At 53.2% G+C, this 42,418-nt stretch carries 44 protein-coding genes; 15 read left to right on the top strand and 29 right to left on the bottom strand.

The window, feature by feature from the left end; translation table 11 throughout:
* On the bottom strand, nucleotides 1-1,074 hold a 1,074-nt coding region (locus J2I46_RS31040; RefSeq protein WP_207333002.1), incomplete at its 3' end, for a hypothetical protein.
* A gap of 237 nt (nucleotides 1,075-1,311) precedes the next feature.
* Between J2I46_RS31040 and J2I46_RS31035 the strand changes: the two genes are divergently transcribed.
* Nucleotides 1,312-2,931, top strand: coding sequence for a hypothetical protein (locus J2I46_RS31035; protein WP_207333001.1), 1,620 nt, complete (start codon nucleotides 1,312-1,314; stop codon nucleotides 2,929-2,931).
* Between the two features lie 43 nt (nucleotides 2,932-2,974).
* Here the strand turns inward: J2I46_RS31035 and J2I46_RS31030 are convergent, their stop codons facing one another.
* Nucleotides 2,975-3,199: a hypothetical protein gene (locus J2I46_RS31030; RefSeq protein ID WP_207333000.1), complete on the bottom strand. Its 225-nt coding sequence runs from the start codon at nucleotides 3,197-3,199 to the stop codon at nucleotides 2,975-2,977.
* A gap of 211 nt (nucleotides 3,200-3,410) precedes the next feature.
* Nucleotides 3,411-4,295 (bottom strand): alpha/beta fold hydrolase, encoded by an 885-nt coding sequence (locus tag J2I46_RS31025; RefSeq protein ID WP_207332999.1) that lies wholly within the window; start codon nucleotides 4,293-4,295, stop codon nucleotides 3,411-3,413.
* Nucleotides 4,296-4,619: 324 nt separating this feature from the next.
* Between J2I46_RS31025 and J2I46_RS31020 the strand changes: the two genes are divergently transcribed.
* Nucleotides 4,620-4,973: a hypothetical protein gene (locus tag J2I46_RS31020; protein WP_207332998.1), complete on the top strand. Its 354-nt coding sequence runs from the start codon at nucleotides 4,620-4,622 to the stop codon at nucleotides 4,971-4,973.
* A gap of 956 nt (nucleotides 4,974-5,929) precedes the next feature.
* Here the strand turns inward: J2I46_RS31020 and J2I46_RS31015 are convergent.
* From J2I46_RS31015 to J2I46_RS30970, 10 genes are all read right to left on the bottom strand, one after another.
* Nucleotides 5,930-6,448 (bottom strand): hypothetical protein, encoded by a 519-nt coding sequence (locus J2I46_RS31015; RefSeq protein ID WP_207332997.1) that lies wholly within the window; start codon nucleotides 6,446-6,448, stop codon nucleotides 5,930-5,932.
* Nucleotides 6,449-6,564: 116 nt separating this feature from the next.
* Nucleotides 6,565-6,834, bottom strand: a complete 270-nt coding sequence (locus J2I46_RS31010) for a hypothetical protein (RefSeq protein WP_207332996.1) — start codon at nucleotides 6,832-6,834, stop codon at nucleotides 6,565-6,567.
* Between the two features lie 113 nt (nucleotides 6,835-6,947).
* Nucleotides 6,948-7,322: a LytTR family DNA-binding domain-containing protein gene (locus J2I46_RS31005; RefSeq protein ID WP_207332995.1), complete on the bottom strand. Its 375-nt coding sequence runs from the start codon at nucleotides 7,320-7,322 to the stop codon at nucleotides 6,948-6,950.
* A 172-nt stretch (nucleotides 7,323-7,494) separates the two neighbouring features.
* A complete protein-coding gene (locus J2I46_RS31000; RefSeq protein WP_207332994.1) occupies nucleotides 7,495-7,776 on the bottom strand; it encodes a hypothetical protein in 282 nt (93 codons plus the stop codon).
* A gap of 38 nt (nucleotides 7,777-7,814) precedes the next feature.
* On the bottom strand, nucleotides 7,815-8,831 hold the full coding sequence (locus J2I46_RS30995; RefSeq protein ID WP_207332993.1) for a hypothetical protein: 1,017 nt from the start codon (nucleotides 8,829-8,831) through the stop codon (nucleotides 7,815-7,817).
* Nucleotides 8,832-9,454: 623 nt separating this feature from the next.
* Nucleotides 9,455-9,883, bottom strand: coding sequence for a hypothetical protein (locus J2I46_RS30990; protein WP_207332992.1), 429 nt, complete (start codon nucleotides 9,881-9,883; stop codon nucleotides 9,455-9,457).
* A 2-nt stretch (nucleotides 9,884-9,885) separates the two neighbouring features.
* Nucleotides 9,886-10,218 (bottom strand): hypothetical protein, encoded by a 333-nt coding sequence (locus tag J2I46_RS30985; RefSeq protein ID WP_207332991.1) that lies wholly within the window; start codon nucleotides 10,216-10,218, stop codon nucleotides 9,886-9,888.
* A gap of 96 nt (nucleotides 10,219-10,314) precedes the next feature.
* A complete protein-coding gene (locus J2I46_RS30980; protein ID WP_207332990.1) occupies nucleotides 10,315-10,620 on the bottom strand; it encodes a hypothetical protein in 306 nt (101 codons plus the stop codon).
* Nucleotides 10,613-10,828, bottom strand: a complete 216-nt coding sequence (locus tag J2I46_RS30975) for a hypothetical protein (protein WP_207332989.1) — start codon at nucleotides 10,826-10,828, stop codon at nucleotides 10,613-10,615. Before J2I46_RS30975 ends, J2I46_RS30980 begins: the two co-directional genes overlap by 8 nt.
* 90 nt (nucleotides 10,829-10,918) lie before the next feature.
* Entirely contained in the window at nucleotides 10,919-11,182 is a 264-nt protein-coding gene (locus J2I46_RS30970) for a hypothetical protein (protein ID WP_207332988.1), read from the bottom strand.
* A 157-nt stretch (nucleotides 11,183-11,339) separates the two neighbouring features.
* On the opposite strand from J2I46_RS30970, the gene J2I46_RS30965 reads away from it, so the two are divergent.
* From J2I46_RS30965 to J2I46_RS30945, 5 genes are all read left to right on the top strand, one after another.
* Nucleotides 11,340-12,050, top strand: coding sequence for a LexA family transcriptional regulator (locus J2I46_RS30965; RefSeq protein WP_207332987.1), 711 nt, complete (start codon nucleotides 11,340-11,342; stop codon nucleotides 12,048-12,050).
* Nucleotides 12,051-12,638: 588 nt separating this feature from the next.
* A complete protein-coding gene (locus tag J2I46_RS30960) occupies nucleotides 12,639-13,640 on the top strand; it encodes a carboxylesterase family protein (RefSeq protein WP_229380045.1) in 1,002 nt (333 codons plus the stop codon).
* Nucleotides 13,641-13,755: 115 nt separating this feature from the next.
* On the top strand, nucleotides 13,756-13,971 hold the full coding sequence (locus J2I46_RS30955; RefSeq protein ID WP_207332985.1) for a helix-turn-helix domain-containing protein: 216 nt from the start codon (nucleotides 13,756-13,758) through the stop codon (nucleotides 13,969-13,971).
* A gap of 144 nt (nucleotides 13,972-14,115) precedes the next feature.
* The gene (locus J2I46_RS30950; protein WP_207332984.1) at nucleotides 14,116-14,361 is read left to right on the top strand and encodes a hypothetical protein; all 246 of its coding nucleotides are present in this window, start codon (nucleotides 14,116-14,118) and stop codon (nucleotides 14,359-14,361) included.
* 142 nt (nucleotides 14,362-14,503) lie between these two features.
* The gene (locus J2I46_RS30945; protein ID WP_207332983.1) at nucleotides 14,504-15,430 is read left to right on the top strand and encodes an immunity 49 family protein; all 927 of its coding nucleotides are present in this window, start codon (nucleotides 14,504-14,506) and stop codon (nucleotides 15,428-15,430) included.
* A 266-nt stretch (nucleotides 15,431-15,696) separates the two neighbouring features.
* Here J2I46_RS30945 and J2I46_RS30940 read toward each other — a convergent pair whose 3' ends face one another.
* Both J2I46_RS30940 and J2I46_RS30935 read right to left on the bottom strand, forming a co-directional pair.
* A complete protein-coding gene (locus J2I46_RS30940) occupies nucleotides 15,697-17,802 on the bottom strand; it encodes a penicillin acylase family protein (protein WP_207332982.1) in 2,106 nt (701 codons plus the stop codon).
* Nucleotides 17,803-17,834: 32 nt separating this feature from the next.
* Nucleotides 17,835-18,809 (bottom strand): helix-turn-helix domain-containing protein, encoded by a 975-nt coding sequence (locus J2I46_RS30935; protein WP_207332981.1) that lies wholly within the window; start codon nucleotides 18,807-18,809, stop codon nucleotides 17,835-17,837.
* A gap of 424 nt (nucleotides 18,810-19,233) precedes the next feature.
* Here J2I46_RS30935 and J2I46_RS30930 point away from each other — a divergent pair, with 424 nt between their 5' ends.
* The 4 genes from J2I46_RS30930 to J2I46_RS30915 all read left to right on the top strand — a co-directional run bounded on the left by J2I46_RS30930 (nucleotide 19,234) and on the right by J2I46_RS30915 (nucleotide 21,117).
* Nucleotides 19,234-19,797 carry an ATP-binding protein gene (locus J2I46_RS30930; protein ID WP_207332980.1) on the top strand — a complete coding sequence of 188 codons (564 nt, stop codon included), beginning with the start codon at nucleotides 19,234-19,236 and terminating at the stop codon, nucleotides 19,795-19,797.
* 149 nt (nucleotides 19,798-19,946) lie between these two features.
* The gene (locus J2I46_RS30925; RefSeq protein WP_207332979.1) at nucleotides 19,947-20,300 is read left to right on the top strand and encodes a hypothetical protein; all 354 of its coding nucleotides are present in this window, start codon (nucleotides 19,947-19,949) and stop codon (nucleotides 20,298-20,300) included.
* Between the two features lie 11 nt (nucleotides 20,301-20,311).
* A complete protein-coding gene (locus tag J2I46_RS30920) occupies nucleotides 20,312-20,698 on the top strand; it encodes a hypothetical protein (RefSeq protein ID WP_207332978.1) in 387 nt (128 codons plus the stop codon).
* An 80-nt stretch (nucleotides 20,699-20,778) separates the two neighbouring features.
* On the top strand, nucleotides 20,779-21,117 hold the full coding sequence (locus tag J2I46_RS30915; protein ID WP_207332977.1) for a hypothetical protein: 339 nt from the start codon (nucleotides 20,779-20,781) through the stop codon (nucleotides 21,115-21,117).
* A gap of 390 nt (nucleotides 21,118-21,507) precedes the next feature.
* On the opposite strand, the gene J2I46_RS30910 is transcribed toward J2I46_RS30915, so the two are convergent.
* Together J2I46_RS30910 and J2I46_RS30905 are read right to left on the bottom strand one after the other, a co-directional pair.
* On the bottom strand, nucleotides 21,508-22,137 hold the full coding sequence (locus tag J2I46_RS30910) for a response regulator (RefSeq protein ID WP_207332976.1): 630 nt from the start codon (nucleotides 22,135-22,137) through the stop codon (nucleotides 21,508-21,510).
* Nucleotides 22,100-24,028 carry a tetratricopeptide repeat-containing sensor histidine kinase gene (locus J2I46_RS30905; protein ID WP_207332975.1) on the bottom strand — a complete coding sequence of 643 codons (1,929 nt, stop codon included), beginning with the start codon at nucleotides 24,026-24,028 and terminating at the stop codon, nucleotides 22,100-22,102. Before J2I46_RS30905 ends, J2I46_RS30910 begins: the two co-directional genes overlap by 38 nt.
* 235 nt (nucleotides 24,029-24,263) lie before the next feature.
* Between J2I46_RS30905 and J2I46_RS30900 the strand changes: the two genes are divergently transcribed.
* Nucleotides 24,264-26,606 (top strand): BACON domain-containing protein, encoded by a 2,343-nt coding sequence (locus tag J2I46_RS30900; RefSeq protein WP_207332974.1) that lies wholly within the window; start codon nucleotides 24,264-24,266, stop codon nucleotides 26,604-26,606.
* A 403-nt stretch (nucleotides 26,607-27,009) separates the two neighbouring features.
* On the opposite strand, the gene J2I46_RS30895 is transcribed toward J2I46_RS30900, so the two are convergent.
* Nucleotides 27,010-29,319, bottom strand: coding sequence for a PKD domain-containing protein (locus J2I46_RS30895; protein WP_207332973.1), 2,310 nt, complete (start codon nucleotides 29,317-29,319; stop codon nucleotides 27,010-27,012).
* A gap of 530 nt (nucleotides 29,320-29,849) precedes the next feature.
* Here J2I46_RS30895 and J2I46_RS30890 point away from each other — a divergent pair.
* Nucleotides 29,850-30,059, top strand: coding sequence for a hypothetical protein (locus tag J2I46_RS30890; RefSeq protein ID WP_207332972.1), 210 nt, complete (start codon nucleotides 29,850-29,852; stop codon nucleotides 30,057-30,059).
* Between the two features lie 21 nt (nucleotides 30,060-30,080).
* Here J2I46_RS30890 and J2I46_RS30885 read toward each other — a convergent pair whose 3' ends face one another.
* The 11 genes from J2I46_RS30885 to J2I46_RS30835 all read right to left on the bottom strand — a co-directional run bounded on the left by J2I46_RS30885 (nucleotide 30,081) and on the right by J2I46_RS30835 (nucleotide 40,491).
* A complete protein-coding gene (locus tag J2I46_RS30885) occupies nucleotides 30,081-33,254 on the bottom strand; it encodes a class I SAM-dependent DNA methyltransferase (RefSeq protein WP_229380044.1) in 3,174 nt (1,057 codons plus the stop codon).
* A gap of 623 nt (nucleotides 33,255-33,877) precedes the next feature.
* A complete protein-coding gene (locus J2I46_RS30880) occupies nucleotides 33,878-34,483 on the bottom strand; it encodes a hypothetical protein (protein ID WP_207332971.1) in 606 nt (201 codons plus the stop codon).
* Between the two features lie 445 nt (nucleotides 34,484-34,928).
* Nucleotides 34,929-35,180 carry a hypothetical protein gene (locus J2I46_RS30875; RefSeq protein ID WP_207332970.1) on the bottom strand — a complete coding sequence of 84 codons (252 nt, stop codon included), beginning with the start codon at nucleotides 35,178-35,180 and terminating at the stop codon, nucleotides 34,929-34,931.
* A 374-nt stretch (nucleotides 35,181-35,554) separates the two neighbouring features.
* Nucleotides 35,555-36,136, bottom strand: a complete 582-nt coding sequence (locus J2I46_RS30870; RefSeq protein ID WP_207332969.1) for an SHOCT domain-containing protein — start codon at nucleotides 36,134-36,136, stop codon at nucleotides 35,555-35,557.
* 441 nt (nucleotides 36,137-36,577) lie between these two features.
* A complete protein-coding gene (locus J2I46_RS30865) occupies nucleotides 36,578-36,994 on the bottom strand; it encodes a type II toxin-antitoxin system VapC family toxin (RefSeq protein ID WP_207332968.1) in 417 nt (138 codons plus the stop codon).
* A complete protein-coding gene (locus tag J2I46_RS30860) occupies nucleotides 36,991-37,233 on the bottom strand; it encodes a hypothetical protein (protein WP_207332967.1) in 243 nt (80 codons plus the stop codon). Before J2I46_RS30860 ends, J2I46_RS30865 begins: the two co-directional genes overlap by 4 nt.
* Before the next feature lie 106 nt (nucleotides 37,234-37,339).
* Nucleotides 37,340-37,999, bottom strand: a complete 660-nt coding sequence (locus tag J2I46_RS30855; RefSeq protein WP_207332966.1) for a hypothetical protein — start codon at nucleotides 37,997-37,999, stop codon at nucleotides 37,340-37,342.
* Between the two features lie 33 nt (nucleotides 38,000-38,032).
* The gene (locus J2I46_RS30850) at nucleotides 38,033-38,257 is read right to left on the bottom strand and encodes a hypothetical protein (protein WP_207332965.1); all 225 of its coding nucleotides are present in this window, start codon (nucleotides 38,255-38,257) and stop codon (nucleotides 38,033-38,035) included.
* Nucleotides 38,258-38,591: 334 nt separating this feature from the next.
* Nucleotides 38,592-39,503 carry a replication protein RepA gene (locus J2I46_RS30845; protein WP_207332964.1) on the bottom strand — a complete coding sequence of 304 codons (912 nt, stop codon included), beginning with the start codon at nucleotides 39,501-39,503 and terminating at the stop codon, nucleotides 38,592-38,594.
* 51 nt (nucleotides 39,504-39,554) lie between these two features.
* Nucleotides 39,555-39,857 carry a hypothetical protein gene (locus J2I46_RS30840; RefSeq protein WP_207332963.1) on the bottom strand — a complete coding sequence of 101 codons (303 nt, stop codon included), beginning with the start codon at nucleotides 39,855-39,857 and terminating at the stop codon, nucleotides 39,555-39,557.
* A complete protein-coding gene (locus J2I46_RS30835) occupies nucleotides 39,829-40,491 on the bottom strand; it encodes an AAA family ATPase (RefSeq protein ID WP_207332962.1) in 663 nt (220 codons plus the stop codon). Before J2I46_RS30835 ends, J2I46_RS30840 begins: the two co-directional genes overlap by 29 nt.
* Nucleotides 40,492-40,905: 414 nt before the next feature.
* Between J2I46_RS30835 and J2I46_RS30830 the strand changes: the two genes are divergently transcribed.
* Both J2I46_RS30830 and J2I46_RS30825 read left to right on the top strand, forming a co-directional pair.
* Entirely contained in the window at nucleotides 40,906-41,259 is a 354-nt protein-coding gene (locus J2I46_RS30830; protein WP_207332961.1) for a hypothetical protein, read from the top strand.
* A 214-nt stretch (nucleotides 41,260-41,473) separates the two neighbouring features.
* Nucleotides 41,474-42,124: a recombinase family protein gene (locus J2I46_RS30825; protein ID WP_207332960.1), complete on the top strand. Its 651-nt coding sequence runs from the start codon at nucleotides 41,474-41,476 to the stop codon at nucleotides 42,122-42,124.
* Nucleotides 42,125-42,418: the final 294 nt, after the last annotated feature.

Below are 42,418 nucleotides of genomic sequence, written 5' to 3'. Positions count from 1 at the left end.
AATGCAGGCAAACGTACCCAGGGGGATATACCAGGGGTAAGGATATTTGATCGTGCTCAGGTAAAGGACGCTGATAAAGGCCATGAGCGAAAACACCTTGCCCCAGGTGGACACTTTGGGTATGAGCCAGTAGCCAATGGCCAGCAGCGTCAGGCCCTTGCTGACGGTGTAGAGTCGCAGGGGCCAACCCCCAAACTCGGGGTAGGTCGGCGTAAACAGCAGATGGAGCCGGCCCTTTGCCCCAAACAGGGCCTCCAGGGGGAAAGCGGCCATCGAGCCGAGTAGCTCGCCCAGGGAGGCGGAGACGCCAATACCTTTGGCCACCACGGTATTGGGGATGGGCGTGCCGTAGTACCAGCTCGCCCAGGCCAGCCAAGGCGCATACAGTAGTAGGGCCAGGAGCCCCGCCCGCAAGATGAGGCCAAACCAGCTGGAACGGCTCGCGTCCGGGGCCAGGCGATTGCCCCAGATCAGGATACCCATCAATAGGCCTGATACGTACATAAAGCCGTCGGGCCGACTCCACATCAGCCCAGCCATGGCCAGGGCCAGATACCGGCCTTGTCGAGTGATTACCAGCGAATGCACCGTGAGGGTGAGAAAAAATACGACAATGGCCGTTTCCATGCCGTTAATGCTGTTGTCGATCAGCTTGGCGTCCACGGCCAGCAGCAGCAACATAAACCAGGTTGTGAAGCTGAAGCGGTGCAGGGCTCGGCCGATCTGCCAGGTTAACAAGCCCGTCAGGCCACTCAGCACGCAGTTTAGCCCCCGAAAGAGCCACAGGACCGCCTCGTCAGCTTGTCCACCTGTCAGCCAGGCCAGCAAGGCGGGAATCAGCGTGCCCAGCGGTGAGGTGAAAGTGTGCAGCCGTTCGCCGGGTTGAAAGACCAGCCCATTGCCCAGGGCCAGGTTCTTACTGGCCCTGAAGGTAATGTACCAGTCCTCCCAGGCATGCTGGGTATAGAGGGCAAACAGCAGGGGAACGCCAAAGAAGAGCAGAAAGACAAGGTAGTTACGGTAGGGCGGCTCGGCCAGCGCTTGCCGCGCTGCAGGCGTGGGTTGGGATTGCATAGGTATGAGCAGTGGGCTACCAAAGGAAGGTCAGTCGCTTACTGCTAACGGGGCGCAACAACCTGAGTTTAGCCAAGTGAGCCAATGGGGCCAACGGCTTTCAAGCAGGCCTTTCGCCCCGTTGGCTCACTTGCCCCTTTCCTTTTTCAGCCTTTTACGGTGTGATAGGTTTCTAGACAGGCAGGTAGCCAGCCAGGCTACTCAATGAGCGCATGTATAGCAAGAGGAGCTTAGTCTATGGAGTATCAATACAACGATCTGCGGTTAACCAATCATTCAGCCGTCCGCAATAGACTAATCCTGTTAAGCTTGGTAATGCTGGTTGGCATAACGGCCACGCTGGTGGCCTCCCTCTACTTCAAAGCCCCCTGGCTGTGGATGGACGAAGTGCTCAGTAACATCCTGTTGACCGACCCCTCCTTGGGCCACATGAACCACGCCATCGTCAGTAACATCGATGCCAATCCCCCCCTGTTTTTTAACCTCTACTGGCTGCTGGGACACACCATCAGCCTGAACCCTTATTTTCTACGGGCGGTCTCTATTCTCCTTTTTGCCCTGAGTCTGACCCTGCTCTACCGCTATACGACCCGGCTGATTGCCAGGCCCGTTACCAACTTCGTCCTGCTAACCCTTCTCAGCAGCTTGACGTACCTGAACTATACCCTCTCCACCCAGATGCGGGCCTATAGCCTGTATCTGCTGCTAAGCTGCGTTTATTTTCTGGTGAACCATCAACTTATCCGGCGGCCCGCTCACTGGTCCCTGCTGGGACTGCACCTGGTGGTGGGGCTGGCCTTGGTAATGACCCATAACTTCGGGGCCTTCTACGTGGGGGCGTCGTTTAGCTTTTTTGGGCTATTGCTGCTGTGGTCCAAACGGCGCGCTTACAGCCTGGTGCTGGGCAGTCACCTACTAACCGGCGGCGGGTGGCTGGTGCTTTGGTTTGCCAATTTTCAGATTCAGTCTCAGGCGGCCCGTCCCCACACCTGGATTCCGCTGCCTACCTTCCTGTCGTTTTTTCACACCCTGGGTGAGTTGCTACCCAACCTGTCGGCTCACCTGGAGAAGCTACCCGGGCTTGACTTCTTGGCGGTGCTGCGCATTGGACTAGTAGTCGGCTTGTTTGTCACCATTGCCCTTCCCCGCATCAAGGAGGGCTTCGCCGCCATGGTTACCGATGAGGCCTTCAGCTTTTATCTGCTGACGGGTTATCTGGCTCTGGCTGTAGCCGGAGCGACCCTGATTATTTCCTTTGGGTATCTATCGGTGTTTCTCAGCCGTTACCAGTGGCCCACTACGCTGCTGGTATCCTTTCAGCTGATTTATGCGTATCATTATTACGCCGGACCAGTCTCCGGGTCCCCGACCAGGTCACTACCTGGCTGGCTTGGCTTAAGCCGCTGGCTGCCGCTCTACGTGATAGGCGTGCTGGGGTTTATGTTCTACCAGAATCGGAAGCTGGTGCTCTTTCCCAGCGGCATTGTGCGATATTTACCCGCCAATCAGGCGGGTGAACCCATCTTTTTTGAATCAGCTGATTACTTTCTTCCCCTGCATCACCACCGGGTAGGCAATGCGCACTTTCTACTGAGCTGGGAAACGGCCCTCTCGGCGCGCAATATTCCCAATGCTACCGTGGATTACAAGATTATCCAGTCCGTCCGTGAGCAGTACGGCGTGGGGGAGATTGTGCCGGTCCAGGCCTTCACCAAGGACCGGTTTTCTCATTTCTACGTGGTTGATGAGGCCAGCCGGTATCAGATCGAGGCGTTTATTGCCAGCGGGCGGGTGAAGGTGCTCCGCCGGTGGGCGCTGCCTATTGCAGGGCATCAGTTGCTGGAATGCTCCTTTTAAGGTCAACGCGACAAAACCAAGCAACTTGCCTAAAGGTGGTACCCTAGGGCGAGCCCTTGGCCAGCGCAAGTCCGATTAACAGCATGCCTGTCAGGACACTGAGTAGCCCAACTAACTTGGCCCCCGCCCGAAGCAACATGTTATTTCTGTAGGCCTCGAAAGAATCGTATTGACGCACATTGGCCGTAGGCGTCCGGTCAAGCTTGTTTCTGGCCAGGAGGTAGCGCAGCAGTAGGCCCACAACAATCAGGCTTATTCCGTAGTACATGGAGCAGGCGAGTAGTAAACAATAGACATAACTACCTAGCAAAGCAGCGGTATAAAGAAGGATTAGAAAATAACTACATGGCCTGATGAGCTATTTGAAATGACTAACCCTGTACTGGCCATTTGGTAGGCTAAGATGAGACTAGCTTACCACCAACTAAGAAGCCACTTCCTCATAGGAAGTGGCTTCTAGCGCAATGCTCTCAGAAAAACTAATAAAGGGTTGTGCTGCCAGCCGGCTCGGGAGTAGGACTACCCACGGAATTTTGCACAAAAGCAATCAGATCCTGGTTGAAGCGGTCCTTTTCGGTGAAGTACAAGCCGTGCGGCGCTCCCTCGTAGACAAGGTATTCCGCATGGGGCAGGGCCTGAGCCGTCAGCTCCCCGGACGACTCAATGGGCACGGTCTTGTCGGCGTCCCCGTGAATGATCAGCGTGGGCACATTGATATAGGAGAGATCCTGCCGAAAGTCAGTCGTGGCAAACGCTTGAGCGCAGTCCAAGGTGGCCTTGTGCGAGGCCACGTAAGCCCGAGCGAAGTCGCCATCCAGGTGCGCCTGGCTAACGGGGTGACTCAGCAGATTAACCCCGTAGAACTGCTTACCAAAGGTTTGCAGAAAAGCAGCCCGATCCTGCTGAAGATTGGTCAATATCTCATCGAAGACCGCCTGATCAACCCCTTCGGGATTATCGTCGGTTTGAAGCAGATACGGCGTGACGGCGCTGATAAAGGCCACCTTGGCCACCCTGGTTCCGCCGTGCCGCCGCATGTAGCGGGCCACCTCGCCGCCGCCCATCGAGAAGCCCACCAGGGTGACCTCCTGCAAGTCGAGCGTCTCCAGCAGGATCTTTAGATCGTCGGCCAGCGTGTCGTACTCGTAGCCGTCCCAGGGCTTGGAGGAGTGGCCAAATCCCCGGCGATCATAAGCGATCACCCGCAGGTTGTGTTTGGGCAGCTCGGCCAGCTGGTAATCCCACATCGAACCGCTCAGCGGCCAGCCGTGAATCAGCACAACGGGCGCGCCCGTGCCGACGTCCTGGTAATGTATCTTGATATCGTCTCCGGCGCTATCGGTGCCGACAGTGATAAAACTCATACTAATTGCTCGTTTATAGGTGTTATACAGCACTACTACCAACAGGTATCTGGATTGTTTGTCAAGTTTATTTACGTGCTAGCACTACCCTTGACGAGTAGTAAGCTGTGCTAGTAGCCTGCGTTTAATCACTGCCGTTTCTGTAGGCAACTAGCTATCGCCTAACCAACTAGGCCAATCGTGTTTACTTGGTATACGGCCATGCGTCAAGGAGCTTAATCTTTTTGACCGGCTGGGAACTACTCAGAGGGCTTCTTATTTTTGAGGCGCTAGAGACACCCATCGCCAGGCTACTGCCTGGTGAACCAGTACTAAGACGCCGCTATGCCTGCCGCCGATCCGATACAGCATATATCCCTGCCTGACTTATTTCGCCTGGCCGTAGCAGGCCTGGTGAATCAGCCTGTTTACACGGAACACGAGCACCTACTGGAGGTCATTGCTCCGCCCCATTACCTTTCCTTTTTGGAACTACTTAAGCAGGGAATTGACCTTAGGACCTGCTTTGGGGAGCTGGATTCGTTTCTGGTTTGGCAAACAATGATACCACCCGCCCTTGCGCGGCTAGGTCTGGGCTTTGATTCCTTGCAGGAACAGGTAAGCCTGTATTTGCTGGAAAAGAAGGCTGAATCGTCGGACCCCTGGATACTGGACTGGTCAACCGGCTTGGATCATTAAGAACAGATAGTGGGTACTAAGGCGTTAACACCGCTGTAGGCCAAGGCCTTGGTAACCCTAGTTTCGGGCTCGCTTTCGGTTTCTAGGGGGGCGGCGATCAGGCACGTATAAGATTAGAAAATAGCGCCAGTAGGCTAGTAGTCCTCGCCAGCATTCGATCAAAATACGTATCATACGGAAAGCCGACTGAGTCGTTATACCCAATCACTCACCAAACGTACGGTTTTAAGAGGTACATACTGGAAAAACAAACCCCTAGCTCAAAATGGCTAAGGGTTTGGGCTTATCCAACGTTTAAAAAAGATCGTGCTCTAGCCGACATCCTTTGGGTATGCGGGGCTAGGTAGCGTTGGCGGCTAAATGGCACTGTCGACAAAAAGTGTTCTCACTTGATGCGACTACGTTTTTCATTCTGCGATCAAAACATTACGTACTACGCGTAGCCTCAACCAGCCAAAATGATGCCTTGTTGGCTAGCTATGAAGGAAATGAGGGCCGGAAAGCAGGCGTTGAAAAGCGACACCAAAGCGCTTAAAGTTGTAGCCAAAAAGAAGACGAAAGTTGCGACAAGCGTCAATTAATGAGCAGTGAGCCACCATTCACTCCACCAAAAATGAACGACGGGGGCCATCTTCAAGCAGGGAGTGTGGTCTGTAGGTAGTAAAAGCTCACCGTACTTGATAAAGCGGTGTCAGTGCAGACTGGCACCGCTTTTACGTTTGATAGCGCCCGGTTCCTGATAAAGCCAGTCGGTAAGCTTATGAATCAATCCCCGGGCAAACAAACAGGAAAGCACCCATCCTACGTCATTACTGCTCAAACAAATCGCACGATTTGTTTGAGCAGTAATGACGGCGTGCGGCTCAAGGGGCCAGCAGCCAAACAAAAGAGGACCGCCCCAACGGAACGGCCCTCTACCACACTACACGCAACTTTGGCAACAAACGCAATTAAGATCAGGCAATAGCTAGTGAATCGGTAGGGGTATCGGTAATCCCGCTGCTCTCGCTCCGGTGACGGATGTAATGACGAATGGCAGCGCTCAGGGGATAGGTGTCCTCATCCACCCCCCAGCGAGCCAGGGCCAGCTCAGCGGCGTCTTTGAGAAACCGGGTGGTCTCCAGTCGCAGCTCAATCTCCTCGCGAAGTCTTTGGCGGAAGATACTCGTCACAAAGGTGTTGAAGGCCACGGCCCGCGCGGGGGTGATGCCTTCGATGCACCCCGTGCGCATCTGCCACTCGGGAATCTGGATCTCCAGGCTTTCGGTGAGTGCCCTATCGGCTACTGTCTGGCCATCGGCAGATCGGCGTTCGCGCTGAAGCAGGGCAAACAGATAGGCCGAATAGGGATTAAAGGGCTTGCGCTGCTCGCGGCTCACAAACAGGGCCTCCCCTTTGGTGGAAGCCAGGATGATGCGTTTGACCAAGGGCGTAACGGGAAGCGACAGACTACGGCAACTAGCAGAAGACGACATGGAAAGCGGGGCTGAATCAAGACTCAATAAAGCTAGGATCTGGTCAGGGGGGCTGACAGGTCACCACGCTCACGCCGTGATAGTAATGACCGGCTAGTCGCCCTGGAGGAAGCGGCTTAGTCCAGCTCGTAGGGCTCATCGAGATACTCGTCGTCCTCCTCCTCAATAGAGCGGTGCCGATCCTGATAGGTGGCCCGGATGGACTGGCAGCCCTCCAGAATGGCCTGCATAGCAGGCGTAAGCTGGCCCGCCGTGGGCCCGGCGGCAATGAGCAGCTGCCCCGTGGCGGGCTCAAAGCTGGCAGTAACGAACTCATCATACCCATGCTGGCGGCAGAGCGCGCCCAAGGCCTGGGTAAAAGCGGGGGTAGGGGAAAGAGAGGGCATAAAAAAAGAGGCGAGTTAGCTTCTAGCAGGGCAGTTGACAAGGGGACCAACGGTCACGCTACGAAGCTAAATCACCGCTTTCGTTACATCACAATAACTTTAGGCGCGTTACATCACAGTTTACTATACACTTGTCTGTCAACCACTTGACGCGCACGGCTCAGCTCGGCAGGCAGCCGCTTGAGATAGTGACGGGAGAGCCAGACCGGGGGATGATTTCGCAGTTCTAGTCCCTGCCGAGTAACGGCCTGCACGTGCTGGGGATTGATGGCCGCTGACCGGGTAATGCGGGCCATAAAGGGGAACCGCTGGCACATCACCCCCAGCGTGTAGGCATACAGCAAGGGATGAACCTGACCCCGCACGTAGATGCGGGTGTAGTTGTCATCGGCCTCAAAACGCACGATCTGGCTGATGGGCAGGGGTCTGCCCAGCCCGCGCAGGTGCAGGCCGGGCAGGGGAGTAGGCGAAGGCGTAACGATGCTCATTCAAGAAGAGACAATGACTGGCGAAGCCAGCAGCCCAGCACGGGAAAGCCAGGCGGTGGATAAGCCTAGCCGGGTGTTCTTGTGCTACTGGCAAATGGATGTATCTTTGTTCTTCCAAGAGTGACTTTTGCCCGGCCAGCGTGTGGTGACGCAGCCGGGCTTTTTTTGCGCGCTACACCCAGCTGGCTACTTCTCCCGTGTAGCGGTAGAGGGCGTCCATCTCGCCCACCAGCCGGTCCCCGTCGCGCTTGTCGTAAAACTGCACCTTGCGGAAACGGCCACCCTCCTGGGCCCTGACCCGCCGCTGGAAATAGCCAAACATCTTGGCGCGTTTCTGGGGACTGTCCCAGGGGAAGATCACAAACGTGGCCTTACTGCCGTCACTGCGAATCAGAAGCGCCTTGATAAAGGCATCGGTGTAGACCTGCTGGGGAATGCGGTTAAACTGGGACATGGGGCGATTGTTGCTAAAGAATTGGTAGTCAGAGATTGTTAAGCCGAAAAGTCAGGCGAGATAGCCCCCGCCTTGAGCTGGCTGGCCAGCGCCTGGACGGCCACGTGAAAACGGTCCGTCAAAAGGGGATCACCCACCTCCCTGCGCAGCCGGTTGGTCCAGTAGGTGTACAGGGCCAGGGTGGTGACCTCTCCCTGCCACTTGCGGGGCGCTTTCAGATTGTTGACTGAGGTGATGGCCCGGTCGATCAGCCGGGTGTGATCCTGCAAACGGGCTGCTTTCTGGTTGGCCAGCAGCCAGGGCGTGGTGTGGTGGAAGTTGCCCCTGGCCCCGCTTTGCAGCTGTCCCTGGTAGTGCTCGTAGCTGAAAAAGCACTTGGGCGGCATAAACGAGGCCCATTTCTGGCGGTGGCCAAACTTCTCCACCAGCTCCAGCTGGGTGACCCGCTGGGCGTACAGATCGTGGCAGGCCTCGGGAGAGGGGCACTTCATGCGCCCGTAGAGCACATCCCGCCACAGCAGGTTGAGAATATCCCGGGTGTGCTGGGGAGAGAAAAACTGATCAGGCCACAGCTTCTCTCTAGCTACCTCCCAGAAGGCCCTGGTCAGATAGCGCTTGGTAGCCTCCAGATCAGCAAGGGCGCTGGCTGATGCTGCCGGAGCCGCTGAGCCAGGCGCGCTGGCATTTGGTTGAGAGCGCTCGCCGGTGGACCCGGCAGTTCCTAGGTGCCGGATACCACCGGCTGAGCAGCCTCCCGTATCGCTAGAGGCCCCTACAGGCCCGCTATGGCTCGTTATCTGGGCAATGAGGGTGGATAAAGGGCCAGACGCCCCGGCCCCCCATCCCCCTTTTAATGTGGCCCTGCCGGGGTCGTTGGTGCCCGGGGCAGCCTCCCGTTTTAATGTCAAAATTTCAACGTCACATCGCGCGCCCCGTGGAGACGGTGGCACCGGACTCAAAACAACCCCCAGATGGTTATCCACCGTTTCCACACCGCCTTTAGGATAGTTAGTATTCCCTTTAAATGTGTTCTTATCCGGCGAAGTCTGCCGCATATGGGGGGAAAAGCCCGGGTGGGAGGCGCTAGACAGGTCCACTAAGGGGATCGGCTCGAAGGCCTCACCCAGCATAATCCACGGGCTTATCCACAGGGTAAAGTCGTGGCGGTGGCCCCGAAACTGCTTGCGCACGATCCCGGCGGCGATGAGCTTTTCCAAATGATCGTAGATGGTGCGGGTGCCCGCCTTGGTCAGGCTGGCCAGTAAGCGACGATTGGTGTAGAGGGGGGGCAGCTCAGCGGAGTCGATGGCCAGGGGGCTGCGCAGATAAGCGCGCAGCTGCTGGCAGTAGACGCTCACCAAGGCGTTAAGCGTAAGCAGCGAGCCGTGGCGGATTTTATGGAGCAGATTGGCCTGAACTTCATTGTGGGCCTGCACGTGCTGGTTTAAACGGGTAAAGACGGCTTTCTCGATAATGCTAAGCATACAGGGCGGGGTGAGCAGGTTGCGGGCGTAAGGGGGGGGTAACGTTGGCGGGCCGCAAGCGTGGCCCGCCAAGCGCGGTTTACTGTCTATATGAAAGGGCAAACGCAGCAGGCAATGATCGGGCTGTCCTATTCCCTTGGACAGGTCACTACTGAATCTCGGCCAAAGCGGCGCTTTAGGCCACTAGTTGGCAATCAGGCAATCAGTTGCCGGGGTACGTGCCGCACGCAGGCAATGTGCCGGAGAATCGTCTTGGCCTCCCCGCCTTCCAGCAGGGGCACCGGCCCCAGCTGCTCCTGAACGATCTCGTAGGTCACCAGGGCGTGGGAGATCGTCACCCAGGCCTCGTGGGTGAGCACCACCATGCCGTACTCCTGGGGGACCAGGCGCTCGACCACCAGCAGCAACTTAGGCGACACGTAGGTGGGCTGGCGATCCAGCCAGCGCAGCATGTCCTGATCGATCAACCGGCGCACCGTCGAGAGCGCCTGGGGGCAGACAAAGTGGGTCTGCCAGCGCTGGGTGTTATCGATCACCGTAGGGGCAATGGGGGAGGCCAGGGGGCCAGGAGCAGCGATGTGCTGCTGGATAAAGCTCTTGAGCAGCGAGTGGAAGGTAGCCATCACTAGAGGCGGTTAGTCGTCAGCAGAAAGTGGATCAATTCATTTTGGGCCAGCAGCCGGTGGAAGCGGGCCAGAATGGGTAGCAAGAGCGGGCGCTTGCCCGGGTCCAGCCAGGCCTGCACGTAGGCCAGGTAGAGCTCCACGTCGGGGTTGTACTGGACCATGCCCAGCAGCTGGGTGGTGGGCTTGCCAAAGCCATCCAGCTGGGGCTCCTCCGTACACCTGCGCAGCTCGCAGGTGTGCTCATCCAGGTGCAGCCAGTGCAACGACTCACTGGCCACTGCCTGGAGATTGGGATCAACCGCCTCCCGGTAGGGGCAGATTGGACTACTCATCAAAGTGCTTGTCTAAGGGATTCTTGAACATCCCCTTGATCAGGGGAATCAGCAGCGAGACGACCAGCAGACTGATCAGGACGAGGGCCAGGCTCTTCATAGCGTGGGCAGGGGGATACCCGCCAGCCACAGCAGCTGCTCGTAGTAACTGATCAGCTCGTTTAAGGGAGCGGCCAATAGATGCGCTTCCGGCTCGTCGCTGGTGCCGATCCAGTGCTCTGTCCGCTCGGGGTTGATGCCCTGGTAGGGGGCGATGTAGAGGGCCATGTTCTTGCCCGCCTGCCAGTGTTGGCGCTGCACGTATAGATCGCGCAGGCGGCGCACCACCAGCTGCATATCGGGGTCGTGACTTGTTTGGCGCTGGGGGTTTCCCCCGCCCTGGTGTTGACGTTGGCTAGGCATGGCGGTTGTGCTTGATAGAGGTGAGCTGATCCTGCATCAACAGATCATACAGCGTGGCGCTGGTGGGCGAGCCCGAGAGGCGCTCTTTGAGGCGCACCCGGGCCAGGATCTGGTAGTCCTGGATCTGCTTGAGCCGAATGAGGGTGGCTTTTGTGGGAGGAGGGGGCGTGGCGCTTTGGCCAGGCTTGACTACATTTGTGCGATTCATCTGACGAATCAGTTTATAGCCCCGGCTCTGTCTACGAAACAGGTTGGGGCTTTTTTGTGAAAAATTGGGTAAGCTTGTCAGGGGGCCGGTTTACAAGGGGGCCAGCGCGTCGGCGGAGTCAACCTCGCCGGTCAGTGTTTCCACGGCGGCCTCAACCAGTTCGGTCAGCTCTGGATCAGCCACGTGCAGCGAGTAGGCATTCTTCCAGCGCACCAGGTTAGTGAGCCGGTCCAATTCAGGCTTCAGCTGCACCACTTGCCGGATCACGGCTAGCTGACCTACTCCTTCTGGTAGCTTCGCCTTAGCCTTACTCATTCGTTGTTTAAAGGCCTGTGTAGCTGACACTTTTTGCATAGTACAATCACCCTTTGATTGAAAAAAAAGCCACTCAACTAACCTTTCACTTGAAAAGCTAGGTTGCTAGCATACTTTTACCATGTTTGAGGCCCCCAAATCCGGCGCTTCCTTATATGATATTCCAAATGTAAGTCATTAACTGAATATTCAGTTAATGACTGATAAAATATTTTTTTCAGTGAATCAAACTGGCACCGCTATTAAGGAACTAATGAAAGCCAAGGGGCTGAATCAGACCCGTTTAGCCGAGATAATGGGCGTAAAGCCACAATCTGTATCAGATTGGATCAAGGGAAAGTCTAAACCAGACATTCGTAAACTCCATGATTTGGCCCATGTGCTAGGAACTACTGTAGACGAACTAGTCCCATCGGGCATGCAAAGCCAAACCCAGTCCAGCGCTCGGGTAAGACGGGTAATGGTGGATATGAGCAAGGCCAAGCAACTACCGCTAATCAGTATAAAAGGTCAAGCCAATGTCATTGAAAACAGCTTGGAAGGATGCCAGCTTAAGTTCATAGAAGACTATTATGAACTGTATATTCCCGGTGTTGAAGTAGACCCTGAAAAGCATGTCATTATTGAAATTGAGGGGGATTCAATGGAACCTGACATCAAGAACCGAGCAATGGTATTGGGGGAGCATGTAACTCCTGATAATATTCGCTACGAGTCGAATAGGGTGTATGCAGTCCTTTATGCAAATCGCTTTGTGGTCAAGCGGATCAAGACGAATGATATCACCCTAAAGAAGCATTTGGTCTTGCATTCTGATAATGATCGTTATGGCCCTATGACCGTTGATGCCACGGACATCAAATGCCTTTGGAAAATTCTGCGGATCGTGGATTCAGTGGTATACTAAACTAGCTTGTCTTTTATTTGATTGCCCACCAAGCTAAACTCAAATGACACGCAGTGTCAAGACTGGTCATAAGTAGCCAACAGTTGACTAGTAGAGCCCAGACGGTGTACTCTTTTCTCGTTAATAGCCACTGCTGAACTGGGGAGAATTCTCACCCACGGCCTTATGAGAAGAGATGTCTACCAAACGATTTGCTTCAGCTTAAGCCTCACCCTGGCGGTTAGCCTCTTTCAAAGCTGGCTTCATTTTCAGCTCAGAACAGAGCTATACAGCCTGCCGTCATTTCCAAGCTGGTTCTTGATCGTAAATCCCATCGCCTTAATTACATCCATCTTACTGTTAACCTATTATCAGTATAAAGCCTACCGAGTCACTTTTTTGACAGGCGTAGTAGCCACCTTAACTACATTCGGAAGTCTGCTCTATCTGGTCCTAGCCAGGCTATATCCTAGCCTTGGGCAACACCCCGATACGGTCATTTTTTTGGGTGTTATGACCAATCTGACTTATGCCCTTAGCCTTTGGGTCTCTAGAGCAAGCGAGAGGCTCTGGCTTAAGCGAACGGGTATTGCCTTATTTTTCATATACTTGGGCCACCTGGCTACGTTGGTTTGGTTTGTCAATACGCCACCCTATCCGCCCAATGCTACGCTGGACTTGATTCGCCAATGGCTCTCCCTGGCTGATCGAGTCATTCCGGTGTTACTCCTGGTCAACTTCATGGATGAGTATCGTCAGGTAAGCCCCGGCAGCGAACGCACCGCATCGTCGAACAAATGGCTCCTCGCCAAAGGAATTTTGGCGCTGTTAGCCGTCTGCTCGCTGGTTGTGGGCCTTCAATTGGTGGGTGAAAACTACGGCCAAACGCATCTGTCTAATAAAGAGATAACCTTAGCGCAGCCTTTTGACGAAGGTCATTATGTCAACAGCCAGGGAGATACCTTATTCTACCGTCTCCTAAAGCCACTGGACTATAATCCGCAAAAGAAATACCCCCTGGTCGTCGGACTTCCTTTCTCTTGCCGGTCAGATAATACCAGGCAAATCGAGGCTTGCCCCATATCGGCCTGGCTGGCTACCCAGGAGAATAGGCGAAACTATCCAGCTTTTGTCTTTGTACCCCGGTGCCCACCCTATACGGGTTGGGGCGGAGTTGCCAATACGCCCTCCGTAGCTCCGCTGGCGATTGAAGCCATTGTCGCCCTGGACAACCTTTACTCGATTGATCCACGAAGGCGGTATGTATCGGGTGTCTCGCGGGGAGGCTATGGTTCCTGGCACATGATCGGGGCGCATCCGGAGTTATTTGCCGCCGCTATCCCTGTTTGTGGGGAGGGCGATCCTGCTCAGGCTTCTAAAATGACCTCGGTTTCAGTGTGGGCTTTTCATGGAGCCAAAGACAAGAACGTCCCCGTCAGCGGGTCACGCGATATGATTGCTGCTCTGCGAAAAATGGGCGCTAGCCCACAGTATACCGAGTATCCTGATGCCGCTCATAGCATTTGGGAAGAGGTTGTCAAGACGCCTGGTTTGTTGGATTGGCTATTTGCCCAAAAACAAGGCAACCCACCCCAAAACAGCAAAAGTTGACACGTCTGTCACAGTGCCCTTACTTGTACTTTACTCCATGTTGACGTGAGCAACGTCTACTGGTAGACTGCCCGCTCATTGATTACCTATCTTTACAACTCAACCAGTTAACCGCATGCCAGAGAAAGAGGACGTCAAGCAACGGGTAGGAAGCTTAATACGGGAAGCGCGTAAAGCGAAAGGGCTGACTCAAAAGGAATTGGGTGATATGATTGGTGTTGCTGAGTCAACCTTTAGCCGGTTTGAGAAGGGCGGCCAAAACCTGACTTTAGATACCTTACAACGTATTTCGGATGCGCTCGGCGTACGCTTACTCATTGACTTTAAGTAAGGTATTTTTTTGCCTAAACACTTGTATTATAATACAAGTGTTTCTATATTTATAGAGTTGATAGTCAACAAAAAGCCCCAACGCTCAGTATCCGGGAAGATCGTAGCGAAGGGGCAGAATGAATCACTCAAACCATCAGTTCAAATGAACACGGTGCAAAATTACGTCCAATCTACGGGCGGTGCAACTCCCCTTGAGCCTACTACTCAAACCCTGGCTACCATTAAGGCCCAATTAGAAACGCTGCAAAACGTGGTGTTGACCCTGGAGAACCCGGCCTTCCGGCTGCGCTACAGTTATGTAGCCACCTTGAGCGAACACCGCTTGGAACAGGATCTGACCCGGGTGATTGGGGAGCTGGACCCGCTGCTGGTGGAGGCAATAGCCTAAGCACGGTAGAAGAAAGTATACAAGGCAACGACCCGGCTTATCTGACGATGGGCCGGGTCGTTGCCTTGCAAGGGATAGCTTAGGAAACGTAAGATGGCTGTCTTATCAATTCTATACAGAAACTTTTGCCAGTGACATTATAATGAAGACTATACAAGTACATGGCACTCCTGATCGGACGCCGCAGAATGATATTTCTCTCAAAGAGAACAACTTCTATTATATACGTTGGGTATTTGAAAGGATTCAGAGAGCAAGAGATACCTACGAGGTAGGTCATAATTTGAGCATGTATTCTCAGACTATCTTCCAAGCTATGGGTACAGCTAATCGTTACGGCAATTCAGAAGAAACTTTTAATTTTCTGTACTATTATAGCCAATTGAATTACGCATGGTTTCTAATTACTACGAACGATCAGAAACCTATCTCCTTCAAGATCGGCGATAGACATTTTGATATTATTGGTCGATTCAAGAATAGCGACATAGGCGCTGGCTTTGTAATAAAAGGCATTGAAACTGCTCTCATTCTACGCAACCAGCAGGCACTCTCGTTTTGTGCCACTATTCCTGTCACGTTCACCGAGCAGGCCAACCAGCAAGACCTGATCTGGGAGACAATGATGTACTTCTATCAAACGATCTTGAAGGGGAAGAGCAACCAAGATGAAGCTGCTGCTGCCTATCACCATATCAGCACGTTGCTTAACTGGGAGGAATACGAGAAATATATTACCGTCGAGGGGTTCAATTCGCTGTCTGTTTGGAAAATGGTATTTGATAGCCGCAAACCAATCGCAGAGTCTATTTTTCTCCCAACGCTAGCTATATATCATGCAATTCTTCATAAGGATCAGCCAGGTTTCAATCGGGCGGTATACGAAGCGCTTCTGAAATGGCAGGCTTACTATACCGTGCCTAAGTTCGTCTACGAAGACGGTCAGGAGGTAGACCGGGCTTATGAGTCAGACGGCTATTTAGCCCTACCCATAGCTGCTGCCTGTGCTTATGGGTACGATCATGGTATGCGGCTTGACAGCGTTGAGTCCGAATACATACCAGCCTAGATGATCGAAGGGCGCTTTGACGATTTCAGCCTGCTGGTCAACGGATAAGGATAGTATCTACTACTGCCCTAGCCAATGATAGTCAATGATCCAGGGCGTGGTGCTGACGCTGGACAATCGACAGTTAGAGTGAAGTACAGCTATGTGGCCACGGCGAGTGAGCAGCAGTTGAGCCAGGCCTTGGGGCGGGTGATCGGGGAGCTATATCCACTGCTATTGGAGGCATTGGCTTGAGAGACAGAGAAGAAAGTATGTCTTAGGTAAGATTAGGGCGTATAAACCGCTTCTAGGTGCCGCTTGATGTCAGTCAACGTAAACCAGGCCGGCTTGAGTTTTTGCGAGCTGTATAGGGGTGCTTGATCGGCGTAATGAGTCGAAGCAGGATGACGACTTTGCCCGAAGGCCAGCACCGAATGACTACCCACGGGCTGGCTAAACTCGGTCACACTGACAAACGAGTGACCATGGACCCCATAGAGCTTGGTCGACTGTCTGGGGCCTTCGACGTTAAAGGTAAAAATGGCTCCTGCCCGGCTGGGTAGCCCGGCGCTGGGCAAACTGGTCCGTTTATCACTATAGGTGGGCATGCCGGGGAGAATCTGGGGCCGCTGGAGTCGGATAAATTCGCCATAAGGTACCTTCCAGCGGCCATAGTTGGTCTTTAATAAACGCAGAACCTGATCCAGTTTTCTTAACTGGGGATAGGGTCCATTTGCTTCGGGTACTAACAGCAAACCCACGTACAAAGAAGCAGCCACCGACTGAATGGTAGACGTTCTATTCCAGGCCTTCAGGGTGTCGATTGGTTCTTGGAAATGAGCCGCTTCGTTTTTGAGCTCACTGGCCCAGCTTTTCCACTCGGAAAGCAGTCCTGAGATAGTCGTATCGGCCTGCTCGGCATAGGTATCAAATGCCATTTCCAGCAGTTGACTATATCTAAACTGGCGCTCGCTGGTTAGCAGGTGCCGGGCTCGCCGGGCGATAGGGGTGTCGCGTTCGTGTTGACACATATACGGGGGAAAATCTTTAGGATTCAATCGGTTAGTCTGCGTAGAAAAAAACGGGGACGAATTCGAGTTTTGTAGGTACCCCTTGGCGGGATCAAGTAACTGAGGAAGCTCAGCGAGTGGGTGATAGCCCTGCCAGTCGGTGGCCGATACAGAGCCGTCGACTGGTCTATCCCACCTGTAGCGTGGATTGCGCCGGGGAATGGCTCCGCCGTAGACGTAAAAGATGTGCCCATCCGCGCCCGCATACAGGATATTGTTGTACAATAGGTTACAAGGAGTGATCGCCTTTTTGAACTCGGATAGATTAGTGGCTCTGGCCATCGCATAAAGCTGATCGAGAATACCCCCCTTTTCAAGTTTGGCAATCTTCAACGCAACGCGCTGGCCATCTTTAGCCGTCCACACGGGGCCATGCTTGGTTTTACAAAACGAAACTAGCTGCCTGACCAGGCCCGTGGTTTCCTTGACCCATACCGTGTCTTGCCATGACTGGGCCTGACGGTAGCGACCGCCGTAGTAATAGCGTAGGGTATCAACCGCATCGAAGCGTTCGCGATATAAATCGGATACATCTGGTTTATTGGCCGTTAAAGCAAAGCCCATCGATTGATTGTGACCCGACAGGGGAAGCAGGCCAATGCCGTAGGCCACTTGTCCGGATATGTCTAACCCCTGTTCACTGTGCAAATGGAATTCATATGGAGCATCCAAGGGAATATGTGGATTGATAAAGAGCATAGCATGCCCGCTGGTGCTTTTTGCCGGGCTGATGGCCCACATGGTCGAGGAGAGATACCCCGTAAAGCGGTGGAGGGAAGGGAGCTGTAAATAATCGGTCGTAAATTCGTCCAGGCTCGAGAGATGAAAGAGCCGGTAACCGGCCAGAGCGTACCAGGGCTCAAAGTGGGTGAGCAGCTGGGGTTTAACTTGGGGGTGCTTGGCTAAATAATAGTTCATGGCGCTGGCAAAGGCCTCACAGAGCGCCTTAATCGCGGGTGAGGCAGCCCGGTACTCTTGTTTAGAGTAGGTTTCAATCTCTAATTGCCTGACAAGCCGATCCCAAGGTAACCAGGCGGAGCCCTGCACCTGGGCGGCTCGGCCCAGGACTTTGATGTAGGCTTGTTCCATGTACGCAAACTCATCTTCGGCCCGGGCATAGGTGGCTCCAAACACGGCACCCGCATCGCTTTGCGCATACACATGCGGTACTCCGTAGGTATCCCGGTAAATGGTTACCTGACCCGCCAGGGCAGGGGTAACTACCCTCCGCTTTGCTGGCGGGTCAGTTTGGTGAGTAAGGGAAGTGGTGATCAGGAAGGGAATACTGATACCCAGGAACAGCTGGCGAGTAAACTTGACCATAGGACGTACGTTCGTGACATGAAGCCGCTAAGCTAGGTGTCGTCCGGGGGTGAGTCGTCTGAATGCGTCGATTCGGACCTATTTACTGCTCCGCTGTTGGCTTGGTGATGAGCCGCCACGTACTGCTTAGGCGTCAGGCCGGTGTGTTTCTTGAAGAGATAATTGAAGGTGGCCTTCGAGTTGAAACCGGACTCGAAGGCTAGGCCCAAAAAAGTAAGGTGCTGGTAGCGAGCGTTCACCAGTTTTTCTTTTACGGCTTCAACCCGGTAAGCATTCACAAACTCATAAAAGCTTTTCCCCAACCCCTCATTGAGTACTTTTGAAACGAGCCGTGGATTTAGATGAACGTGTTGAGCTAAGTGAGCCAAACTCAACTGGGCGTTCAAATAAAGCTGATCCGTTTCCATCGCTTGGCGTAACTGGTCTAACTGCGCACTGTGGTCTTGGCTAAGTAGGGCTTCACTATTAGCTGCTACAGCCACTGTCAACCCCTGCTCTGGGTACGAGTATGTATATCCGACAAAGCCGATCCAGCAGGAGGTCCCCGATAGCAGGACCAGCAACGGGTAGTAGGCGTTGATGGGCAGCGATTCGCCAAACTGTCCTACATCCAACGTTCGTAATCCGAGCCAAGCCAGCCAGAACAAGGCATAAAAGCGGACGGGCTTCTCTAGCCAACGAAGTATTTGTTGCTGCCCTGGAGAAGAAAGCAGTTCCTTTTTGTGTCTTGACAACCACCGGCTGGTCAAATAAAGGTAGGTCAGTAGGGAGATCACTGCCCCCGCCTGTTCTACTAACCACAACCAATGGGAGGTATCCGATGGCCAACTGATGAGATGGTGTTGCACCTGCCTGTAGGCTGGTGTCAGATAATAACTAAATTCAAGCGCTACGGGTAAATAGTGCCAATAATACCGACGGATGAACTGGCCCGGGGAATTTGTACTCGCTTTGACAAACAGGTACAAAGAGGGTCCTAAGCCAAAAAGCAATTCAATGTCGAACAACCCACTCCTGGCAAATGGCTTAAAAAATCCGGTATCCTGAATGATAACGCGAAGGACCGGAAGCATATAGAATAGCAGCGTCAGTCCCAGGAATTGATTGGCCTGTTTCTGGGGCTTGGTGGAGGTAAGCAGCAGAGCGGCTAGAATTAGTCCGTCAACGACCGCCAAACCAATGAAGAATGTATATAAATCAAGACTAACCAACGTGCATCAATAGGAGGTGAATGAACCAACCAATGAATGACCTATTACTTCCAGTTTTGGTCAGTTCATAGTTTATCTCAACTGACAGGTAGGTATTCATCCGCCTGAAAATAGCTATTCTTTCACTACGGTATCCCGGATACCGTTTTATCCTTTCACTGGTCAGGCGCTGACGCCCGCTATGAATACTGATTAGTTAACTCTATTCTCAACCGTTTTTATGAAATTAGTTATCCTTTTCGGGCCACCCGCCGTGGGTAAAATGACGGTTGGTCAGGAACTAGAGAAAATAACCACCTTACGATTATTTCATAACCATATGTCCATAGAACTGGTCCATCAGTTTTTTGACTTTGGCACCCCTGCCTTCGAACGGCTTGATCGGCGTATTCGCTTTGCCTTCTTTGAGGAACTAGCAGCCAGTGATCTGGATGGCTTGATCTTCACCTATGTCTGGGATTTTGATGAACCAGCGGATACGGATTACATAGATGCGGTGGCTAGCGTATTTCATCAACAAGGCGCAGTCGTAAGCTATGTCGAGCTAAAAGCCGACCTGTCCGAACGGTTAAAGCGAAATCGAGATCCGCATCGGTTAGCCTGCAAGCCCTCAAAACGAGATATTGAAGCATCTGAATCGTCCCTACGCTACTTTGAGACCAACTACCGGATGCATACGTGGCTAGGTGAATTAGGTCAAAAGCCGTTGTTGACGATTGATATCACCTCCCAAGAGCCACAGGCAACGGCCCACCAAATCAGCGATTGGCTTAATCAACGATAAAAACGCAAGTCTACGTAGCCACGGTGCAGCCACTGGACTGGTCCTTGACGCGCCGGGCACCACTTTATTGTTTTACAATTATAATATTTTATATTTTACTTGTAATATAGCGGCGTACTCGTTTATCAATCATTTACGGATCATCCGCTATGCCGATACCTGATCACACCGCCCCTCTCTTCCCCAAGGCAGAGGCCCTGCTCCAGTTCAGTCTCTACACCAGCGCCGACCGCACCGAATACCGGCCCTTTGGCTATACCACCTGGGTCGACCGCCAAACCGTGCTGGGCTCCACCTATAGCTACGGGACTAAACACTCGTTTACCTTCTTCACCAGGCCCGAAGACTCAGGTACCTACGTCTCGGCTTACCTGACCCACCTAGGCCAGGTGGAACACAAAGCTCGCCCGGGCCAGCTAACGCCCATGTTGACGGTCTACCTGGCCCCGCTGGCCCTGTTCGCCGAGATGAATCCACTGACCTCCCTTTGTAACCCTCACTAATTCCACGCATCATGTCAACGCTCGAGAGTAACTGCCGGATGATCAAACCCGAGGCGCTGCTGCGCATGCTCCTCATCCAGACGCCCGACTGCCAGACCATAAGCGATGAAATGCCTGTCTTCTGGATCGATATGCCCCGGGTACTGGGGGACCACTACGCCTTTGGTACCCAGCATAGGTTTGGCCTGGAGGGGAAGCGCCAATCGATGCAGACCTGTATCTCAGTGGCCACCCCGCACACCCAGTACGTCGTGCCCTCGCCGGAGGCCACCGAACCGGTCCTGCTGCTCACCGTTTTTCTAGCTCCCCAGGTCGTCTTTGAACAAATGGATCTGGCTGTTGTGAGTAGCTTAGTGGACCAGATGGCCCGGCTAGACGGAGCTGACCAGACCAACTGATCGTTGCCATGGCGCTGCAAAATTGGCGAAGGCAATCGCCAGCTGCTGTCATTGCACCGTTCATTTTACCTGCTTTACCCATGCCCTACTTGTATCCAGCTGACTGTTTGCTCCCGCTACGGGTGTACCGCGATGAGGACGGTGATCGACACGCCGTCTACCGGCTGCCCGCTCCCCTGCTTTGGCTCATGCAGAAAGACCCTTTTGATCCCCATGCACTGCGAACCCAGGAGCAGGTCTATCAGGTGGATGTCTATATTGGCGTATTGAGTCAGACGACCAGGCCCACGGCGCTGGTCGTCCCGTACGGTCCTGATGGGCAGCCCTGGTACGGCGGGACGCAGGCCTTTCCAGAGGTAGTTTCCTACGTAGGCGTGCTGCACAAACTAGGCTTTGTGCCACTGCTCCCTACTCAATAGCGCTACTTGGAGGCTTAGTACTCCCTTGCCTGCTAGATCCAGGAATGTGCAGCTGATGGATTCCGGTCGGTTCATCTGCCCACGGCAGCATTTGACGGGCACTCTTCCCCGGCGGCCATGTAACAACTGGAGGCCGACTGGACGGCCATCTTAGCCGAGTCGGTCCGGGCAAGCTCTCTGGCCCAGCAGCAAAAAGAGCTGGAGCAGCAGGATGATCTGTTAGATACAGCGCATGCACAGCCGGGTCAGTGGCTTTGATGCCCCTACCAGGCGCGGGATTGTGCAACTGATGCGTTTGGCGTAGTCACGCAGTAGGAGCCATAGTCTACTGGATGCTGATCAGCGTTTGCACTAGCCGACCCTGTTCCTACCTCAGGGGTTTCTACCAGCCTACTCTCCCCAGCCTTGTTGCCGACTAAGGTGCATCAAGTCTACGATGGTATTGATCCCCAGCTTTAGATAGATATTTTTCCGGTGGCTTTTCACCGTCTCGTAACTGATGCACAGATGCGCGGCAATCTGTTCAGCTGATTGACCGGCAACTAGCCCCTGAATGACCTCCTTTTCGCGCCGGGTCAGGGAAAATCCTTTGGTAAAGGCATCCTGCTCCGTCAAGGCCGATTTCTGGAGCTTCGGATCGAAGAAAGACCTACCCGCCAGGGCCGCATCAATACCCTCGAAGAGCACTTCCGAGGGAGAATCTTTAAGCAGATACCCGTTCAGCTGCAGCGACTCGGCTTCTTTGACAAAATGGGTGTGGTTGTACATGGTAATGAGCAAAATCTTTAGATCAGGGCTATGCTGGCGAACGATTCTGGCCGCCTCAATACCGTTGATGCCGGGCATATTAATATCCAGTAGCAGTAGATTGGGGGAGTATTGCTGCACCGCATGCAGGAGCGCACCGCCCTCGAAGGCCTGCCAAACGGCTTTGGCCAGCGGCCGAAGCAGACCGGCGATCGCGTCGTTAAACATGCGATGATCATCGGCGATCAGAATGTTGCTCTGGGCTAAATGCATAAGGAATCTCAATAAGGGTAACCGTGCCCTGGGCACTGGTATCGGTGTGCCAGCGGGCATTCAAATAATTGACCCTTGAAGATAGGTTTTTCAGCCCGATTCCGGTTGATGGGTTTCCACTAGTTGCCGCCGAATGGCCAATGCCGTCATCGTCCACCACCAGGCTAAGGTTGTCAGCGTGAAACAGTAACTGGATAGTAACCTGCTTGGCCTGGGCGTGTTTCTGCACGTTGTGAACCAGTTCGGACACTATCCGGTAAGCTGTCAACTCTACTTCAGGCAGCAGCCGCCGGGGCTGGCCAAACACGGCAAACTGGAAGCGGTCATCATTGAGCGAATCGACTAATTCTTGCAGGCTCTCGATCAGGCCCAGCCGCTCAAAATCGGGGGGCATCAGGTTATGGGCAATACTGCGGATTTTGTCACCAGCCTGCGTGGTGGTGGCAATGATTGAGGCAAGCAGGGGCCGCAGCGCAGGCAGCGAGCTAAGGGCCAACCCCTGATCAAGTTGATGGCGAATGGTGGCAATAACCCCGCCCAGATCATCGTGCAAATCAGCTGCCAGGCGCTTGCGTTCATCTTCCTGCGCGCGAAGAATCCGCGCATTGACCTCATTTCGGATGGTGATGATTTGCAGTTCCGACTCAACCTTTCTGCGCCTGAGCCGGTCGGTATACAGCAACAGGCCCGCTATTCCCAGGATACAAACCAGCACCACCCCTAGCAGCCAAAGACGGGTTTGTTGCACGTCATTCTGATGCTTTAACGTCTGATTTTTCAGGGCCTGAATCTGACTCTCTTTACGGGTAAGCTGGTAGCGATTTTCCATCACGGCGAACTGCTGGCTGAACTCTTCCGATCGGATGGTGTCTTTGGCTGCCTGGTAGCGACGTTGATGGTGCAGGGCTAACTGATAATTCCCGGTCTTCTCGTAGATCTCCGCCAGGCTGCGGTGATAATTGAACTGATCGATGGGGGGACGCTGGTGCAGGATTCGGGCGTACTGATGCAGGTAGTGCAGGGCGGATGAATAAGCCCGCTCTTTTAAGTAATACTGGCTGATTTCGTAGAGAACAATATGGTGGAGGTAAGCCGCATAGGTGCCTTCGTCGGGATTGCTCTGGGCGAAGAAGCGGGTCAGTAGTTGCTGGGCAAGCTGCTGGTGGCCAAGATGCAGATGACAGATAGCCAGATAACCCAGGTTGGTCCGGTTCCCGCTCATCGATGGGTATTGGCTCAGGAGCGGACTGGCCGCGTTGAAGAAACGAAGGGCCTGCTCGTACTGTCCCCTGAGAATATGAAAATCGCCCATAAAATCATAGTACAGATAAATGACTTCCGGATCATGGATCTGCTGCCCCACCTTCAATGCCCGTTGCATATACGCCATTGCCCGCTCCCACTCGCCAGGTGTATTAGTAGGTCGATACACCAGACACGTAGCTAGGTTGATAAGAACCAGGCCCAGTTCATGGGGTAGCTTTTGCTGGATACATACGTTTTCTCCCCGCTGAAGCAGCTGGAAAGCGGTTGAATCCTGACGGCGATTAAAAGCGGCCCGCCCCTGCCGAACCGTAGCAATAGCCAGCCCCTGGGGCCAGGCGCTTCGCCGGGCGACGCTGAACATCGAATCGGCATAGAATTTTTGCAGGTCAACGGTCGGAGAAAAGCGTGAATTGAGCTGCGAGAGGTGATAATAGTACCGGTCAAGCGAAAAAAATAGACTCGTGTCGCGGTGAAAGTTAGCCCCTTCCCGGCTTAGTTCACTGATCTTTTGATGGAGCGAATCAATGGCCTGTTTGCGGGCCGTGGGCACTAAAAAGATGTGCTGCCCAGAACAGGCAGTCCGACTTGTACCAATCAGGATGATTAGGTAGAGCCATAGCTTCATGGCATAGGGGTATGGTGCTACCAACAAAGTAGCTGAATTAGACGTAGCAAAAAAATCCCCCTTCAGGGGGATTGTCCATGGACATGGCTGAACTCAATTTTGTGACAGTCCGCTCTATCCACACCACTTTTCAGCTTCATTACCCCCTAGCCGTTTACTCGTTGCGCAACGAGTACCCATTATTCGGCGAGCGATAGCCCCCCCAACGTCTAACGGGTTTAACCATCCATCTCACATGAAACAACTTTTTCTATTGCTGCTTTTAGTGAGCCCGTTTTTAACCAGAGGACAGGAAATTTTCAATTACAAAAAACTAGTTACGGGAAACCGAACGCTATCAGCCAGTGCCAGCACGATTAACCGGGCCACGGGTGAAGTAATTTTTGGAGGTAGCGATTCAAGAGGGCCATCGACGCCTGGCCTTACCTTCACCTGGATATGGGGCGACGGCACAAGCACCAATGGGTTCTTTCCGCAGACTAAAACGTACAGCGACAAGACAAAGAATTACACGGCAAAAGTTATTGCTAACTACTCTGCCACCGAGAAGGATACAGTTGATATATTAGTTCTTTTTATAAAGCCTACAATAACACCTATCAGTCTCAATGCCGACTACGCTGTTTTTATTCCTAGCCAGGCCATGAGTTTTTCAAGCCACTTCTCCTCAGTTCCTACAAAACCTACTTACTACACCGACGATCGTTTTTTTTCTGGCAACGTTAATAGGGCTGATTTAGCCTATACTCTCTCCGTGTTCAATTCGATTGAAGTGGACATGGCCAATAACGACGTGTATAAACACAATGGAAAGATTCAGCAGTATATGCTTCGGGACTCGACTTTCGGCGGGGCCTACGCCTTGTGGTTTACCGACCCCCTCTCGTTTGCCGTAGGTGATGGCCTGTTGACCAATCTGGATTTTTCTTCTCTGGCCCATGAGCTAGGCCACAATATCACGCTAAACTCACCAGCCAATTACATAATTGGCAGTAGAGTCAGTGGTAACGCAACCTCCATTTTTGCAGAAGCGATGGCCCAGATTTTTCAGCATACGGTAGGGTATGTTGTCCTTAATAATTATGCTCAATACGGTTTCGATGCCGAATACACTAGCTTGATGAAAAATTGGTTTTTAGCTGATTTTGGTACGACCAAGACCTTCTACAATCAATACGTCAACGGAGGTAAGGTGTTTACGTCCTGGAATAATCCGGCAACGCCAGCCGACGAAACGTTATTTACATTCGGAACGATTGCCTATAAGTTTTGCCAGTACGCCGAAGCGCAAAATAAAGGTTATCTGTTGCCCGCTAAACGGCTGATGCAGTTTCTGCAACGCTTCAATCCGGAGTGGCAGCGGCGCTACGATCAGTTCAACAATAATTCGGCCGCCGATTCCTTCCGGGCGACGATGATGGTAGCCGCCCTGTCAAGTGCTTTCCAGACCGATTTGCGGGCCGATTTCCGGGCGTTAAATTTTCCCATCAGCGACGCGGATTGGGCCTTTTTGAGTCCTGACTTACTGACCGTCTCGGAGAGCGCGATCAACCTACCGGCAACGGCCAGCAGCACGGCTTCGTTCAGTGTCCTGTCGACGGCGGGCAATTGGAGCGTCACTAGTTCGCAGACCTGGTTAACGCCCAGCGTGACGACAGGCTCGGGCAACCAACTTGTTAGGCTGATTACGGCCGCCAACTCAGCAGTTGCTTCCCGGACGGCAGTTGTGACAGTTTCTGCTACAGGTTTTACAGATAGAACTGTTGCCATAACGCAGGCGGGCGTAGCTCCGATGCTAACCACATCGACTCAGAGCCTGTCTCTACCGGCCAATGGAGCTACTGCTGTCTCCTTTAGCATCACTGCCAATGTGAGCTGGTCAATCAGCAGCTCACAGCCCTGGCTGACACCCTCAAGCGCGTCGGGGTCGGATAGTCAGGTGATCACTCTGTCAGCAGTAGCCAATTCAACGGCGGCGGTACGCCTGGCGACATTGACCATTACAGCCGCTGGTCTGCCTAATCAAACCGCAACGATTGTTCAGGCGGGCCTACCCCCTACATTGGCTACGTCTGTTACAAGTTTGACGGTAGACGCCGTAGGGGGAAGCTCATCCTTTGACGTCATATCCAATACAAGTTGGTCAGTTAGCAGCTCGGTGGCCTGGTTAATTGCCTCGCCAGCATCAACTTCTGGCAACGCGCCAGTTACCTTGACGGTGGGGGCAAATACAGTACCTGATTCACGAACGGCCACTATTACCTTATCCGCTACCGGTATTCCCGTTCAGCTTGTTACCGTAGTGCAACACGGCGCTGTTATTACAGGGCTTAGTACTCCGTGGCAGGAGGTAGTACGAATTTACCCTAATCCCGTCTCAGATCAACTACATATCGACGGGGTACCGCCTGGTTCCACCATTTTACTCTATGATAGTGGCGGGAAGTTACTGCACCAGCAAAACAGCGTATCCGGCGTAAATAAGCTAGCTACTGATAGCTTGCCTGCGGGGACCTATTACTTACGGTTGCAAAGCGATTACAATACAGCAGCTGGACGATTCGTCAAAGTACCGTAAAGAATAAATAGAGTATCAGTTTGAGCTGTTTCTTGCCTTTCAGTCTTAATTATTCGTAACTGTTCAGGTAAACCACTAGAAGCTATCATTTAGAACGCTGGCCAATGCATCGACCACGTTCCGATCCTGCTTTCTAATTGTGTAGACAACGCCCAAAACACGGGCATATATAGCTGCCTTACTCTTCGTCCGAAAGCAGCCTATCACTTGCTATCTGATCTTTACGAGCTGCAAATCCCGTTCGGCTTGGTGGTTGTGAAAGATGCGCCTACCTCGAAGGCTAACGTCCTTTCACTATTACTTTTCAGGACTATGCTAAGCTGCCTATCAGCTGATTGACTACGTTTAGCCTATGTAAAAGTATACACCGACCTATACTGAGTAAGACCACAAAAGGGTTAAATTATTTATTACTAAAAAAGCCATCAGTAATTTTAATGAATTCCTTGCTGGAGGGATCACGAGCATCAAAGGAGAAAGTTCCTTCTATGATATTTTTGGTCATATCTAAGTAAGTTATCTTAAACTGGCCACCACTTAGGCTTCCGTAACTTTTTTGTATGATACTTCCATCTGGAGCTTTTGTTTTAATCCAAATCGATGCTCTCCAGTTCAGAGGATACATAAAATAATCATCAATCAAATAAGTTCCGATTTTATTAGTAAAGTTAGCAACTTTATCAATGACAATGGCGTATTCTGGATTAGTATTAACCTTTGAATTGAGGCTCACTTTATAAATTATACTAGCCCCACTCATGTTTACTGGTTCTGCAGGCACATCAATCTTAGTGCCATTCAAAGAAAAGAAAATCTTATTGACTGAAGTTTCGTAGTTGATTTTTACGTCCTTTTTAAAGACATACTCTTCACCTGACGGGCGTAATATTGTTAACTTAATGGTATAAGTCCCAGTTTTGGTAAACGTATGTTCTGCTTTATTGTTTCCACTGTAGGTTAGCCCGGATGAACCATCACCAAAATTCCAGGAGAAAACAGTACCAGAAGGAAATGTGTAATTCCCCTCCATTATAAATCCGTATGATTTATTGATGACCCCCGGATTTTCAATTGAAATATCCTCCAATGCCTTGATAGTTAATTTTTCCGCCTGTACCGTATACCACGTTACACCGGCCCACTGGAAACCTTTAGAGGTTGGCTCATTTCCTGCACAATCTCTTGAGGTTGTTGCCGTTGCCAGTATTCCTATTTTCCGTGTCCCGTTAGGTATCGAATATATTTTTCCTACAGTATCTTCGCCCAGTGGACTAACCTTGTTACTGGCATCAACTGCGTATAATCTGGCTTTCGTACTTTTGTTAGGATTAGACAAGGAAAAGTCAGAAAATATTAATAAATCATTCTTGAATTTTGTCTTTTTATTTTCTGTTATTAATTCATACGAGGAATAATCCGGAAAACAGCCCTGGCCAATAGTTCTGTTTTCTACTTCTTTCCATTTCTCTTCTACGGGCTTATAATCTATTTCGGGAATGAGATAAAATCCGTTGTAAACGGAAGGCAAATCGTTCAGATTCTGGGTTGCCAAATAATCCTCAAAAGTAAAATTTGAAAATTTTAATTCTGATACTTCTGTTTTATTAGGATCTGCCACCAGTAAGCCATTGACGGTCTTTCCAACAATCAAGATAGCGTGACTGCCTGATCCATCCTTTCGATTTATAAGCATATAATCAGGCTTGGCATTTTTATTGTACTTGAAGTAGAATGCCATATTGTAGTAGGTATAAGCATCAGGTATAAATCCAATTATGTTTTTATAAAAATTTGATATTAATGAAGATTTGACTACTTGAACCATTGACGCAAACTTTATCCCAGTATCATTGAGCCCCCAATATCTATTTTTTACAAATAGATCATCCGGCTTTTCAAAATAAGGATTTGATAGTGTTTTATCTGTTCTCAAAGACCCATTACCTGATTGATTTCTTTTGTAATTAAAATACCAAAGCGACGTCACCGCCATACCCGAGCACAGGCCATCCGGATAAGCATACGAACCATAGTTAGGAAATCCCCAGTCATCAACGCCTGGCTTAAAACCGGTGTTATATTTGACCGCATTCAAAATATCGGTCCTGCTTGATACAACAAGCAGTTTTCTCCCTTTCTCTATGCCTGTTCGTCCACCTTTCGCTGGCGTAGTCTGGGTAAAATGCGACGCGTCGACGGTGATCTGACTAGGCAGCAAATTACGGGTGGGCAAAACAGAAAAATCACCCGTATCGTCGAACATAAAAACGCAGGCCTGGTGATTAGCTGGTAATTGGATTGGTATGCTGATCGACATAGGTAACTGGGCAAAATCGCCGCCGTTTTCTACGGTAATCAGCGGGCTTAGCGCCGTAAAATCAGGGCCGAAATCATGTTTTTGAAGCGGAGCATAGGAGACGTTGAAAACTCTGTTCTCCGCGTAAGCACCCGATGGGACCTCGATTTTAAAGCCGTTCAGCGGTGAAGCTGGATCGCTGATTTGCACCACCCCCCCACGGGCACCGATTTGCTGAGATACGCCCGCCTTAGATTCCCCAACCGTTAGTTGACCTATCTGCGAAGGTGTTTCTACGACGTCCGGGTCAGTTGAGTGCTTGCAATTCGTCACTGAAACAAAAAGCAGAAAATAAACAAAGGCCAACCGCCACGGGCGGGGTCTTATAGCTTCAGGACTAGGGAACAGCTTGTTCATAACGGTGATGCATAGACGTGACTAGCAAAGAATACGTGTGGATTGGTTCAGACAACGTGTTTGCTTTGACAGTAAAATTCAACAACCCAACGAGTCAGCTAGCAGGTAGGGTAAGCTGATTGATCCTGCAAAGTTGAACAGGAGGACTCTGGTCAGCAATCCCCCTCGAGGGGGATTCTTCTATGGTTAGCCATTCAGCTAGTTTACTCCTATCGCGCCATTCACAGGCTGTGCGAAGCTGGCTCTAAATTCTTCTGATTGACGCTAAACAGGGAATTTGCCTGGGTTAACCTATCTGTTCGGCAACGAATTATCAACCGCTCGTAAGCAAGAATCCATTGCTGCAGGTAAGCGCCCCGCCGAGTAGCAAGCTTATATGGTCCTTAAGCTGCCTGCTTGACTTGCAGATTAGCCGGTAGCCAAAGGATTGGCCGCTCGACTGCAGCGCAGGGGCCGATAGGGTATACTGGAGCCCTGATCCTGCGCCCTGCCCTGCCGCCGAGCGGCCAAATAAACTACGATAGGTAGCGATGTATTCTACTACTGATTTGCCCCTGGGGGAAAAGGCCCTGCTCTCCTTCAAACTTTACGAGTTTGCCGATCGCAGCAGCTCTTCTCCCTTTTGCCTGGACGTATGGGTCGAGCGAGAATCGGTTCTGGGTGGCCGCTACGGCTACGAGACCAGCCTCCGCTTTCAGCTTGGGCACGGGCTACTTACAAGGCGGTATAGCGTGCACTAGTGGCTGTAGTTTTGCTTTCCCCTATAGTGCATAGGTCCCTTCAGGCGTTAGCCGCACTAAAGCCAGTGAGGCTAACGTGTCCAGCAACGGCTGCACTTTCTCAGGGCGAGTCCGCTGGAAATAAGTGGCCACTTGCTTGGTACTAATGGGAACACCCGCCTGCTGCACCGCCTCCCGGACGGCCTGCATCTGCTGGGCTAAGGCTTTAGGCCACACCTGTTGACTGGTAACCGGCGCACTGATTGCAGGAGCGGATCCAGGCAGATCGATACCTAACTGCTGCTGACTTGCAGCCGCACTTCCTGGCCGCTGATACGAGGGACGTAAAAAGCGAATTAGTCCGGCTGCTTCTTCAGCTGCCCGCTCCTGATTTAGCCCTACCAGGCGAGTCAGTATATCACCTTCAGGCAAATCATATGGCCAGCCGTAGGCATCAGCCACGGCTATGTCTAGCTGCTGATGCAGACTGAGCACCAGTGACGCCAGTCCCTGCTGGTTGATGATCTGCTCTTTTGAACTTAATACTTCACCCAATCTCAGTTTTTCGACCACGTTATAGAGATCAGTTAGGGTAAGTGCTGGATGCGCGGCTTGTTGGCGCTTGCGGTGGGCGTCTAGTTGTTCAGCCAGCTCCCGAATGCGGTGTTGCTGTTGTAGCGTCGCATTAGGAAAAGGGAACGTTTGAAAACAACGCGAACTGTTATAACGCGGGTCATTCCCCATTCCCATTCGACCACCAGTAGACAAAGCCCATGCTACATGCAATCGACTAGACAGAACTCCTAAATGAAATGCATCATCAGTTGCTATTGCCACCAGCATGTGATCGGGAACAATCTCTACTTCTAGAAATTGAAACAACCGGTGTTTTGCCGTTTCGGGAGTCGCTATAAACCGAGTTATATCCTGTAGGGCATTTCTCAGCCCCTTGCGGGTTTCGCCAAATTCCCACCAGATCTCCTTTAACTTTTTACGGTTGTTGAGATCGCGTTCCGGTTTGACATAGGTAAAAACGTGCTGGTATAGCTCTGGGAATTGGCTAATGACTTCTGACTCGGTCAGGCCAAATAGATCGATCAAATACACGCCACGGGGCCGGGCAGCTAAATCTTTTCCATTGCGGTAGGGCCGAATGCGTTTTTCTAAACCGGGCTTACTGCCTAATCCTATTTGCCTAGCTTGCTCCTGCGAAACGATGAATCCAGAACCGGCCAGCATCATCCCGTTACTGGTAATACCCGTGTTCGCTTTAAGCACCTTCGCTCCTGCTACATCAGCGCCAACTGTGAGATCAGCGTTGATAGTGCCGCTAACCTCGGTTAATTCTACTTCGTGGCCGTCATCAGTATCAGTGGCCATTTCGCGGCTTACCCTTAGCAATTTACCCGGCAGTGACCCCGCCCGCGCTACGCTCATCGCTATTCGTACGGCCGCTCCCTGCGCACTGTCTACCCACGGATGATCAGGGATAGCAAATGTTAGCGATAAGGGCGTTTCTCCATCCAGGTGATTTTGAATAACACGCCTGTTAAAAGTCTGCGTGATTGAGTTGGTCGTAATGAAGCCGAACGCCTCAGTTTGGTTCTGGCTAAGAGTTTGGGCCGCTTTTTCCCACCAGTACATTACTAGATCAGCCGACTCAGGCACAAGGCCTTTGTAGGCCTTACGTAGGGCATCTACGTAGGCATCGCCCAAAGCTCCTCGCATGGCTTTATCACCAACAAAAGGAGGATTACCAATGATAAAGTTAGCCGCTGGCCACTGGGTCGGCCGAGCGTTTTTCAGGTCCTCCTCATACGTCAACACAGCATCCTGCTGGCGAATGTTTTCGTATTCGTCCAATAGCGGCTCAGGGAGCTCGCTCATGCCGTGGGTCCGAAGGTGCCATTGAATGTAGCCGATCTTCAAAACCACATCGGCAATGGCCGCCGCGCGGGGATTGAGCTCCAGACCCAGCAGCTGCCGGGGTGAAATGGTCGTGCCGCCGCTCAAATTAAGCAGGGCCGTTTGACCGTAGGAATTAATGGCCGCCAGCACTTCTCCCTCCAGGCGCTTGAGGTGCTCCAGGGTCACGTACAGAAAATTACCCGACCCGCAGGCTGGATCCAGGATTTTAAGGCTCGTCAACCGCCGCAGAAACAGCTCCAGCTCGGCGCGGGCCGCTTTGTCCTTGCCCTCCCCCAGCAGCTGAGCGGCCGCCGCCTGGGCCGCTGCCCACTCCCGGCGCAGGGGCTCTAATACCGTAGGCAGCACCAGCCGTTCGACGTAGCGGCGAGGCGTATAATGCGCCCCCAGGCTGTGACGCTCGCGCGGATCCAGCGCACGCTCCAGGAGCGTGCCGAAAATGGCGGGTTCGACGGCCGTCCAGTCCGCCTCCGCTGCCCTAAGCAGCAATGTGATCTGATCCCCCGAGAGAGGGAAAGCCTGGGCCTGGTGAAACAGCTTCCCGTTGAATTTTCGCAGCCGCGCCTTTAGATCCGGCGAGAAGCCGCCCGTATCCATGGTTTGCCAAAGGGCTTGCAGGGCATCGGGTAATAACGCGCGCAGATCTGGCTGCGCGTACTGACGCAACATGCCGGTGAAGGACTCTTTAGGAATCAGGCCCACATCTTCGGAAAACATGGTAAACAAACAGCGCATCAGAAACTGAGCCACCAAATCCGGCGGGTGTCCGGCTCCTTCCAACTGAGCAGACAGCCGGGCCAAATACCCAGCCAGCTCCCGGGTCACGCGGCCCGAGTGGCGAGCCGGATCCAGCTCGCCAGGATCTGTCCAGATTGCTCGGAGCAGCGCCCGGGTCTTTTCATCAGCTAGTTTGGCTAGGGGGAGTCGGTAGCGCGTCTGATCAGGAAAGGGCACGTACTGCTCACCTACGCCCGAAAAGTTGCTGTACACATCGATGCAATAGCCCACGTCAGCTACCAGTACAAATAGCGGCCGGGGCTCTTCAGCCGGTAGCGCCCGCACGTAGCCCAGCGCCTGCTGGCGGGCGGTCTGCATCATCTGCTCCCATTTGGCCGTACCCCGCAGGGCGTGGCCTTTTCGGCGCTTTTCGGGTGGTAGTCCCAGCTCTGATCGTTCTAGTGCTTTTTGCTGGTCAGGGGTCTGGGTGCCCTGCTTGGTTTCCAGCACAAAGCAGCCCCGCTTGTAGAGGTCAATCCGGCCGGTGGAGAAATGGTCTCCGTTTCGTTCCAAAGTAGGAGGAATAGCAGTAGCTTAGCTACTGCTATTCCTCCTACTTTGGAACGAAACGGCCCGCTCGAGCACATAATTATCTTGACTGGGATCGTCAGTGGTGGGGTCGGGCCGGGCCACGCCGATCAGATCACAGAGGTCCGCAAAAAACAAGCCGTAGTTAGCACGTTCAGCACCGCCTGCTGGTCTCCAGCGGGTTTCAAAGTCGAGATAAGTCACGGCAGCATAGCGTATAAATCAATAGGTTAAGACATCCTCTCTTCCTACCTACCCTAGACCCAGGCTTTTTTCCTGTTCCAGTGGCCGAACGGATTTTGCGCAGCCCGTAGTGATATTCGTTTGTTGAGTAGTAAAATAAAAAACAAAGGATTGTAAGAACGCTATGTTGCGACTTAACCAGTTGAGGCGGTTAAGCTAACCGTTCTCAATCAGCTTGTAACCTCTGCGTCTCAGGATTGCTATTTCGACTAAAGGAGACTGGATCATGCGCTTATGTAGCTTAGTGGCGCGAATATTTTCGACAGCTTGCGTTTAACAGCCAGCGCTGCTGACTAGCAAGTAGAGCATTTAACGGTATAAAAGCTCGGCCATTTGATCAAGCTCTTAGGGCGTGAACAACACCGCTACTGAGGCATGGCCACAATGATCACCTCTTTATCCGTCAACTGGTCCAGTGGACCTGACGCTCCCGCCAGGGGAATGGCGATCCCACCACCTTTGATCTTCTCGTAAAACACGCGTGAGCTTCGGCGCATGGTGCTCTCGTACACGGTGGGCCCAGAAGCTGTAGCTAGGGTAAACTCGTAGAGGTAATCCAGGGCGCGGGCGCTCACCGCCCGGGTGAACCTGGGCACCAGGGCCGTCTTGTTGTGATAATACGAATAGGTCAGGGTGTACTGATCCTTGCCCGTCTCTTCGATCAGGAGCGCAAAGTTGTTTATGTCCAGCTTGTTGATGCCGGGCCGGTAGTTACCCGGTGTAGGTGTTCTGGAGTACAGCGTATCTCCGCCGACGATGTAGGCCGTTACAATGTAGCGATCCAGCACGTCCCCCGTGGCGCTTTGATACTTGCTTTGCGGACGCTGGTTTTGCTGCCCCGGGGTGGGCGTAACGGGTAGAGACGTGACGGGTGGAGATATAACGGGCTGCACCTGGGCCGGTGGCAAGTTGATCTCTATCCGGCAGCCCAGCAGGGTTGTGAGCAGAGCGAGTAGCAGTAGTTTGTTCATACGTGAAACGTTTACTCTGGTTGAGTTGTGACCCTAATCAAGGGCTAAGTACGGACAAGTTAACTTTATTGCCAAGAAATAGTACACACATCTGACCTATCGGTAGTCTAATCAAAATCGCCCCTACACCTTGCCCACTCAACGCTGAGCAGGGTGTAGAGTCAGGGTTCACCCCACAACCGCTAATAGGCATCTGTGAGCTGCTTCAAGCGCTCTACGTTCCTTCCTTTAGCGATTACCGCCCGTAGCTTCCCCGCCTGTTTAGCCAGCAGCCTGGGCACCTCGCCGACAGCCATATACACACTGTCCTTTGTCTAGCCCTCGGCGAGCATGAACGTACCCTTGTCTGGCAGTCTGGCAGTGGTTTTGGCCGACACATAAGAGAGAATAGCCGTTTGCTGCCTCGAAACAGCCAGCTTGCTGCCCACCAGCACTTGAAGCCGATTTAGCTCCTCCTCTCCGCATCCTGAACCCGGTACTGAACCGAGCGCACAATGCCATAGATACTGAAATGCTTTTTGATGGCCCGGACCGCTTGGGCTGATTCACCCGGTTTCAGCTCCTGGGCCCTGACCAGTACGCTGGTTACCCGGCGGGGATACTCCCACCGGGCGGCCAGTACGGCCGTATCCGTTTTTAGCCTCTCCACTACGTTTCCCGAAATAAGCAGCAGGAAGGTCGCTTGCTTTACTTCCATGTTCTACTAACAGCGTTACGGGCCAGGCCCACTTTGAATACCTCTCGCAACTGGCGGGCCAGTGCTGCGCTACTCAAGGCCGTCAACGGAGCTATATACTACCTGCTGGATCGATTTAATAGAACCTTAGGAAGACCTGTGCTTTCGTAAACTATTTGTCTAAGGCTTTTACCGGCCAACGGCTAGCCATGCGCTGCCGGAAGAGCGGGGAGCACAACGCGCCTTGGCGGATTGACACCAGTACATAAGCAGGCTACTGGCCGGTCTTATGCCAGCCTTTAACATACCTCCTCCAGCATCGCCCCGGCCCAATGCCCCCTCTCTAGCGAGTCAGCAGAAAGGCCTACCGCAGGCGGTTACCAGGTGAAAACCCGTTAGTGGTCGAGGAGCTTTTTTTTCTGGGCCTCAAATTCGGCCTCCGAGATGGTTCCCGCCGCCAGCTGGGCCTTCAGCCTGGCTAGCTCCCTGGCCGCTACCACGGGCAGCGCCGGTGAGGCCTGGGCCGAGGGACGGTACCTAACCGGTGGAAGCAGCTCCCCCGCTTTGATGGCGGGCTCAATGGCCAGCTGGTAGCTCTGGCCACCCGCCGCAAAAAGTCCGTACAGGATTGATTCACCAGCCTGATTGGGCGCTATAGTCAGCTCATCAACAATGACTTCTTTGCCCGAGTAACCAGCCGCCAGCAGCCCCGCCTTGGCGCGGCCCTTGGTGCCCTGAGGACGGGCATAGGCGTGAACAAAGGTTTTATCGGGCCTGGCCCCCCTACCCAGCTGTAGGGTGTCTCCCTGATGAATAACCCAGGCGTCGATAGGCGTCTGATAGCCACTGGCCAGCTGAGCGTTTAAGGCTTGCCCCTGCCGGGCAACTTGCTCGCCTGTCAGTGGTTTTGGGGCTACCGATTGGGCGTGGACCGGGCAGGTAACCAGGCCCAGTAGTAACACTAGAAGGATCTTCATATCAAGTAGCGATAAGGCCACAACCGGTAGTAGCGCCTGTAGCTTTGGGGTTAATGCGGTACCGGCTGGCCAGGTCCTGATTAAGTGCCAGGCCGGATGCCGCTTACCAAGCAATCAACCCATCCACGCCTGAAATGTTGGCTAACGCCCTCCCCCTGTCAGGGCTACCTGCCAGCGCACTCAAGGCTGCTGACCCATAACCTTGCGGATACCCTCCGGCTACTCGCAGCGCCGAGGCATTCGTCTCCATTGAGGGCACCATCGATCAGAGCCGGGTAGGCAGCTCACCAGTTGGTCGTAGTTGATACCGGCCCGCTGATGAGTACCGCCTTGTTTCCTCAATCCGTACAGCGTACGGGTTTCTCATTAGGAGTAGGCTAAGGACGTCCTCCTGGTCTACTGGCTATTAGTAGCCGTTACTTGCCCCAGGCAGGGCGTGCGCTAGGACTGGTCAACCCAGTTCTCCAGCTCAATGCCTGCCAAGTCGGCAAAGTGTTTGGTGTTGCGGCTGACCAGCGTTAACCCGCGCACGATGGCCGTAGCGCCAATGAGCAAATCAAACTCATCAACCGTTCGGCCACGGCGTCGAAGAGCGACTTTTTGGCGGGCATACTCGGGCAGGGCCTCCCCGATGCGCAGAATACGCCCCTCAAACAGGGTTTGCAACACCTGGAGGTTTTGCCGGTTTTGCGCCTGGCGCTCCGGGGCGCTATTCTCCACCCCAAACAGCAGTTCGGCAATGGTGATCTCGGAGAGAAAGCACGAGCGGACCCCCAGCCGGGCAATTCGCTCTTTGATGCCGAATTCCCCCTTGATCAAATGAACGCAGATATTGGTATCAAGCAAATAGCCGCTCATAGCTCCTGCTCACGGGAACGAAAGTGCCGGGCCGTCTGAAGCATCGCCGCCAGCTGCTCCCCTGATTCCTCACTTTGCCAGCCGCCCGCCAGTTGCTCCAGCAGGGCATTCTCCTGGCTCTGGCTCAGGGCCATCTCCTGGTGGTCCTCCTCAATGCGCAGGCCCAGGCGCTGGGCCAGACTTTTGAGCAGGGCAAAATCCGTATCGTCCTGGGTCTGTATGGTGATGGTATGCGTCATAAAAGGAGGGGTTTGCGCTATGAGCAGTAAACCTATTTTACCTCTGCCCTGTTCCAGCGCTCCCTTAGAAGGAATACCCAAAAGCCCCGGGCGTCAGGGGCCTGGGTCAGGCGGTGGTCTTACCCCCGCTCCCGGCCATCAGCCAGGCGTTATAATCCTGGTGCCCCTGCCACTTGTGATCGATATCGCCCGTTTGCCAGCCCTGGGCAATGGCCCAGGCCAGCAGCGTCTTTTTGACCCGCTGGGCTCCCGGATCCGCCTGCGAGCAGAGGATCAGCGAGCCAGGAGGCTGAGTGGCCAGAAACTCGGTGGCCCTGGTGGTCATGCCCGTGCCGTTTAAGATCAAATAATTAAAGGTACCCACCGGGGGCCGGTCTACGGTGAGAAAACTGCCAAAGTCGGGCATTCCCTCAAAACAGAGCCAGGCCGCCGTGGGGCTAAGCGTAAACGCACTGATGTCTTTGGGTCCCACGCTCAGCTTGCGCCATACAGTCCCCCTTAGCGGGCTGCGCAGCTCAAAGCCCCCCGAGGCATTGAGCAGTCCCAGCCCGTAGAGCAGCGGGCCGCCAGGCGCGTTGGCCGGGGTGAAGTACACATCCGTTAGATAAGGCTTCAGCGCCAGGGGATCCAGCGCCCGGCTGCGCAGAAAGGCCTCGCCCCGCTCATCGGCCATCGGCTGGTGCGACTCCAGCTGGTAAGCAGCGGGGGCTAGGTCTGGAATGGGCCGGTGCTTGATGATAGTGGACCGAACAAGTTGCCCCTGCACGCTCTCCAGAAAGGCCAGGGCCTGGGCGACGCCCTAGCAGGGTCCCAGTAGCAGGGCCAGATCAATGATGTTACCGCCTTGGCCCGTGCCGAAATCAAACCAGGCACGGCCATCACGCGAGACGTGAAACGAGGCGTGGGACTCGGTGCCGTAGGGCCGCTTATACCAGGTATCCTTGGCCGTACGCCGGGTGGGCTGATACCCTAGCTTAGCGAGCAGCTCATTGATGTCCAGCGATTTAGCATCAGAAACGGTCATAAGTAAAGGCAAGCAAAATACTAATCCACAATGCTATTAGTAAAATGCTAATTCATTACTAAATAATGCAATTTTATAACTAAGATTTTAGTTGTCGCGCCTCTTGCCACCCTTTTTTCATTAGCATTTTCCACTGCCTTTTAGCAGTAATAAAGGTTCTTTTCTAATAGTAATCTAAATAAAGGTTTGTGTGAGTAAGTTACGGTGGATAAGCGCCCAAACTGCGAGTAAGTTACGGTGACTTTGCGAGTAAGTTACGGTGGATAACCAGCATAAACGGCTGATAATCAAGACTTATTAACATGTCTGGTGGAGGCAAACCGTAACTTTGTCGTCATTTTAGATCTATTCCATTGATTATCAGCTTTTTAGGTATAGGAGGCAGGCTGAAATGAAGCAGTAACCCTTTAGTCCCCTTCTGCTCTACTTTGGCATCTGTGTACAGGCAATGTACTGACTGCCAAGTCTTTAGAAAATTATAGCGGAAGTCTGTCATGCGTGTGTATTCCTGTCCGAACTGATCTTTCAGCGTTTTCCATGCGAGAAACTGCGGTTTGCCCGGGGGAATGCGGTGCAGCCGGTGGGCCAGGAAGCAGTACAGATCTAGGGCCGTGGCATTATTGGACAGAGCTGCCAGGTGCGTGCGGGCTAGGGGCACCGGGTGATCCGAGAGATGCTTGAAATACTCCTCCGACAGGGTGATCTGGCTGGTCCACTGGTTTCGCTTGGTGCGGGTAATGATGGGCACGGTCTCGCCAGTCTCCTCCTGTTCATCCAGATAAAAGGTACGCAGCACGCAGTTGGACAACCGCTGCATCTGCTCCTGAATGACCGCCAGCTGATTGCCCCCATCAGTCAGGCCAATGTCTTTTAAAAACTTGGCGGGATTATTAGCAATCTCAATGGTGCGCGTCTGACGCTGAATGGCAATTGTATTCAGGTTGGCCAGCAGCACGCGGGCTTTAGGCCCGTAGGGTAATCCCGAGTAGGTCTTCTCCCCTGTTTGCGGATCAGGGAAGGGTTGGGGCGTTATATAGAGCACGAACTTGCCCGAGCGCTGCTCCCAGGTCTCGTGGGGCTCTAGATCGGGCTCCCGGCGCGGAAAATAGGTGTGGCACATGGCCGCCGCCTGAAACAGCATTTCGCGGTCATCGGGCTCCTCCTGAAAGGCTTCGTAGGTCAGCTTTGTCCGCCGTTTGGCAATCTTGGATATATCCTGCTTGGGATCCTGTTTGGGGTCAGCCATGGGTCGTAGGGAGTAGGGATAACGCTGGCAATGAATAGCCCATTATGGGGCTTAAGGCGTTACATTGAATTTCTTACGCTCTTTCTCCATCTTCTCGGCGATGGCCTCCAGCATCCAGTCATGGGTCGATATGCCCAGTTTGGGAGAGGCCAGCTTACGCGGCCGCTTAGCCCGCAGCTCTTCGATGTCTTTAAGCACGCCAGCCGTCAGCCGCAGGTTAAAGTATTTGACCGTATCCTGCGGCTCGGTGATCGGCTCGGCTTTCTGGGTGGTGCTGCCCCCTTTATTGATAACAGCTTCGATCTGGGCCTCGGTGACAGGTTTCTTACGCGGTGGCGGGAGTGTTGTGGCCATGGAGAACGTGAGTGAAGAGTGAGTTGATTTCGGCGACCGCTTTGCTATCGGGCGTCTCGGTTTCAAATACGGCCAGGCCTACGCCAGCCGCGTTGCTGAAGGCTTTGCGGTTGCTGATTGGGTAGGGCAGAAACGTAAGCTGGGCAAATCCGGCCAGGGCCTGGGATACCTCCCGGTTATCGGCGCTCTTGATATCGGCCCGGCTCAGAAACACGTAGGGTATAAGCGGCTCGTTACGCACGGCCTGAATCTCATCGATCAGCTCAATGACCTTATTGATAGTCCACAGATCGAAGCTGCGGGGCGCAAAGGGAATCAGGGCTACGTCGGCCACCGATAGAGCCGCCCGCTGAGAGGTGGTATCCCTCCCACCCGTATCGATGACGATGTGATCGTACTTGACCTTCATCTGCTCGACTTGCTTGCGCAGGTTGGCACCGGTCATGTTGACCAGCGTAAAACCAGTCTGACCAAGGGTCTGCTCCCGCCAGGCCGTAAAGTCACTGGCGGTCTCCTGCTCGTCGCCATCCACCAGCAGCACGTCGTGGCCCTGGCTGACGAGCCAGGCCGCCAGATTGACGGCCAGAGTACTCTTGCCAACACCGCCCTTGATCGAATTTAAAGAGATCACCATATAGATCTGGATTTAGATTGGTATCCGATGCACTAAAGGTAGTAAATCAGATTGTTTCTGCATCAAATCCGAATCTATTTATAATCTATTTTTACATCTATTTTTAAATCTAAAATAGATGTAAAAATAGATGTATTTTTAACAGTTTACTTACTGATAGACAAACATATAAGCTGGTGACTTGTGCTAGTTTTAGTATAAGGTGTAGTGACACTAGCCTGACTAGATAAATAGCTATATCAATCTAGCGGTACGTACCAGGCTAGCGGAACAGGTATTTCGTTAGCTTTCTTGCGGCCGCAAAGCCCTGGGCGACCATTCGTTTACCAATCCGTCTCTTTAAGTGGCAGGGTAGGGGGTCTGGCCAAGGTCATATCGCTTGATCAAACGGTGGCGATTTTGTATATTTAAGTAATGGAATTTGCCCCTGTTGATTTGATCTTACTGGCTATCCTGCAAGAAATGATCGCTGATTTAGCCGATCCAGCTCACCACTACATGATTGCGGCGACCTACTACGAAAGCCAGGGGGAGCGCCAGTACAGGCCGTATCTGTATTTCCACCGCAGCGCCATCGACAGCATTGAGCTTACCCAGCAGGGCATGCTGATCCGCTTACACATTCCCCTCGAATCGAGTGAGCCTTTGCTAATTCCTTACAAGAGGATCTGGCGGATTTCTCATCATAATCAACCGGCTTTCGAACATCAGCACACGATCTACTTCAATGAAGAGGAGATGGAGGCCATGTTCGATCTGCTACCCTGAACAGCTCTGGTCAACAAACTAGCATGGGATTCTGCTACCAGTAAGTAACTGATTTAGGTCATTGTGCCTTCATAACGTTATAAGAACGAGCGTTCTTACTATGTTATAAAACCCATTTTACCCCTACCTTTGCCCGTGGAACACCCCTCACTCCCGCCCGAGCCACACCGACAAGTGTCCAGTAGGGGAGGGGAGAGGCCTGAAATCACCTACCATGAAGTACGTCCCCTACTACCGCGTCTCCACCGCCAGCCAGGGCAAATCAGGCCTGGGCCTGGCCGCCCAGCGCGAGATCGTCACCCGATTTGTCAAACCCCACGATGAACTGCTGGCTGAATTCGTCGAAATCGAGTCGGGCAAAAAGGCCGACCGGCCCCAGCTGGAGAAAGCGATCGCCGCCGCTAAGCAGCAGGGGGCGCGCCTGCTGATCGCCAAGCTCGACCGGCTCAGCCGCAACGTACACTTTATCTTCTCACTGCGCAATTCGGAGGTCGACTTCGTGGCCTGCGATATCCCCGACGCCAACACGCTCACCGTGGGCATCATGGCCGTGCTGGCCCAGCACGAGCGCGAGCTGATCGGCGAGCGTACCCGCTCGGCCCTTCAGGCCAAGAAGGCCCAGGGCCACCAGCTGGGCACCCCCAACCTGACGCCCGCCATCAGTGAGCTGGGCCGAGCCGTGCACCGGGCCAACGCCCGCCAGCACCCGGCTAACGTGCAGGCCGCTGAGCTCATCCGGCTCTATAGGCGGGAGGGGCTCCCCTACCAGGCCATCGCCGATCGGCTCAACGCCATGGGTTTTCGCACCCGGCGGGGTAAGCCCTTTCTGGCCATGAGCGCCCAGCGGCTGGATAGGCCTGCCTGAGCGGCTTCCCCCGGGAAGGCCCTGCCCGGAGCGCCCCTATTGTAGTAACCGCGCCTCGGCCCAGGGGTGACAACGCATCCGGGTTGTCATGGACCTGGCCTGGGCCGCTGGCAGCTGCCTGAAGGGCCTAATCAGGGCACCAATCACCTCTTTACTGACCGGTCACTACTGAAGCAGTTAGGGAACGGTCGGCCCCCGATGTAACCACTCTGTCATATATCACCGGGGAATGGCATTACAATTGTACTTGGCCGGTAGTGCGTGGCGGGGTCCTGTCTGGGATTTGGCCTCCGG

Origin of the sequence: Fibrella forsythiae (assembly GCF_017353175.1) — a bacterium.
Classification (GTDB): domain Bacteria; phylum Bacteroidota; class Bacteroidia; order Cytophagales; family Spirosomataceae; genus Fibrella; species Fibrella forsythiae.
The sequence above is the reverse complement of the archived record's forward strand: the minus strand, read 5'-3'. Positions and strand labels throughout refer to the sequence as shown.

Coding starts and splice junctions, on each gene's coding strand:
- J2I46_RS31035 (WP_207333001.1), top strand. CDS start 1,312: ATGGAGTATCAATACAACGATCTGCGGTTAACCAATCATTCAGCCGTC.
- J2I46_RS31030 (WP_207333000.1), bottom strand. CDS start 3,199: ATGTACTACGGAATAAGCCTGATTGTTGTGGGCCTACTGCTGCGCTAC.
- J2I46_RS31025 (WP_207332999.1), bottom strand. CDS start 4,295: ATGAGTTTTATCACTGTCGGCACCGATAGCGCCGGAGACGATATCAAG.
- J2I46_RS31020 (WP_207332998.1), top strand. CDS start 4,620: ATGCCTGCCGCCGATCCGATACAGCATATATCCCTGCCTGACTTATTT.
- J2I46_RS31015 (WP_207332997.1), bottom strand. CDS start 6,448: ATGTCGTCTTCTGCTAGTTGCCGTAGTCTGTCGCTTCCCGTTACGCCC.
- J2I46_RS31010 (WP_207332996.1), bottom strand. CDS start 6,834: ATGCCCTCTCTTTCCCCTACCCCCGCTTTTACCCAGGCCTTGGGCGCG.
- J2I46_RS31005 (WP_207332995.1), bottom strand. CDS start 7,322: ATGAGCATCGTTACGCCTTCGCCTACTCCCCTGCCCGGCCTGCACCTG.
- J2I46_RS31000 (WP_207332994.1), bottom strand. CDS start 7,776: ATGTCCCAGTTTAACCGCATTCCCCAGCAGGTCTACACCGATGCCTTT.
- J2I46_RS30995 (WP_207332993.1), bottom strand. CDS start 8,831: ATGCGGCAGACTTCGCCGGATAAGAACACATTTAAAGGGAATACTAAC.
- J2I46_RS30990 (WP_207332992.1), bottom strand. CDS start 9,883: ATGGCTACCTTCCACTCGCTGCTCAAGAGCTTTATCCAGCAGCACATC.
- J2I46_RS30985 (WP_207332991.1), bottom strand. CDS start 10,218: ATGAGTAGTCCAATCTGCCCCTACCGGGAGGCGGTTGATCCCAATCTC.
- J2I46_RS30980 (WP_207332990.1), bottom strand. CDS start 10,620: ATGCCTAGCCAACGTCAACACCAGGGCGGGGGAAACCCCCAGCGCCAA.
- J2I46_RS30975 (WP_207332989.1), bottom strand. CDS start 10,828: ATGAATCGCACAAATGTAGTCAAGCCTGGCCAAAGCGCCACGCCCCCT.
- J2I46_RS30970 (WP_207332988.1), bottom strand. CDS start 11,182: ATGCAAAAAGTGTCAGCTACACAGGCCTTTAAACAACGAATGAGTAAG.
- J2I46_RS30965 (WP_207332987.1), top strand. CDS start 11,340: ATGACTGATAAAATATTTTTTTCAGTGAATCAAACTGGCACCGCTATT.
- J2I46_RS30955 (WP_207332985.1), top strand. CDS start 13,756: ATGCCAGAGAAAGAGGACGTCAAGCAACGGGTAGGAAGCTTAATACGG.
- J2I46_RS30950 (WP_207332984.1), top strand. CDS start 14,116: ATGAACACGGTGCAAAATTACGTCCAATCTACGGGCGGTGCAACTCCC.
- J2I46_RS30945 (WP_207332983.1), top strand. CDS start 14,504: ATGAAGACTATACAAGTACATGGCACTCCTGATCGGACGCCGCAGAAT.
- J2I46_RS30940 (WP_207332982.1), bottom strand. CDS start 17,802: ATGGTCAAGTTTACTCGCCAGCTGTTCCTGGGTATCAGTATTCCCTTC.
- J2I46_RS30930 (WP_207332980.1), top strand. CDS start 19,234: ATGAAATTAGTTATCCTTTTCGGGCCACCCGCCGTGGGTAAAATGACG.
- J2I46_RS30925 (WP_207332979.1), top strand. CDS start 19,947: ATGCCGATACCTGATCACACCGCCCCTCTCTTCCCCAAGGCAGAGGCC.
- J2I46_RS30920 (WP_207332978.1), top strand. CDS start 20,312: ATGTCAACGCTCGAGAGTAACTGCCGGATGATCAAACCCGAGGCGCTG.
- J2I46_RS30915 (WP_207332977.1), top strand. CDS start 20,779: ATGCCCTACTTGTATCCAGCTGACTGTTTGCTCCCGCTACGGGTGTAC.
- J2I46_RS30910 (WP_207332976.1), bottom strand. CDS start 22,137: ATGCATTTAGCCCAGAGCAACATTCTGATCGCCGATGATCATCGCATG.
- J2I46_RS30905 (WP_207332975.1), bottom strand. CDS start 24,028: ATGAAGCTATGGCTCTACCTAATCATCCTGATTGGTACAAGTCGGACT.
- J2I46_RS30900 (WP_207332974.1), top strand. CDS start 24,264: ATGAAACAACTTTTTCTATTGCTGCTTTTAGTGAGCCCGTTTTTAACC.
- J2I46_RS30895 (WP_207332973.1), bottom strand. CDS start 29,319: ATGAACAAGCTGTTCCCTAGTCCTGAAGCTATAAGACCCCGCCCGTGG.
- J2I46_RS30890 (WP_207332972.1), top strand. CDS start 29,850: ATGTATTCTACTACTGATTTGCCCCTGGGGGAAAAGGCCCTGCTCTCC.
- J2I46_RS30880 (WP_207332971.1), bottom strand. CDS start 34,483: ATGAACAAACTACTGCTACTCGCTCTGCTCACAACCCTGCTGGGCTGC.
- J2I46_RS30875 (WP_207332970.1), bottom strand. CDS start 35,180: ATGGAAGTAAAGCAAGCGACCTTCCTGCTGCTTATTTCGGGAAACGTA.
- J2I46_RS30870 (WP_207332969.1), bottom strand. CDS start 36,136: ATGAAGATCCTTCTAGTGTTACTACTGGGCCTGGTTACCTGCCCGGTC.
- J2I46_RS30865 (WP_207332968.1), bottom strand. CDS start 36,994: ATGAGCGGCTATTTGCTTGATACCAATATCTGCGTTCATTTGATCAAG.
- J2I46_RS30860 (WP_207332967.1), bottom strand. CDS start 37,233: ATGACGCATACCATCACCATACAGACCCAGGACGATACGGATTTTGCC.
- J2I46_RS30850 (WP_207332965.1), bottom strand. CDS start 38,257: ATGACCGTTTCTGATGCTAAATCGCTGGACATCAATGAGCTGCTCGCT.
- J2I46_RS30845 (WP_207332964.1), bottom strand. CDS start 39,503: ATGGCTGACCCCAAACAGGATCCCAAGCAGGATATATCCAAGATTGCC.
- J2I46_RS30840 (WP_207332963.1), bottom strand. CDS start 39,857: ATGGCCACAACACTCCCGCCACCGCGTAAGAAACCTGTCACCGAGGCC.
- J2I46_RS30835 (WP_207332962.1), bottom strand. CDS start 40,491: ATGGTGATCTCTTTAAATTCGATCAAGGGCGGTGTTGGCAAGAGTACT.
- J2I46_RS30830 (WP_207332961.1), top strand. CDS start 40,906: ATGGAATTTGCCCCTGTTGATTTGATCTTACTGGCTATCCTGCAAGAA.
- J2I46_RS30825 (WP_207332960.1), top strand. CDS start 41,474: ATGAAGTACGTCCCCTACTACCGCGTCTCCACCGCCAGCCAGGGCAAA.